Origin of the sequence: Alteromonas sp. IB21, assembly GCF_016405965.1 — a bacterium.
Classification (GTDB): Bacteria; Pseudomonadota; Gammaproteobacteria; order Enterobacterales; family Alteromonadaceae; genus Alteromonas.
In genome coordinates this window covers 1-57671 of sequence record NZ_JAEFCD010000019.1, presented here as the reverse complement: position 1 = coordinate 57671, position 57671 = coordinate 1, and the positions used below count along the sequence as shown (strand labels likewise).

General features: G+C 44.2%; 60 protein-coding genes (1 of these 60 running past the window's edge). 47 read left to right on the top strand and 13 right to left on the bottom strand.

Features of this window, described 5'->3' with window-relative positions:
- Positions 1 to 735, bottom strand: partial view of a chromosomal replication initiator protein DnaA gene (gene dnaA / locus JC525_RS13495; RefSeq protein WP_198816284.1) — the start only. The gene continues 930 nt to the left of window position 1, outside the view; 735 of the gene's 1665 nt are visible here — the first part of the coding sequence; it begins with the start codon at positions 733 to 735; the stop codon falls past the left edge of the window.
- Between the two features lie 615 nt (positions 736 to 1350).
- On the opposite strand from dnaA, the gene rpmH reads away from it, so the two are divergent.
- The 25 genes from rpmH (at position 1351) to JC525_RS13370 (ending at position 23182) form a co-directional block, all read left to right on the top strand.
- Positions 1351 to 1485: a 50S ribosomal protein L34 gene (rpmH, locus tag JC525_RS13490; RefSeq protein ID WP_014290886.1), complete on the top strand. Its 135-nt coding sequence runs from the start codon at positions 1351 to 1353 to the stop codon at positions 1483 to 1485.
- A 15-nt stretch (positions 1486 to 1500) separates the two neighbouring features.
- Positions 1501 to 1860 carry a ribonuclease P protein component gene (gene rnpA / locus JC525_RS13485; RefSeq protein WP_198816283.1) on the top strand — a complete coding sequence of 120 codons (360 nt, stop codon included), beginning with the start codon at positions 1501 to 1503 and terminating at the stop codon, positions 1858 to 1860.
- Complete coding sequence (yidD, locus tag JC525_RS13480; RefSeq protein WP_105932387.1) at positions 1845 to 2093, top strand: membrane protein insertion efficiency factor YidD; 249 nt, start codon at positions 1845 to 1847, stop codon at positions 2091 to 2093. Before rnpA ends, yidD begins: the two co-directional genes overlap by 16 nt.
- A 10-nt stretch (positions 2094 to 2103) precedes the next feature.
- Entirely contained in the window at positions 2104 to 3759 is a 1656-nt protein-coding gene (gene yidC / locus JC525_RS13475) for a membrane protein insertase YidC (protein WP_198816282.1), read from the top strand.
- Positions 3760 to 3823: 64 nt separating this feature from the next.
- Positions 3824 to 4306 (top strand): YajQ family cyclic di-GMP-binding protein, encoded by a 483-nt coding sequence (locus JC525_RS13470; RefSeq protein ID WP_198816281.1) that lies wholly within the window; start codon positions 3824 to 3826, stop codon positions 4304 to 4306.
- Positions 4307 to 4308: 2 nt separating this feature from the next.
- Positions 4309 to 5697: a tRNA uridine-5-carboxymethylaminomethyl(34) synthesis GTPase MnmE gene (mnmE, locus tag JC525_RS13465; RefSeq protein WP_198816280.1), complete on the top strand. Its 1389-nt coding sequence runs from the start codon at positions 4309 to 4311 to the stop codon at positions 5695 to 5697.
- Between the two features lie 53 nt (positions 5698 to 5750).
- Entirely contained in the window at positions 5751 to 6188 is a 438-nt protein-coding gene (mioC, locus tag JC525_RS13460) for an FMN-binding protein MioC (protein ID WP_198816279.1), read from the top strand.
- Between the two features lie 29 nt (positions 6189 to 6217).
- Positions 6218 to 6886 carry a DnaT-like ssDNA-binding domain-containing protein gene (locus tag JC525_RS13455; protein ID WP_198816278.1) on the top strand — a complete coding sequence of 223 codons (669 nt, stop codon included), beginning with the start codon at positions 6218 to 6220 and terminating at the stop codon, positions 6884 to 6886.
- A gap of 6 nt (positions 6887 to 6892) precedes the next feature.
- On the top strand, positions 6893 to 7720 hold the full coding sequence (locus JC525_RS13450) for an ATP-binding protein (RefSeq protein ID WP_198816277.1): 828 nt from the start codon (positions 6893 to 6895) through the stop codon (positions 7718 to 7720).
- Between the two features lie 914 nt (positions 7721 to 8634).
- The gene (mnmG, locus tag JC525_RS13445) at positions 8635 to 10536 is read left to right on the top strand and encodes a tRNA uridine-5-carboxymethylaminomethyl(34) synthesis enzyme MnmG (protein WP_198816276.1); all 1902 of its coding nucleotides are present in this window, start codon (positions 8635 to 8637) and stop codon (positions 10534 to 10536) included.
- A 285-nt stretch (positions 10537 to 10821) separates the two neighbouring features.
- Positions 10822 to 11457, top strand: a complete 636-nt coding sequence (rsmG, locus tag JC525_RS13440) for a 16S rRNA (guanine(527)-N(7))-methyltransferase RsmG (protein WP_198816275.1) — start codon at positions 10822 to 10824, stop codon at positions 11455 to 11457.
- Positions 11458 to 11492: 35 nt separating this feature from the next.
- Positions 11493 to 12287 (top strand): ParA family protein, encoded by a 795-nt coding sequence (locus JC525_RS13435; RefSeq protein WP_105932396.1) that lies wholly within the window; start codon positions 11493 to 11495, stop codon positions 12285 to 12287.
- A 45-nt stretch (positions 12288 to 12332) separates the two neighbouring features.
- Positions 12333 to 13211 (top strand): ParB/RepB/Spo0J family partition protein, encoded by an 879-nt coding sequence (locus JC525_RS13430; RefSeq protein ID WP_159118753.1) that lies wholly within the window; start codon positions 12333 to 12335, stop codon positions 13209 to 13211.
- Between the two features lie 206 nt (positions 13212 to 13417).
- Positions 13418 to 13804 (top strand): ATP synthase subunit I, encoded by a 387-nt coding sequence (locus tag JC525_RS13425; RefSeq protein ID WP_198816274.1) that lies wholly within the window; start codon positions 13418 to 13420, stop codon positions 13802 to 13804.
- A gap of 100 nt (positions 13805 to 13904) precedes the next feature.
- Complete coding sequence (gene atpB / locus JC525_RS13420; protein ID WP_120962294.1) at positions 13905 to 14738, top strand: F0F1 ATP synthase subunit A; 834 nt, start codon at positions 13905 to 13907, stop codon at positions 14736 to 14738.
- 98 nt (positions 14739 to 14836) lie between these two features.
- Positions 14837 to 15058 (top strand): F0F1 ATP synthase subunit C, encoded by a 222-nt coding sequence (gene atpE / locus JC525_RS13415; RefSeq protein WP_012520222.1) that lies wholly within the window; start codon positions 14837 to 14839, stop codon positions 15056 to 15058.
- A 45-nt stretch (positions 15059 to 15103) separates the two neighbouring features.
- Positions 15104 to 15574: a F0F1 ATP synthase subunit B gene (atpF, locus tag JC525_RS13410; RefSeq protein WP_014951452.1), complete on the top strand. Its 471-nt coding sequence runs from the start codon at positions 15104 to 15106 to the stop codon at positions 15572 to 15574.
- Positions 15575 to 15588: 14 nt separating this feature from the next.
- Entirely contained in the window at positions 15589 to 16122 is a 534-nt protein-coding gene (gene atpH, locus JC525_RS13405) for a F0F1 ATP synthase subunit delta (protein ID WP_120962296.1), read from the top strand.
- Between the two features lie 13 nt (positions 16123 to 16135).
- On the top strand, positions 16136 to 17677 hold the full coding sequence (gene atpA, locus JC525_RS13400; RefSeq protein WP_198816273.1) for a F0F1 ATP synthase subunit alpha: 1542 nt from the start codon (positions 16136 to 16138) through the stop codon (positions 17675 to 17677).
- A gap of 57 nt (positions 17678 to 17734) precedes the next feature.
- A complete protein-coding gene (atpG, locus tag JC525_RS13395) occupies positions 17735 to 18595 on the top strand; it encodes a F0F1 ATP synthase subunit gamma (RefSeq protein WP_198816272.1) in 861 nt (286 codons plus the stop codon).
- Between the two features lie 33 nt (positions 18596 to 18628).
- Entirely contained in the window at positions 18629 to 20014 is a 1386-nt protein-coding gene (gene atpD / locus JC525_RS13390) for a F0F1 ATP synthase subunit beta (protein ID WP_173359263.1), read from the top strand.
- 60 nt (positions 20015 to 20074) lie between these two features.
- On the top strand, positions 20075 to 20488 hold the full coding sequence (locus JC525_RS13385; RefSeq protein WP_198816271.1) for a F0F1 ATP synthase subunit epsilon: 414 nt from the start codon (positions 20075 to 20077) through the stop codon (positions 20486 to 20488).
- Between the two features lie 197 nt (positions 20489 to 20685).
- Positions 20686 to 21636, top strand: coding sequence for a hypothetical protein (locus tag JC525_RS13380; RefSeq protein WP_198816270.1), 951 nt, complete (start codon positions 20686 to 20688; stop codon positions 21634 to 21636).
- On the top strand, positions 21629 to 22474 hold the full coding sequence (locus tag JC525_RS13375) for a hypothetical protein (RefSeq protein ID WP_198816269.1): 846 nt from the start codon (positions 21629 to 21631) through the stop codon (positions 22472 to 22474). Before JC525_RS13380 ends, JC525_RS13375 begins: the two co-directional genes overlap by 8 nt.
- Before the next feature lie 108 nt (positions 22475 to 22582).
- Positions 22583 to 23182: a glutathione S-transferase family protein gene (locus JC525_RS13370; protein ID WP_198816268.1), complete on the top strand. Its 600-nt coding sequence runs from the start codon at positions 22583 to 22585 to the stop codon at positions 23180 to 23182.
- 18 nt (positions 23183 to 23200) lie between these two features.
- On the opposite strand, the gene JC525_RS13365 is transcribed toward JC525_RS13370, so the two are convergent.
- Entirely contained in the window at positions 23201 to 23785 is a 585-nt protein-coding gene (locus tag JC525_RS13365) for a tRNA-uridine aminocarboxypropyltransferase (RefSeq protein ID WP_198816267.1), read from the bottom strand.
- 83 nt (positions 23786 to 23868) lie between these two features.
- Between JC525_RS13365 and JC525_RS13360 the strand changes: the two genes are divergently transcribed.
- The 3 genes from JC525_RS13360 to JC525_RS13350 all read left to right on the top strand — a co-directional run bounded on the left by JC525_RS13360 (position 23869) and on the right by JC525_RS13350 (position 26485).
- Positions 23869 to 24207, top strand: a complete 339-nt coding sequence (locus tag JC525_RS13360; protein ID WP_198816266.1) for an MGMT family protein — start codon at positions 23869 to 23871, stop codon at positions 24205 to 24207.
- A 49-nt stretch (positions 24208 to 24256) separates the two neighbouring features.
- Positions 24257 to 25459: an HD-GYP domain-containing protein gene (locus JC525_RS13355; RefSeq protein WP_198816265.1), complete on the top strand. Its 1203-nt coding sequence runs from the start codon at positions 24257 to 24259 to the stop codon at positions 25457 to 25459.
- A 384-nt stretch (positions 25460 to 25843) separates the two neighbouring features.
- Positions 25844 to 26485, top strand: a complete 642-nt coding sequence (locus JC525_RS13350; protein ID WP_198816264.1) for an OmpA family protein — start codon at positions 25844 to 25846, stop codon at positions 26483 to 26485.
- A gap of 47 nt (positions 26486 to 26532) precedes the next feature.
- Here the strand turns inward: JC525_RS13350 and JC525_RS13345 are convergent, their stop codons facing one another.
- Together JC525_RS13345 and JC525_RS13340 are read right to left on the bottom strand one after the other, a co-directional pair.
- Positions 26533 to 26997, bottom strand: coding sequence for a nuclear transport factor 2 family protein (locus JC525_RS13345; RefSeq protein ID WP_198816263.1), 465 nt, complete (start codon positions 26995 to 26997; stop codon positions 26533 to 26535).
- Positions 26998 to 27315: 318 nt separating this feature from the next.
- Positions 27316 to 28311, bottom strand: coding sequence for a LacI family DNA-binding transcriptional regulator (locus JC525_RS13340; protein WP_198816262.1), 996 nt, complete (start codon positions 28309 to 28311; stop codon positions 27316 to 27318).
- Between the two features lie 781 nt (positions 28312 to 29092).
- On the opposite strand from JC525_RS13340, the gene JC525_RS13335 reads away from it, so the two are divergent.
- Together JC525_RS13335 and JC525_RS13330 are read left to right on the top strand one after the other, a co-directional pair.
- Positions 29093 to 29383: a helix-turn-helix domain-containing protein gene (locus tag JC525_RS13335; protein ID WP_198816261.1), complete on the top strand. Its 291-nt coding sequence runs from the start codon at positions 29093 to 29095 to the stop codon at positions 29381 to 29383.
- A complete protein-coding gene (locus tag JC525_RS13330) occupies positions 29373 to 30722 on the top strand; it encodes a type II toxin-antitoxin system HipA family toxin (protein WP_198816260.1) in 1350 nt (449 codons plus the stop codon). Before JC525_RS13335 ends, JC525_RS13330 begins: the two co-directional genes overlap by 11 nt.
- A 302-nt stretch (positions 30723 to 31024) precedes the next feature.
- Here JC525_RS13330 and JC525_RS13325 read toward each other — a convergent pair whose 3' ends face one another.
- Complete coding sequence (locus JC525_RS13325; protein WP_012518681.1) at positions 31025 to 31339, bottom strand: helix-turn-helix domain-containing protein; 315 nt, start codon at positions 31337 to 31339, stop codon at positions 31025 to 31027.
- A 478-nt stretch (positions 31340 to 31817) separates the two neighbouring features.
- On the opposite strand from JC525_RS13325, the gene JC525_RS13320 reads away from it, so the two are divergent.
- The 12 genes from JC525_RS13320 to JC525_RS13265 all read left to right on the top strand — a co-directional run bounded on the left by JC525_RS13320 (position 31818) and on the right by JC525_RS13265 (position 45949).
- A complete protein-coding gene (locus JC525_RS13320; protein WP_031214901.1) occupies positions 31818 to 32060 on the top strand; it encodes a helix-turn-helix transcriptional regulator in 243 nt (80 codons plus the stop codon).
- Positions 32047 to 33789 (top strand): DUF927 domain-containing protein, encoded by a 1743-nt coding sequence (locus tag JC525_RS13315; protein WP_198816259.1) that lies wholly within the window; start codon positions 32047 to 32049, stop codon positions 33787 to 33789. The genes JC525_RS13320 and JC525_RS13315 overlap by 14 nt, the downstream gene beginning before the upstream one ends.
- Positions 33790 to 34061: 272 nt before the next feature.
- Positions 34062 to 34277 carry a helix-turn-helix domain-containing protein gene (locus tag JC525_RS13310; protein ID WP_005458449.1) on the top strand — a complete coding sequence of 72 codons (216 nt, stop codon included), beginning with the start codon at positions 34062 to 34064 and terminating at the stop codon, positions 34275 to 34277.
- A 21-nt stretch (positions 34278 to 34298) separates the two neighbouring features.
- Positions 34299 to 36611 (top strand): EcoAI/FtnUII family type I restriction enzme subunit R, encoded by a 2313-nt coding sequence (gene hsdR, locus JC525_RS13305; RefSeq protein WP_198816258.1) that lies wholly within the window; start codon positions 34299 to 34301, stop codon positions 36609 to 36611.
- A gap of 1 nt (position 36612) precedes the next feature.
- Positions 36613 to 38385, top strand: coding sequence for an AAA family ATPase (locus tag JC525_RS13300; protein WP_198816257.1), 1773 nt, complete (start codon positions 36613 to 36615; stop codon positions 38383 to 38385).
- A 3-nt stretch (positions 38386 to 38388) separates the two neighbouring features.
- Positions 38389 to 39867 carry a type I restriction-modification system subunit M gene (locus JC525_RS13295; RefSeq protein ID WP_198816256.1) on the top strand — a complete coding sequence of 493 codons (1479 nt, stop codon included), beginning with the start codon at positions 38389 to 38391 and terminating at the stop codon, positions 39865 to 39867.
- Between the two features lie 2 nt (positions 39868 to 39869).
- Positions 39870 to 41051 (top strand): restriction endonuclease subunit S, encoded by a 1182-nt coding sequence (locus JC525_RS13290; protein ID WP_198816255.1) that lies wholly within the window; start codon positions 39870 to 39872, stop codon positions 41049 to 41051.
- A 9-nt stretch (positions 41052 to 41060) separates the two neighbouring features.
- Positions 41061 to 42188 (top strand): hypothetical protein, encoded by a 1128-nt coding sequence (locus JC525_RS13285; protein ID WP_198816254.1) that lies wholly within the window; start codon positions 41061 to 41063, stop codon positions 42186 to 42188.
- Positions 42185 to 42637, top strand: a complete 453-nt coding sequence (locus JC525_RS13280) for a three component ABC system middle component (RefSeq protein ID WP_198816253.1) — start codon at positions 42185 to 42187, stop codon at positions 42635 to 42637. Before JC525_RS13285 ends, JC525_RS13280 begins: the two co-directional genes overlap by 4 nt.
- Positions 42634 to 44670 (top strand): DUF3732 domain-containing protein, encoded by a 2037-nt coding sequence (locus JC525_RS13275; protein WP_198816252.1) that lies wholly within the window; start codon positions 42634 to 42636, stop codon positions 44668 to 44670. Before JC525_RS13280 ends, JC525_RS13275 begins: the two co-directional genes overlap by 4 nt.
- Positions 44671 to 44732: 62 nt before the next feature.
- Positions 44733 to 45431, top strand: coding sequence for a DUF3800 domain-containing protein (locus tag JC525_RS13270; RefSeq protein ID WP_198816251.1), 699 nt, complete (start codon positions 44733 to 44735; stop codon positions 45429 to 45431).
- A 2-nt stretch (positions 45432 to 45433) separates the two neighbouring features.
- On the top strand, positions 45434 to 45949 hold the full coding sequence (locus JC525_RS13265) for a hypothetical protein (protein ID WP_198816250.1): 516 nt from the start codon (positions 45434 to 45436) through the stop codon (positions 45947 to 45949).
- A gap of 117 nt (positions 45950 to 46066) precedes the next feature.
- Here the strand turns inward: JC525_RS13265 and JC525_RS13260 are convergent, their stop codons facing one another.
- The 4 genes from JC525_RS13260 to JC525_RS13245 form a co-directional block, all read right to left on the bottom strand.
- Complete coding sequence (locus tag JC525_RS13260; RefSeq protein WP_233095197.1) at positions 46067 to 46783, bottom strand: hypothetical protein; 717 nt, start codon at positions 46781 to 46783, stop codon at positions 46067 to 46069.
- Between the two features lie 441 nt (positions 46784 to 47224).
- Complete coding sequence (locus tag JC525_RS13255; protein WP_198816249.1) at positions 47225 to 49633, bottom strand: TOTE conflict system archaeo-eukaryotic primase domain-containing protein; 2409 nt, start codon at positions 49631 to 49633, stop codon at positions 47225 to 47227.
- A gap of 25 nt (positions 49634 to 49658) precedes the next feature.
- Positions 49659 to 50030 (bottom strand): helix-turn-helix domain-containing protein, encoded by a 372-nt coding sequence (locus tag JC525_RS13250; protein ID WP_000354815.1) that lies wholly within the window; start codon positions 50028 to 50030, stop codon positions 49659 to 49661.
- A 29-nt stretch (positions 50031 to 50059) separates the two neighbouring features.
- Positions 50060 to 50362, bottom strand: coding sequence for a type II toxin-antitoxin system HigB family toxin (locus tag JC525_RS13245; RefSeq protein ID WP_001926661.1), 303 nt, complete (start codon positions 50360 to 50362; stop codon positions 50060 to 50062).
- Positions 50363 to 50687: 325 nt separating this feature from the next.
- Here JC525_RS13245 and JC525_RS13240 point away from each other — a divergent pair, with 325 nt between their 5' ends.
- Positions 50688 to 51029, top strand: a complete 342-nt coding sequence (locus JC525_RS13240; protein ID WP_198816248.1) for a helix-turn-helix domain-containing protein — start codon at positions 50688 to 50690, stop codon at positions 51027 to 51029.
- Positions 51022 to 52251, top strand: coding sequence for a type II toxin-antitoxin system HipA family toxin (locus JC525_RS13235; protein ID WP_198816247.1), 1230 nt, complete (start codon positions 51022 to 51024; stop codon positions 52249 to 52251). Before JC525_RS13240 ends, JC525_RS13235 begins: the two co-directional genes overlap by 8 nt.
- A 208-nt stretch (positions 52252 to 52459) precedes the next feature.
- On the opposite strand, the gene JC525_RS13230 is transcribed toward JC525_RS13235, so the two are convergent.
- From JC525_RS13230 to JC525_RS13220, 3 genes are all read right to left on the bottom strand, one after another.
- Entirely contained in the window at positions 52460 to 52798 is a 339-nt protein-coding gene (locus JC525_RS13230; protein ID WP_198816246.1) for a hypothetical protein, read from the bottom strand.
- 1 nt (position 52799) lies between these two features.
- Complete coding sequence (locus tag JC525_RS13225) at positions 52800 to 54050, bottom strand: tyrosine-type recombinase/integrase (RefSeq protein ID WP_198816245.1); 1251 nt, start codon at positions 54048 to 54050, stop codon at positions 52800 to 52802.
- Positions 54051 to 54376: 326 nt separating this feature from the next.
- The gene (locus JC525_RS13220; RefSeq protein ID WP_198816244.1) at positions 54377 to 55240 is read right to left on the bottom strand and encodes a YicC/YloC family endoribonuclease; all 864 of its coding nucleotides are present in this window, start codon (positions 55238 to 55240) and stop codon (positions 54377 to 54379) included.
- A gap of 283 nt (positions 55241 to 55523) precedes the next feature.
- Between JC525_RS13220 and rph the strand changes: the two genes are divergently transcribed.
- The 3 genes from rph to tusA are packed head-to-tail and all read left to right on the top strand — an operon-like array spanning position 55524 to position 57188.
- Complete coding sequence (gene rph / locus JC525_RS13215) at positions 55524 to 56237, top strand: ribonuclease PH (protein WP_014951432.1); 714 nt, start codon at positions 55524 to 55526, stop codon at positions 56235 to 56237.
- Positions 56238 to 56296: 59 nt separating this feature from the next.
- Positions 56297 to 56938 carry an orotate phosphoribosyltransferase gene (pyrE, locus tag JC525_RS13210; protein WP_198816243.1) on the top strand — a complete coding sequence of 214 codons (642 nt, stop codon included), beginning with the start codon at positions 56297 to 56299 and terminating at the stop codon, positions 56936 to 56938.
- Positions 56928 to 57188 (top strand): sulfurtransferase TusA, encoded by a 261-nt coding sequence (gene tusA, locus JC525_RS13205; protein WP_198816242.1) that lies wholly within the window; start codon positions 56928 to 56930, stop codon positions 57186 to 57188. The genes pyrE and tusA overlap by 11 nt, the downstream gene beginning before the upstream one ends.
- Before the next feature lie 51 nt (positions 57189 to 57239).
- Here the strand turns inward: tusA and JC525_RS13200 are convergent, their stop codons facing one another.
- Positions 57240 to 57599 carry a DUF1206 domain-containing protein gene (locus JC525_RS13200; protein WP_332874110.1) on the bottom strand — a complete coding sequence of 120 codons (360 nt, stop codon included), beginning with the start codon at positions 57597 to 57599 and terminating at the stop codon, positions 57240 to 57242.
- Positions 57600 to 57671 lie beyond the last annotated feature (72 nt).

Sequence of the window (57671 nt, the reverse complement as noted above, 5' to 3'; positions counted from 1 at the left end):
TGCTACCTGTGTAGCAGCCGCACGAGCAAGCTGATTAGATTTACCTTCAACAAAGTTGTCGAACTGATAAGTAGGATTTATGTTGCTCTTATGTCTCATTGCCTCAGGGATCGGGACCACTTTTGGCTGCATAGATGAACGTGTTTGTTGATTACCGTATTGATTAGGATCGTAGCGATCTTGATTCTTAGACCCATGATCTCCGTGATCAACATATTGTCGATTAGGTGCAGACGATGGCGTTACCCTATTACCAGATTCTTGGTTATTGATATAGTTCCCAGATGGTGAACCTCCAGCTGTTGCTGGCGTCGATGAATAGGGAGAAGAAGAATGATTATTGTTAATCGTGGCATGCTGATTAGGTGCGTAACTATTGCTGCCCTGATAGCCTTGATTACCTGTAACTGTATTTTGCCCGGAATAACCTGCATTAGCGCTGCTTCCTGATGAGGAAGAGACATTTCCGCTTACTGACTGTGAGCGGCCATTACTGTGACGGCTCATCACTTCTAAGCGCAACTGCGGCGCGTCATTGCCAGCAAATTCTCTTAGCAAGCCTGTTATATTATTAAGGTACTTATCTCTTACCCAATCAAGAACAAAGCGATTTGGCGCATATAAGGAAACCATACCGCCCTCTTCCTCACAAACAAGCGGTCGTATCCACATACTAAATTGCTGCGTTGGTAATTCCTGACGCAATCTTTCAAGGCATTGGTTCCACAAAGACATAGTACGTAGCTAACTCCCGTTACTCGCAAGAAAAGCCAACATCGAAAATGCCATATATAGAAAATCAGGCACCAGAAAGCGCCATCAGAGAGAAATAGCGTTGGAAGTGTTGGGTAACAGCGAGAAATTAAATTATCGTTTTATAAGCTGTGGATTATCTAACGTTATCAACATAAAGTAAATAACGATCCTCAACGATCTTTACGATCAAAAACCTATGCTATTGATTTTATAAACTTTTAGTTTTAGATCAAATCATACTATGTAGAGAAAAATTCAGTCTAAATAAGACGTAAAAACACAGAAGATCCCCTTGCAATTTTTAAGTTCAGTGATGTTTTACACAAACTACTGTGGATAACCTTAGTGACTTTTACACGTTATTCACAAGAACTTTGTATGAGAAACTGACTTACTGTTTAAAATATAGTAAAAATTGTTCACTTATTCGTCCGAAAAGGAAGAATATCCATTGACACGAGGCCACGAGATCTCTAGAATTCAGCGTCCTTTTTCGATGGGCTTTTCTGGTGAAAACACCACATTATTCTGAAAGCAGCGTAATGTGTTACCAAAAACGCCTATGTTTAACTAAATATAAGTGAGACTTTGGTCATGAAAAGAACATTTCAACCGAGCAATTTGAAGCGCAAGCGTTCTCACGGTTTTCGTGCTCGTATGGCGACTAAAAATGGTCGTAAAGTACTAGCAGCTCGCCGTGCAAAAGGCCGCGCTCGTCTTTCAGCTTAATTGAAAGACGCTAAAGTGGGCGAGAATACGTTTTCTAGGGAGTTACGTCTGTTAACTCCCACCCACTTTACCTATGTGTTTGATGACGCAACCCCAGCTGTATCTCCCTCTTTTACTATCCTAGCTAGAAAAAATACTCTTTCAAATCCTCGCTTAGGCATTACTTTGGCAAAAAAGCGCATACGCAAAGCCCATGATAGAAATCGCTTAAAACGCTTGGTCAGAGAAAGTTTCAGGCACAAACAACACAATCTACCCAATGTCGATATTATCGTTATTGGCAAGTCTGGCGCAGACAAGCTTAGCAACCAAGAAGCATTTTCAACATTGGATAAGCTATGGAAAAAATTAAACAAGCGTTGCAGCAACTCTTAATAGTGGTGCCATTGACTTTGATAAAGTGTTATCAATGGTTCATATCACCTATATTAGGGCAACGATGTCGTTTCCATCCTTCTTGTTCTTGGTATGCTATAGACGCATTAAAAACGCATGGATTGGTAAAAGGCGGTTGGTTATCTATTAAACGCATATTAAAATGCCACCCTTTGCATGCCGGCGGATACGATCCAGTGCCGGAAAAACAACAAGATAAACACTCAAAATAAAGAGACCTCTATGGAATCGCAACGTAGTTTTCTGATAATTGGCCTTGCGCTAGTTAGCTTTTTGCTTTGGCAGTCATGGCAAAAAGATTATGGGCCACAGCCAGTTGTGCCTGTTGAACAACAAACGCAAGAAGCATCTCAGGGCGTACCGTCATTTGTTGATAATAGCAGTGAAGATGTACCAAGTAGTGATAGCGTTCCGGCAGCACAGCCCGTTGCAGCATCACAAACTAGCAACCGAATTATTGAAGTCAAAACCGATACACTGGATGTACGCATCGATTTGCTCGGTGGTGATGTAGTATCAGCGGACTTACTTAAATTCCCGGTCGAGCAAGGGTCTGAGATTCCTTATAGCCTACTTCGTTCAGGTAACGGACTTTACGTAGCACAAAGTGGCCTTATTGGAGCGCAAGGTCCGGATGCAAGCAGCAGTGGCCGCCCAGTTTATACTGCGCAAAGTGAATTCTACGAAATGACCGGCGATACTCTGGTTATTCCACTTACTTGGAAAAATAATCAAGGGCTAGCTATAACCAAAACATTTACGTTTACCAAAGATAAGTACGACGTAAACGTTAGCTATAGCGTTGAAAACAATACTGGTAATGCGGCAACTGTTCAGCCTTATGCGCAGCTTAAACAAGTGATGGAATTTGAAGATGACAGCAACATGTTTATGCCAACATATCGTGGTGCTGCTTACTCAACTGAAGATGACCGCTATCAGAAATACTCGTTTGACGAGATAGAAGATGAAAAGCTTCGTGAAACTACGAAAGCAGGTTGGGTTGGTATGCTTGAACACTACTTTGTTTCAGCATGGGTTCCTTCACAAGAGCAAACCAACACACTGTATTCACGCAACCTGAATAATCAGTACGCGGTTATTGGTGTTTTATCGCCATCTGAAAGCATTGCACCAGGGGAAACCAAGACACTGGCTTCGACCCTTTACATGGGTCCGAAAGATCAAGAGAAACTTGCTAAGATTGCACGTGGTTTAGACCTAACAGTGGACTACGGCATTTTGTTCTGGATCTCACAGCCGCTGTTCGCCCTACTTACGTTCCTGCATAGTCTGGTTAATAACTGGGGTGTGGCGATTATCCTTATCACTATTGTAGTGAAAGGCGCGATGTACTGGCTAACTAAGAAGCAATACGAGTCAATGGCACGTATGCGCAACTTAGCACCTAAGATGCAACAGCTTAAAGATCGCTTTGGCGATGACAGACAAAAAATGTCTCAAGCCATGATGGAGCTATACCGCAAAGAGAAAGTAAACCCTATGGGTGGGTGTTTACCACTTCTTCTTCAAATGCCTATCTTCCTAGCACTTTACTGGGTGTTGATGGAGAGTGTTGAGCTTCGCCATGCTGACTTTGTACTTTGGATCACTGACCTTTCTACGAAAGACCCATATTTTGTGCTACCTATTCTTACTGGCGCAAGTATGTATCTATTGCAAAAACTACAGCCAACCACCATTACTGACCCTATGCAGCAGAAAATTATGCAGTGGATGCCAGTAGCAATGAGTGTGTTCTTCCTGTGGTTCCCTGCAGGTCTGGTACTATACTGGTTAGTCAGTAACGTAATTACCTTGGTTCAAGCCAAAATGATTTATGCTTCAATGGAGAAGCGGGGCATCAGCAGTAAATAAGCTGTTGAGCATTTAATTATACAGCCCGCCTACGCGGGCTGTTTTGTATTGAGAGGATTAAACTGTGCCATCATTTGATATTGTTTCAGAAATCAATATGGAAGAAGTGCGTAACGCCACTGAAAACGCGAGTCGAGAGCTAACCACACGATTTGACTTCCGCGGTATCGACGCGAGCTTTGAATACAAAGAAAAAACGGTTGTCATGAAAGCCGAAGCTGAATTCCAACTTCAGCAAATGGAAAGTATGTTCAGAACCGCTATGTCCAAACGCAATGTCGATACGTCATCTATGGATGTAAAACCCTTCGATGCCCACGGTAGAACCTATCGTCAAACCATTACCTTTAAAGAAGGTATTGAACAGCCAATGGCAAAGAAGATTGTAAAACTGATTAAAGACGCCAAAATTAAAGTGCAAACTGCGATTCAAGGTGAAGAGCTTCGTGTTACAGGAAAAAAACGCGATGATCTTCAACAAGCGATTGCATTGGTAAAAGAATCAGACTTAGGTCAACCTTTCCAATTTAAGAACTTCCGCGACTAATTATGGAATCACTCACCCTTTCAACGGATACTATTATCGCCCAGGCCACGGCACCAGGACGAGGCGGTGTGGGTATTGTTCGTGTATCAGGTCCAAAAGCCAGTGCTATTGCCGAGGCGTTGGTACCCTGTACACTTACACCTCGACTTGCCACGTATACGCCATTTGTAGATATAAACCAAAGCGTAATAGATCAGGGCATAGCGCTGTTTTTTAAAGGCCCAAATTCGTTTACTGGCGAAGATGTGTTGGAACTACAAGGCCACGGCGGCCAAGTGGTTATGGACATGCTGATAGATGCTGTGCTTGCAACAGGACATGCAAGGCTTGCCAATCCAGGCGAGTTTAGTGAGCAGGCTTTTTTAAATGATAAGTTAGACTTAGCGCAAGCAGAGGCCATTGCCGATTTAATTGACGCCAGTTCAAAGCAAGCGGCTAAAAGCGCTTTGCGATCCTTGCAGGGTGAGTTTTCCACGCAGATTCAAACGCTGTCTGACCAAATTGTCCATCTGCGAATGTATGTGGAAGCAGCTATTGATTTTCCTGAAGAAGAAATCGACTTCTTATCTGATGGTAAAGTATCAGGTGATTTAAGTGCCATTATGGAAAGCCTTGCTAAAGTACGAGAACAAGCCAAGCAAGGTACGTTGTTACGCGAAGGCATGCAGGTGGTGATTGCGGGGCGACCTAACGCAGGCAAATCCAGTCTGTTAAACGCGCTTGCTGGTCGTGACAGCGCTATTGTTACTGACATTGCAGGTACCACTAGAGATGTGCTTAAAGAGCATATTCACATTAACGGTATGCCGGTACATATTATCGATACGGCTGGACTGAGAGAGAGCCCCGATAAAGTAGAACAGATCGGCATTGAACGAGCCTGGCAGGCCATCAACGAAGCCGATCACGTGCTATTTGTTGTTGATTCTACCTCAACCAGCATTATCGATCCCTATGAGATTTGGCCTGAGTTTATGGCGCGTCTTCCACAGGGCATTCCAGTTACTGTAGTACGCAATAAAGCCGACCTAAGCACCTTAAACATCGGGCATAGTACAGTGGCCACCAAACATGGTGACATCTCTGTTATTAACTTGTCAGCCAAGCAAGGTAGTGGTGTAGATACGTTAAAAACACATCTAGCAAAAACCATGGGGTTCGATACGACAACAGAAGGACAATTCATTGCTCGAAGACGTCACATAGATGCACTAGATCAAGCTTACCGCTACGTGAGCACTGGTGAACAACAACTTCATGACGCGATGGCGGGTGAATTATTGGCCGAAGAGCTCCGTTTAGCGCATCAAGCACTGTGTGAGATAACCGGTGAATTTACCTCTGACGATCTGCTTGGTAAGATTTTTTCATCGTTCTGTATCGGCAAATAAAACGCCGCCGGTTGGGCTAAACCTTTAATCGTAAATAAAGAAGTAGCATATTCATGAGTAAGCATTTTGAAATTATTGTGGGCACTATGTTAGGTGCCGCAGAATACGTAGCCGACGCCATTGCAGAAAAGCTTAATGAGCGTGGATATACCCACACTATTCACGCAGAGCCCGACCTTGAAAATATTAACAACGCGTCCACATGGATAGTGTGTACATCTACCCATGGCGCGGGTGAGCTACCTGATAATATTCAGCCATTTGCAAAACAACTAGAAAACGCTGATCTGCAGGCAGTCAATGCATATGTGATCGGCCTCGGCGACACCAGTTATGACACGTTTTGCTTCGGTGCAAAAGAAATGGAGAAGCATATCTTAAACGGTGGCGGTAAGCTTATTAGCGACGCCCTTTACATAGATGTGCTAGAACATCCAATTCCTGAAGATGCCGCTGTAGAATGGTTTGATGAAAAGTTAGCGAATGCCTGATAGCCGCACTGTCACTTGGACTTTATGTAATGACCAATAGCCTAACCCAAGCAGAACTCGCTGTGTTGCAATCACCGCTTTCCAACGATTGCAGAGTGTTATATCTCCTTGGGCTTCGCGTAGGTGCAAATCAGGCCACCACATCGTCGGCACCTATTGATTACAAGCAGCTTCTTACTTTGCTTAATGGCGACAACAGGGACGACACCTATCAACGGGGTCGTCAAATAAATAGCTTGGTGAAACAGCTTGAGCAAGTTGGCTTAGTCGCCCTTCCCCTTGAACTAGATCTTGAGCACACTATTAATGGCAAAACCCTTCTTCTTCCTCTTTTAAGCGAGCCACAGTCGGATTTTGAACAACTGCACACCCGCCATAGTGCCATGACTGCGACATGGACACCGAACAAAGCACTTTTTGAAGAAATGGCCTCACTGCTTGGTATCATTGATAAGACATTCGATGAAAACGAGGTCGGAGAATTTATCGCCTATTGGCTAGGCAGACCTAGTTCCGTTTTTAGTGAATTCCAGTGGACGCAAAAATTCGCCAATAATATCAAGCGTAAGCGACTTGCTTCAGGCTATGCGCCTACAAAAGTTGTGGGAACACAACAAGTGAAAGTTGCAGCGGGCATAGAAGCAGATGATAATGCGAAAAAGCTGGTGGAAAAATATGCCGCAACCAAGAAGAGTTAAATCGTTATGGATCGTATAACTGACAAAATTGCTAATTTAGCGAGAGCACTTAAAAAAGATGTCGATCCCAATGGTGAGTACATCGACTACAAAACGCTGCGTAAGCAGTACGAGGCACAAGCTAACGAAGAAATAGCGCAACTACAGCAACGCAGTAAAAAGGCGCGCGTAGAAGCTATTCACGGTCGTTCTGATTTAAACCCGAAGTGGACCTTCGCCAATTTAGTAGAAGACAGCGACGATGTTATTGAAGCCGTCTCTATTGCACAATCTTTCATCGCGGCCCATGACGACCCCGCGTGGCGACAAAGCGGTTCTCATATGATGATCTTCTACGGCGATTACGGTAGGGGTAAATCACATATTGCAGGCGCAATTGCCCACCAACTCATTGAGCAATACGAAATCTCAGTGCTTTATCGTCAGCTTTCAACCTTACTTGAAATGCGAAATTTCTCATTCGATTTCTCTGCAACTGACAATGCGAGCCAACGCTACAGGGAAATAAATCAAGAGCTTCTCGATGTAGATTTGCTGATATTAGATGAAGTGTGTGTTAACGAATCTGCGCTTAAAAAAAATGCGCAAAGCTGGTTTGGAAATTTGCTAAGGCAGCGATTAGTGAACAAGAAAAACTGTATTTTGATCACTAATCACAACTTGGCAGAACTTGAAAATGCGTTAGGGCGCTACTGCTTTGAGTCTATTAAAGAGTACGATACTTATAAGGTGAGGTTTCAAGGCCCTAGCCGCCGTGGGGGCTTAACCATTGAGCAAGAAGACATGCAGGGCTCGGTGGCACAGCCACGCTATCAGCCTAACCAGGTGCGTTAATAGCACCTGGTATATTGTCCTCCATATCTACTTTTACCGCATTTCATAGACCTTTCCTGTGTTTCTCCGTTCGTTAAATGTCTATATGGCATTTAATCTTTAGCCCTTACAAAAAACGATACCTAAAGAGTGTTGTTACCTTCCTCGCTATCGATAAACACACTTTTGCTTTTAAATAACCCACACGACTAATCTAACAGACCTAATACAACCCTATTTACTGGTGCATTACTTTTGCATCAACATTCCTTATTCTTGGTCGAGGAATGACGTTAATTAAGAAAAAAAGCGAAATATCTCAGAAAAAATTTATGCAGCTGTCAAAAATAATCAAAGTTTTAGATATGTCTAAAAATGAGATCACGGGATCTAGTCACAGGTTTTATAAAAGATCTCCTCCACAATGTGATCGGTCTATAGAGCAGGTTCTATCGCGATCTTTAGATCGTAATTCATAATTAGCAAACATTTTATCCCCAGCTGGATCACATCTTGATCAGTCCTGTGGATAGGATCCTACAAACCACTGTGTATAAGCTCTGATCGAAAAAAGAATAACTTTTGAAACAAAACGGCATGTGGATAAAAAGGGTGTTTATACACAAGATTCAGATAGGGTTATGGATCGGTGTTTCCCAATGTTATTGATCGCGTAACTTGATGATCTTTAGATGCTTTGATCGGTTACCCACAGAAAGTGACGATCCTAATAAAAGTAAAAATAAACAGATCTAAAAGAGATCTTAAGATCTTATTAGACGATCACACCTTTTATCTCAAAAGGTTTTGAGGAAAATTTAATCATTTTCTTTATCCAATAAGTCAGATAAAATACGCGCCCTTTTTTGAGCATTCTCTGTTTGAAAAAAATAGTTTTTAGTAGGCTTATGGTCCGTGAATAGTGAGGTTTAACCATGTTTTATGCTGAAGCATTTGATGTCATCGTCGTTGGTGGTGGACATGCAGGTACAGAGGCGGCACTCGCAGCTGCTCGCATGGGTGCCAATACGCTTTTGCTCACTCACAATATCGAAACGATCGGCCAGATGTCCTGTAATCCTGCCATCGGTGGGATCGGTAAGGGTCACCTTGTCAAAGAGATCGACGCGCTGGGCGGCGCCATGGCATTGGCGATCGACAAAGGCGGTATTCAGTTCAGAACATTGAACTCTTCAAAGGGCCCAGCAGTGCGTGCTACCCGTGCCCAAGCTGACAGAACGCTTTATAAAAATGCCATACGGAACATGGTTGAAAATCAAGAAAATCTCACGCTTTTCCAACAAAGCGTAGACGATCTCGTTGTTGAAAATGATCGGGTATGCGGCGTAGTTACCCAGATGGGCCTAAAATTTAGAGCCAAGTCAGTGGTGTTAACGGTTGGGACATTTTTGGGTGGCACCATTCACATTGGTCTTGAAAACTATCGAGGTGGCCGTGCTGGCGATCCGCCGTCTATCGCGCTTGCTGACAGACTACGTGCGCTTCCGTTTCGAGTCGATCGCCTTAAAACCGGGACACCTGCTAGGCTTGATGCGCGCTCACTCGACTTCTCGGTAATGCAACCTCAGCCTGGCGATGATCCAACACCGGTGTTTTCATTCATGGGTGACAGAACCATGCACCCGACGCAGATCCCGTGTTACATTACGCATACTAACGAGAAAACCCATGACATTATTCGCGGCGGGCTGGATCGTTCTCCTATGTTCACTGGCGTTATTGAAGGTATTGGACCTCGTTACTGTCCGAGCATTGAAGATAAGATCACGCGATTTGCCGATAAATCTTCACACCAAATTTTTGTTGAGCCTGAAGGGTTAAACAGCATTGAAGTATATCCAAATGGTATTTCAACTAGTTTGCCTTTCGACGTACAGATGAACCTTGTGCGTTCTATCAAAGGCTTTGAGAATGCGCATATTGTGCGCCCTGGCTATGCGATAGAGTACGACTTTTTTGATCCTCGCGATTTAAAACAAACCCTCGAAACTAAGTTTATCGAAGGTTTGTTCTTCGCTGGTCAAATCAACGGCACAACGGGTTATGAAGAAGCGGGGGCACAAGGTTTAGTGGCTGGTGCTAATGCCGCACTTCAAGTACAGCAAAAAGATCCACTCGTGTTGCGTCGTGATCAAGCTTACATGGGTGTATTGATTGATGACTTGGCAACGATGGGAACGAAAGAACCCTATCGTATGTTTACTAGCCGAGCTGAATACCGTCTGCTTCTTCGCGAAGACAACGCGGACAGTCGCTTGACGGCAATGGGACGAGAAATTGGTCTTGTCGATGACGCCCGTTGGGCCAAGTTCAACGAGAAAATGGAAGCAGTTGAAAGTGAGCTACAGCGTTTGCGTGGTCAGTGGATCCACCCTGAGCACGTAGCTGCGCCTCAGCTAAACACTATGCTAAAGAACCCTGTAAGTCGCGAACATTCTTTGGAAGAATTGATCCGCCGACCTGAAATGACTTATAGCCAATTGATGGAAATTGAAAGTGTAGGCCCCGGTCTTGAAGACCCCATTGCATCTGAGCAGGTGGAAATTCAAATTAAATACGCAGGTTACATTGCCCGTCAAATGGACGAGATTGCAAAAACGCAGCGTCATGAAAATACCTTATTGCCCGTTGATATGGATTTCAGCAAAATTTCTGGTCTTTCAAATGAAGTTGTAGCTAAGCTAACCGAGGCAAGACCTGAAACGATAGGTAAAGCGTCTCGTATTTCAGGCATCACGCCTGCTGCCATCTCTCTACTGCTGGTTTACCTGAAAAAACATGGCATGCTTCGTAAGCATGAAAAAATTAGCGCGTAAATCGCGCGCTTGATTCAACATACAACTCGTAGCGCTTAGTTTTTCTAACTTATTCGCGTATTATAGTGGATAAGAAGTAAAGAAAAACTCGGCGCTTTTCACTCAGACCTATTGCCTATTTAAACTGCGCGTAGCCTTATCCTCCAGTTCACGTTTAAGAAACAAGCGTGATAAGGATAGAAAAAAATGGCTAGATTCATGGCAGTTTCGACTAACACGTATAGTGTTGAGCAATGTGGAACTGCGTAAAGCAAAACATTTCAACGCGAACAAACAGACTTTTCGATGACTATACAGCAAGAATTGCACACCATTTTGGTTTCTGGGCTCGACGCTCTTTCATTAAATTTAAGTGATAAGCAACAGCAGCAACTCGTTGATTATGTGCTGCTTATGGATAAGTGGAACAAGGCTTATAACCTAACCTCTGTAAGAGACCCTAAACAGATGATGGTTAAACATATCTTGGACTCGTTAGCCATTGTGCCGTTTCTTGAAGGCGAGAATATTATTGATGTGGGTACAGGTCCTGGTCTTCCGGGAATGCCTTTGGCAATCGCTTTCCCTGAAAAGTCGTTCACTTTACTTGACTCTTTAGGAAAACGCGTACGTTTTATGACGCAATGCGTGCATACCCTTGGCTTAACTAATGTATCGCCGGTGCAAAGCCGCGTTGAAGAGCACAACGGTGAATCACCTTATGATATTGTGTTAAGTCGCGCTTTCGCTTCTCTAAAAGATATGTTGCACTGGTGTCAACATCTGGTAGATTCAGAAGGGCAATTCTTGGCGCTTAAAGGTCAGTTTCCACAAGATGAAATAGACGAAGTGAGTGGTCACTTCCATGTGAGTAAAACGGAAAACCTCACTGTGCCAAATTTGGTAGGCGAACGACATCTGGTTTGGCTAAAAAAGAAATAGCTGAAAAATAGAAATAGACAATAACAGGATCAAACGTGGCTAAGGTAATCGCGATCGCGAATCAAAAAGGTGGTGTGGGTAAGACAACTACCGCAGTTAACGTGGCGGCCTCAATGGCGGCAACTAAACGCAAAGTATTGCTTATCGATCTCGATCCACAGGGGAATGCTACCATGGGGAGCGGCGTTGATAAGTACGACGTTGAATCTACCGCATTCGAATTGTTGATAGAAGAAAAGCCTATTAACGATGTGGTAGTTAAAAGCACCACGGGTAAATATGACTTGGTTGCAGCAAACGGTGACGTGACAGCGGCTGAAATAAAACTCATGGAAATGTTCGCTCGTGAAGTGCGTTTGCGTAATGCACTTAAACCTGTAATGGATTATTACGATTTTATATTTATCGACTGCCCACCTTCTCTTAATCAGTTAACGGTTAACGCTCTTGCTGCCGCAGATTCTGTCATGGTACCAATGCAGTGTGAATACTATGCACTAGAGGGACTTACAGCCCTGATGGATACTATTCAGAAATTAGCGTCAGTGGTAAATCCTGAATTGAAGATTGAAGGCGTATTGCGTACTATGTACGACCCGCGTAATCGCCTAGCTAACGACGTTTCAGAGCAATTAAAGCGCCATTTTGGTGAGCAGGTTTACCGGACAGTCATACCGCGCAATGTTCGCCTCGCTGAAGCACCAAGTTTCGGAACACCTGCGATGTATTATGATAAGTCATCAACAGGTGCAAAAGCGTATTTAGCGTTGGCGGGTGAAATACTGCGCCGTAGAGATAAAACATCGCCTGCACAGGCAAAAGCAAGTTAAACGACAATAAGCTGAATATCATCAGCACATGTCATAGAGGATACTATGTCAGCACGTAAAAGAGGCCTTGGCCGCGGTTTAGATGCATTACTCGCAACCAGCCAGTCATCTGCTCAAAGAGAACAGGATGCAGCCGAGGTCAGTTCAACAAATGGCGAGTTAAAAAAACTCCCTATTGAATATTTAGTGCCAGGGAAATATCAGCCCCGTAAAGACATGTCACCCGAGGCATTAGAAGAATTAGCATCTTCAATTCGCGCACAGGGTATTATTCAGCCTATCGTAGTAAGAAGGGTTGACGACCATCGCTATGAAATTATTGCCGGCGAGCGACGCTGGCGTGCATCCCAACTCGCGCAGTTAGATGAGATTCCGTGTATCGTTAAAAACGTGCCGGATGAGGCAGCAGTTGCTATCGCGCTTATTGAAAATATCCAGCGTGAAGACTTAAACGCTATGGAAGAGGCGCAAGCCCTTGACCGCTTGATGAATGAATTTGCACTGACCCACCAAGAAGTGGCAGAAGCCGTGGGTAAGTCGCGCACAACGGTGACAAATTTACTTCGCTTGAACAATTTGAACGACGACGTGAAATTACTGGTTGAGCATGGTGATATTGAGATGGGTCACGCTCGCGCACTCTTAGCGTTAGAAGGCGAAACGCAATCAGAAACTGCGCAAGTGGTATCGGGTAAAGGGCTTACCGTTCGCGACACCGAAAAGCTGGTGAAAAAGCTTTTAGAGCCAGCTAAACCCAAGCCTGAAAAGAAAGTTGATCCGGATGTACAAAACCTCATGACACGACTTTCAGAAAATTTAGGTACACCAGTGAGCATTGACCACAACGCGAAAGGCAAAGGTAAGCTAACAATTAGCTTTAGTGATCTTGATCAATTAGATGGAATTATCTCTAAAATTCAATAGTTTATAATTATAAAAAATAATAAAGTACCCTTGCCTACCCGCAATCGATACGCTGTCCGGTGTGAACACCGGACACTCTCCTTTCCGGTTATAGCAATAGAATATTTTCAGAATAACTTTCAAAAAGCGTTGTACTGTTGAAAATTGTCGGTAAAACAGTATACTTCTGACGCTTTTTGTAAGACGTGAACAAGCTGCGAGTAAAAGTGACGAACAAGTTAGCAAGACGCGGGTTAGACCTCGCCAAGAAAGGGCTACTTTTTCAGGCAATCACAGCCATAGTCATTACCGGTCTCGCAGGCGCTGCTGGGGGGAGTCATTCAGCCATATCAGCAGGCGCAGGAACTCTAATAAGTATCCTGCCTAATATTGTTTTTGCTATTTTTGCATTTCGTTATGCCGGAGCAAGTAAAAACGAGCTTGTTGCACGTAGTTTTAGCCAAGGCTCAAAAATGAAGCTGGCACTGACAATCATTTTATTTGTAATTGCGTTTAAAGGTTTAAACGCCTCGCCACTGGAAATTTTCATGGCATTTGTGATTACAACGGCTAGCCACGGGCTCGCCATGTTTCATTACGGTACGAAAGAATAAAGTCAACGCAGGGCGTTGCGAGAACGAAAAAACGTAATCGATCGATTGAAGCATAACAACCAGTCACCAAATTTTTACACTTTACAACTTGGGTTAAACAATGGCATCTGAATACACTACCTCAGAATACATCAAGCACCACTTGACCAATGCCACCATGTGCTCAACTGACAACGGAATCGCGTTTAACAAAGCGTGTTCTGATGCTGGTTTTTGGGCATGGCATGTTGATACATTGGCATGGTCTATTGGTCTTGGTTTACTTTTCCTAATTATCTTTAGAAGCGTCGCTTCAAAAGCAACTACGGGCGTACCGGGCAAAATGCAGGCGTTTGTAGAGCTTGTCGTTGAGTTTGTTGACGACAACGTGAAAAGCACCTTCCACGGTAAGAGCGCTCTTATCGCGCCATTAGCACTGACTATCTTCGTATGGGTATTGCTAATGAACCTTATGGATCTTGTGCCTGTTGATCTTATTCCTTGGGTGTCAGGGCTTATCGGCCAAGCTGCTTTTGGTATGGATCCTCACGACGTTTACAATAAGGCTGTACCAACCACTGACCTTAACTTGACGTTTGCACTGGCGTCAGGCGTGTTCATTCTTATTCTTTTCTACTCAATCAAGATGAAAGGTATTGGCGGCTTTGCTAAAGAGCTTACTATGCAGCCATTCGGACACCCTATCTTCATTCCGGTGAACTTCATTCTTGAGACGGTTACACTGCTTGCACGCCCGCTTTCACTAGCCCTGCGTTTGTTCGGTAACCTGTACGCCAGTGAGCTAATCTTTATATTGATTGCTACAATTGGTTACTTCCAGCTACCACTGCACTTTATGTGGGCTGTGTTCCATATTCTTGTACTTCCGCTTCAGGCGTTTATTTTCATGATGCTAACCATCGTGTACTTAAGCCTGGCGTGTGAAGAACACTAAGCATTAACGGGTGTCGGTTACCTGGAAATCCGGCACCGTTTTTACAGAGTTTGACTTTTAAACATTAACTTTAAATTTAACTTAAATCGGAGACGTAAATGTTATACATCGCTGTTGCACTACTGATTGGTCTTGGCGCCCTTGGTACCGCTATTGGTTTCGGTCTACTAGGTGGTAAATTCCTTGAATCTGCTGCTCGTCAACCTGAACTAGCACCTCAACTACAAGTTAAGATGTTCATCGTAGCGGGTCTTATCGACGCCATCGCGATGATCGGTGTTGGTATCGCTCTATACCTATTGTTCGCTGTTGGTGCCTAATATTACTAAACACTTTTTTAGCGAACTTTAAGAGGAGGGGCGATTGTGAATTTTAACGCCACTTTTATCGGTCAATTAATCGCCTTCGCTGTGTTCGTGGTGTTCTGCATGAAATATGTATGGCCTCCACTAATGGCAGCGATTGAAGAACGTCAGAAGAAAATCGCCGATGGGCTTGAAGCTTCTGAACGTGCAGAGAAAGACCTAGAGCTTGCTCAAGCGAAAGCTACTGAGCAATTGAAAGATGCGAAAGCGCAAGCAGCTGAAATTATCGAGCAGGCCAAAAAGCGCGCCAACCAATTGGTTGACGAAGAAACGCAAAAAGGCCATGCGGAACGCGAGAAAATTATCGCTTCTGGTTATGCCGAAATTGAAGCTGAACGCAATCGTGCCAAAGAAGATTTGCGCAAACAGGTTTCTGCTCTTGCAGTTGCTGGCGCACAGCAAATCTTACAGCGTGAAATCGATGCTAACGCACAAAACGACATTGTTGAAAAACTTGTCGCTGAGCTTTAAGAGGGAGATGAGCCATGTCTGAATTGACAACCGTTGCTCGTCCTTATGCTAAAGCTGCTTTCGATTTTGCAGTCGAGAAAAACGCCATTGTGAAGTGGCAAGAAATGCTCGCTTTTGCTAGCGCGGTAGCTGAAAACGATGATATGCACCAGTTATTAACTGGTGCGGTTTCAGCCGACACGCTAGCCGACATTTTTAATAATGTTTGTGGCGAGCAACTCGACGAACACGGCCAAAACCTCGTAAAAGTTTTGGCTGAAAATAAACGTTTAGCCGCGTTGCCTGAAATTTCTACTTTGTTTGATGCTTTTAAAGCTGACTATGACAAAGAAATAGAAGTGGACGTAACCTCAGCATCTACGCTGACCGATGCACAACTTAAAGAGTTGGTTGCATCTTTGGAAAAACGTTTGGCACGTAAAGTGAAGCTTAATTGTAACGTGGACCCTGCCCTGATCGCTGGAATGGTAATAAATGCCGGTGATACAGTTATTGATGGTTCCGTAAAGTCGAAATTGAACCGTCTAGCAGACGCGTTGCAAGCATAACGGGGATAAGAGCATGCAACTTAATTCCACTGAAATTGCTGAACTGATCAAGAAAAGAATTGAACAGTTCAATGTAAGCAGTGAAGCACGTAATGAAGGTACTATCGTCGCAGTAACTGACGGTATTATCCGCATTCATGGCCTTGCAGATGTAATGCAAGGTGAAATGATTGAGCTTCCTGGAAGCCGTTACGCAATTGCACTAAACCTTGAGCGAGACTCTGTAGGTGCAGTTGTTATGGGTCCATATGCGGACCTGAAAGAAGGCGATAAAGTACAATCTACTGGCCGTATTCTTGAAGTACCAGTAGGTAACGCACTTCTTGGTCGTGTTGTTAACACACTTGGTGAGCCTATTGATGGCAAAGGCGCAATCGACGCAGCGGGTTTTGAGCCAGTTGAAAAAATTGCACCTGGCGTAATCGAGCGTCAATCAGTAGATCAGCCAGTACAAACTGGTTATAAGTCAGTTGACGCCATGATCCCAGTAGGTCGTGGTCAGCGTGAGCTTATCATCGGTGACCGTCAGTGTGGTAAAACAGCTATGGCTGTTGACGCTATCATTAACCAAAAAGGTACAGGCATCAAATGTGTGTACGTGGCGGTTGGTCAGAAAGCGTCTACTATCGCTAACGTAGTACGTAAACTAGAAGAGCACGGTGCCCTTGACCACACTATCGTGGTTGCCGCATCTGCATCTGAGTCTGCTGCGCTTCAATACCTAGCGCCTTACTCTGGTTGTACTATGGGTGAATTCTTCCGCGACCGCGGTGAAGACGCGCTAATCGTATATGATGATTTGTCTAAGCAAGCTGTTGCTTACCGTCAAATCTCACTACTACTTAAGCGTCCACCAGGCCGTGAAGCTTACCCAGGTGACGTATTCTATCTTCACTCTCGCCTACTTGAGCGTGCTGCACGTGTAAACGAGCAATACGTTGAGCGTTACACTAACGGTGAAGTGAAAGGTAAAACTGGTTCACTAACTGCGCTTCCAATTATTGAAACGCAAGCGGGTGACGTATCTGCATTCGTACCTACTAACGTAATCTCAATTACCGATGGTCAGATCTTCCTAGAAACTGACTTGTTTAACGCAGGTATCCGTCCAGCGGTTAACGCTGGTATCTCGGTATCTCGTGTTGGTGGTGCTGCACAGACTAAAATCATCAAGAAGCTGGGTGGCGGTATCCGTCTAGCCCTAGCTCAGTATCGTGAATTAGCGGCGTTCTCGCAGTTTGCTTCTGACCTTGATGATGCAACTCGTGAGCAACTTGAGCACGGTGAGCGCGTAACTGAGCTGATGAAGCAGAAGCAATACGCTCCGCTATCAATTGCTAACATGGGTGTTTCTCTGTTCGCGGTAGAAAAAGGTTTCCTTAAGGGTATCGAGCTTAACAAAATCCTAGATTTTGAAGCAGCTCTTCATTCTTATATGAACAGCGAACACGCTGACCTTATGAAGACTATCAACGAAACGGGTAACTACAACGACGAGATTGCCGCTAAGTTGAACGACGCTTTAACAAACTTTAAAGCGACACAAACTTGGTAATCAATGGTGCTGGTGTTTAACACCAGCGCATTTCGTTGAGTAATCGGAGAAATAGTCATGGCCAGCGGTAAAGAAATAAAAGGTAAGATTGGGAGTATCAAAAATACTCAGAAGATTACCAGTGCGATGGAAATGGTTGCTGCGTCTAAAATGAAAAAGGCGCAGGAACGTATGGCTTCTGGCCGTCCATATGCACAAAATATGCTTAAAGTGATTGGTCACATTGCAAACGGTAACCTTGAATATCGCCATCCTTATTTGGAAGAGCGTGAAGTCAAGCGCGTCGGTTACATTGTGATTTCCACTGACCGAGGCTTATGTGGTGGTTTGAACACCAACGAATTTAAGCTCGTCACTCAAGACGTCAAAAAATGGCGTGAACAGGGTGTAGAAGTGGATTTCGCTGCATTAGGTTCTAAAGCGTGCAGTTTCTTCAACCGTTTTGGTGGCAAATTGCTTGCTGCTGAATCTGGTTTAGGTGACAAGCCGTCTGTGAGCGATGTAGTAGGTGTTGTACGCGTTATGCTTAAAGCGTATGACGAAGGACAAATTGACCGAGTATTCTTGGTATTCAATGACTTCGTTAACACCATGACACAGAAACCTGTGATCAATCAGTTATTGCCTTTGCCAAAGTCACAAGACAAAGAATACCAACATCGTTGGGACTACATCTATGAGCCAGATCCAAAAGAAATTTTGGAAGCACTAATGGTTCGTTACATTGAGTCTCAGGTGTATCAGGGTGTTGTAGAAAACGCGGCGTCAGAGCAAGCTGCGCGAATGGTTGCCATGAAGGCAGCAACCGACAACGCCGGTAACCTTATTGATGAGTTACAACTGATATATAACAAAGCGCGTCAGGCTGCAATCACACAAGAAATCAGTGAGATTGTGAGCGGTGCCGCGGCGGTGTAGGCAAAGGTTTAAAAGAGATAACGAGGACAAATTATGAGTCAAGGTAAGGTCGTCCAAATCATTGGCGCCGTTGTGGACATTGAGTTTCCACAAAGTGCGGTACCAAGAGTTTATGACGCACTACGAGTTACCGAAGGTGACTTGTCAGGTCTAACCCTGGAAGTGCAACAGCAATTAGGTGGCGGTGTTGTTCGTGGCATCGCACTAGGTACTACTGACGGACTAAAACGTGGTCTTGCAGTAGAAAATACCGGTAACCCAATCATGGTTCCAGTGGGTACGAAGACACTAGGTCGTATCATGGACGTATTGGGTAACCCAATCGACGAAGCGGGCCCAATTGGTGAAGAAGAGCGTATGTCTATTCACCGTGAAGCGCCTAGCTACGAAGAGCAGTCTAGCTCGGTAGAACTACTAGAAACTGGTATCAAAGTAATCGACTTGGTTTGCCCATTCGCTAAGGGTGGTAAAGTTGGTCTATTCGGTGGTGCGGGTGTAGGTAAAACCGTAAACATGATGGAACTTATCCGTAACATCGCAATCGAGCACAGCGGTTTCTCAGTATTCGCAGGTGTTGGTGAGCGTACGCGTGAGGGTAACGACTTCTATCACGAAATGAACGATTCAAACGTACTTGATAAAGTATCGCTTGTATACGGTCAGATGAACGAGCCACCGGGTAACCGTCTACGTGTTGCACTTACCGGTCTAACTATGGCTGAGAAGTTCCGTGACGAAGGTCGTGACGTTCTATTCTTCGTAGATAACATCTATCGTTATACCCTAGCAGGTACTGAAGTATCAGCACTTCTAGGTCGTATGCCATCTGCGGTAGGTTACCAGCCTACACTAGCGGAAGAAATGGGTGTACTTCAGGAGCGTATTACGTCAACGAAGACAGGCTCAATCACTTCAATCCAAGCGGTATACGTACCTGCGGATGACTTGACGGACCCATCTCCCGCGACAACCTTTGCTCACTTAGATGCAACGGTAGTACTTTCTCGTGATATCGCGTCTCTTGGTATCTACCCTGCGGTAGACCCACTAGATTCGACGTCTCGTCAGCTAGACCCGCTAGTAATTGGTCAAGAGCACTATGATGTAGCACGTGGCGTACAGACTGTGCTTCAGCGTTACAAAGAGCTGAAAGACATCATCGCGATCCTAGGTATGGACGAACTATCTGAAGAAGACAAGCTAGTGGTATCACGTGCTCGTAAGATTCAGCGTTTCCTATCTCAGCCGTTCTTCGTAGCAGAAGTATTTACTGGTGCACCTGGTAAATATGTATCGCTAAAAGACACAATCAGTGGTTTTAAAGGCATTCTAGACGGTGAGTACGACCACCTTCCAGAACAAGCCTTCTACATGGTTGGTTCTATCGAAGAAGCGCTAGAGAAAGCCAAGAAAGCATAAGTGTGTGGCTAGCTTCGGCTAGCCTAGCATAATGCTAACGTACCTAATCAGGAGGTTCACATGGCAATGACAGTACATTTGGACGTGGTAAGCGCAGAGAAAGCAATTTTCTCAGGACGCGTTGAAGCGATTCAGGTTACAGGTAGCGAAGGTGAGCTGGGTATCCACCCCGGTCACGCGCCACTTATCTCTGCTATTAGACCTGGTATGGTGCGTTTGGTTAAACAGCACGGTGAAGAAGAAGTTATTTATGTTGCTGGTGGTGTACTAGAAGTACAACCTGGTAACGTTACCGTACTGGCTGATACCGCGGTTCGAGCTGAAGATCTTGACGAGCAGGCAGCACAAGAAGCCAAACGACGTGCAGAAGAGCACATCGCCAACCCAGGCGCTGACTTTAACTACGCAGAGGCAGCTCACGAGCTTGCTGAAGCAATTGCTCAACTTCGTCTTATTCAGAAGTTACGCAAATAAAAAGCACAGCTTTGAAAAAACCCGCCAATTGGCGGGTTTTTTATTACCCGCACGAAAAGTAGGCGTTCACATTCTCTTACGTTTATTTCTATTGCTATAACACTACACAAAGCTTATCGTTAACCAGATAGCTTCCAATGAAAATAAAACGTATTACGGTTAAAAAATTCTCTCTTTGTAACCACTGAATAATGTAAATGAAACTCAGCCCTTACACCAATATGCACAAAGGTGCCTCTATTGGCCTATTTCCTCTTTTAACGACATTGGTTTTACTATCAGTGCACTATTTCACAGGTGCCCTTGATTGGCCTGAAGCGGGAAATGTCCGTGCACAGCGTGACTTTAATTCTGCGATTGGTATGTCGATTCTTTCGGGATATTTTTGGCTGTGTCTACAGTTGAATCATAAAAACGTTACAAGCACGCTCATTTCAATATTAGTAAAAACGAACCAGTTAAGCCATCTAAACCAACATAGGGCCATTCTCACGACCAAATTACACATTAATAGCGTCAATTGCCTAATAGTGGCACTATTTATAGCGATGTTATATGTATTTATCGAGGGTTTACTCATCCCAAAAGTGATGCTGCATCAATATCTAATTGCTTTCTCTGCAGTTCTGTTTTGGTTCTTGCTTTTGCTGTGCCTCGTACAGTTATCCTCCTACGTTAACTATTTGAATAAATTTGTTATTAACCAAACGGCAACGGGAATCGATCGATTAAATTCAATTACTTCACTAGCAAGGTTTGCTCTCTTTAATGCAACACTTACTAGCGGAGCTTTAATCCTTTTTCCTATTTTTTGGTTTGGAAAGAGTATTCCGACTTTTGATATTTTGATGACGCTATTATTTTCGCTATTTGTCGCATTTTTTCTTTATAAGCCAGTCATGAATTTGCGCACATTGTGGTTAATTGAGAAAAGAAAAGTTGTCCGCAATCTTAAAGATGAAGACGAGGGTAAAACGAATAAGAGTAACGTTGTACAACTCTCGGAAGTTCAATACGAAGTGGAAGAACTAGAGTCTTTATCTATGAGGCTGTTTTTAGGAAGAGAGAAGCTCAGGCTTCTAGCTTGCACTGCTTTAATCACCTTTTCATGGGCTGCCGTTTTTGGGATTTCTTTAAACAATGCCTAATACAATGAAGAAAAACCTCATTCTCGAATGTCTACTGTATCCATCTTTACTGGTTTTCTCGATGGTTACTCTGCACTTCTTAGCAGGTACGGTGAGGGTAAATATCGACTCGAGTGACGCGCAGCGTGACTTTAACACTGCAATCGGGACAGCATTATTAAGTGGTGTGTTTCTTTTTTCTATTAGAGTTATTCAAAAACAGGCAGCTAAAAATCTGTATTCAATGCTGAATGTTATCGGAAAGCGACATGAGTTTTGGCTACATCGAAAAAAGCTATCAGAACAGTTCGCAAAACATCTGATTTGGTCAGTTGCAGTAAGTTTTATAATGCCTCTTTTGTACATGCTTTCTGAAGGCTTACTAGCTAGGCTCCACGAAAAAGAAGTATTTATCGTTGCAGTAGGGGCCATACCTTTTTGGCTATTACTAACTCTCTTCGTTCTACAACTAATTACAGTTAATAGATACTCCTGGAAGATTTTATTTGGTGGAGACATCGATTTGGTTGATAAGCTTAAGCTTTACAATCGCGTTATGAAAATAGCAATGATAACGTTAACTGCGATTGGTTTGGTACTTGCCGTTATCCCAGTTTTTTGGATAAACCAACCAATTCATTTTTTTGATATAGCCACCCTGATTTTTCTGTTTATCTTAATAGTCTCTTTTCTGTTTGCTCCCTTTATTTATATTGCGCTTATCGTTAGGAAGGTTAAGTATGCGTTGGCAAGAGACATCGAAAAAAGAGTTGATAAGTTAATTAAAGAGAGCGTAGTTTCCGAGAGAAGTCAGGAAATCGAGGAGTTACTCTACATAAAAGAGAAATACTGTAATTAAGAAACGCTCAGACATATTGCGCTAAATGACGTTTGACTGTTCAGTATATTCTTGTACGAACGGTAAAAATGTAGGACTCTTTATTTTTCATTGAAGGGAACCTTTCTCATGCGAATATACGGTGATACACGTTCGGGAAACTGCTATAAAATTCAGCTGCTTTTATCTTTATTGGGTAAGACGTGCGAATGGATAGACGTAGATATTATGAAAGGAGAAACAAGACTTCCCTCCTTCCTAGAGAAAACGCCTAATGGCAAGATTCCCTTGCTTGAGTTAGATGATGGCAGAGTGCTATCTGAGTCTAATGCAATTATGCATTACATTGCTTCCAGTACGCCGTTTGTACCCTCATCGCCTTATCAATTTGCACAGCTATTACAATGGCAGTTCTTTGAACAATATAGTCATGAGCCCTATATTGCTGTTGCTCGATATATAAACGTGTATTTAGGGCTTCCTGCTGAAAAAAAAGCTGAGTATGACGCTAAACAAGCTGGGGGTTATAGAGCGCTTGCCGTCATGGAGCATCAACTTAGCTTAACGCCTTTCTTACTGGGGGATACTATAAGTCTTGCGGATATTTCCTTGTTTGCTTATACCCATGTTGCCCATGAGGGGGGATTTGACCTTTCTGCGTATCCAGCTATTAGAAACTGGATTCAATTGATAAAAGACCAAAAAGGCTTCATTTCTATGGATGCGTAGCAATAACTACGCACTTGTTTATGATAACTTTCTGCGATGGGCTAAAGGACCTTGCCAGTTTCGCTGCAACGCGCTCTGAGCGTTATATAGCGCACTCATATCAGTCTTTTCTAGGTAGCTAATTGCATAAGCTGTAGCCTCAAGTGTTGAAAGAGCGTTATCAACCGATGTGTGGCGAATGAGGTAGTTTGAAAGCGGGGCGTCACTAAAATGAAAAGCGGGAAGTTTTTCTAGCCAAGGGTTCTTTTTAACGATACCAAATGCTTGTTTCCAGCTTCCATCAATAAGCAATAATGTTCTGATTTTGTTTGCTCTACTGTCTGGGATATTCTCTATGGCAATACTCGCTTCGTTAGGATAAATAAGCGCACAGTGTTTATCACTACACTGCTTCGATAAAGCCATCATGTCGTGACTGTTGCTAGCAAATACAACCTGCGTATTAGGTATACACAGAGAGAGCAGTTTAACGGTGTTTTTCGCATGTTGAGCTTCTTTATCATGCTGGATGACCGTTATATTAAGAGACACGTCGACCTCTTTAATATGGTCGCAAATGCAGGTATTTCTGGGATAGGCACAGCGAGCACAATACGGGCGCATAATCTGACTTTTTAATCCCCACGTTAGTAATGGTAAAGTATTCTAAATACAATAAGTAATTAACTGTTAGACTAATATACACGATGGTTAATAAAGCAGTAATATTGCGTGTTGAAAAGACACTCTCTTTAGTACCTGAAGGCTATGTTATCAGTTATGGTTATTTAGCGGATCTATCTGGCCTTCCTGGCAGAGCTAGAATGATGGGGAAGTGTCTGCAGGAAATTGAAGTAGACTGTAATTGGCACCGAGTACTAAGAGCCGATGGTAAAATTGCATTCCCTGTCGGTTCCGCCCGTGCTGATGAGCAGAGAATACGTTTAGTCTCAGAGGGAGTGAACGTGAAGAATGGACGAGTGAATATGAAAAAGTTCGCTTGGTCTCCAGATTTACACACTATATTGTTTGAGTTGAAGTACTAATGTCTCTTTATATGAAAGAGTAATTAGATAAAGGTAAACTGCGTTTACAATGATAAAAAAAATTACGATTGATCAGTTAATGCCTGGCATGTTTGTTCATCAAATACTTGAACAGAAAGGTACATTGACGGTTAAAAGCCAAGGTAAAGTTACTTCTACAGACGTTGTAAATGCACTCAAAAAACGCGGTGTGAAAACGCTTGCCATCGATACAGACAAAAGCTTTGATGTGAGTGAATACCTTCCTTCGGCTTCTTCAGACAGCGCTGAGAACAAGCCTTCTGAAAAAACCTTGCCTGCCATTAAGACAGTGTCGTTAGAAAAAGAACTGACAAGAGCGTCTAAATTACATCAGCAAGGTAAAGACATACAAAAGCTCTTGCTTGCAAGCGTTCAGAAAGAAACACCGTTTGATACCAGTATACCAAAAGCCTTTTCTAACAAACTAGTAGAGTCTGTGGACAGAAACCCAGACGCCCTGCTTTGTTTAACAAAGATTCGTGAAAAAGATGACTATCTCTTAGAGCATTCTCTTAACGTCGCCATTTTGCTTGCCAATTTTGGTAAATATTTAGGGATGTCAGAAGAGGAAGTGCAAGATTTATCATATGCAGGTTTTCTCCACGACCTCGGTAAAATTAAAATTCCGGATGAAATACTTCACAAGCCTGGACGTCTAACTGAAAGCGAGATGGAAGTAATGAAGGGGCATGTTAAACATGGTGTTGATTACCTTGAAAGTATGGATATTGCTGCACCGCTTGTTCGAGCTATTAGTGAGCACCACGAAAGGTTAGACGGTTTGGGTTACCCTGCGGGCAAAAAAGGCGATGCAATCAGTAAAGCGGGCCGAATGCTGGCAATTGCAGATATGTATGACGCACTTACCGCTGATCGTGTTTACAAGCCAGGTATGTCTAGTCAAAAAGCATTTTCAATTTTGATGAGTGATGCTCCTTCGCGGCTTGATAAAGCGCTAGTTCAGCAATTTATTATGTGCTTAGGAGTTTACCCTGTGGGAAGTCTTGTGTTGCTCTCAAATGAGAGGCTTGCCATGGTTTTAGAGCAGAAGGATTCTCCGCTCACTCCGGTAGTCAAAGTGTTCTATTCAGTTCGCAATAGTCATTATTTAACACCAAGAGATATCGACCTTTCAGTGGATAAAACCGTGAATATAGTAAAAGCAGTCATAGCGTCTGATTATAAAATTGATGTGAATGGATTTTTTGAACGCTCAGTTTCTATAGGGTAATCGTAATTCGTTGCTTTTTAGCAACGAATTGTAGGATTTACATAAATTGAGTTAGCTTATTTAGCCCCCTTATCTATGATTCTTTGCTATTTCCCCAGTTTGTTTAGCGTGTGTTCAGGTTAAACATTCTATTATATCGCCCAGATAGAATATCCAAATCTATTCTTTCACTGTTGTTTTATAAAATAAAATTCCAAAAAGTATTAGCCTGTGTGGTTCCTATCAAATTGAAACGTCACACATCGCTTAAGGGGAGTGGAACACTTTTTGCTGCTTTAGCTTAATTAAAGGTTATTAAAACATTTTTAAAATAGAGCTCTTGATGATGTTGTTGTAATAGAAAATCCTTCATTTTTGAGCTTTTAAATTAGAGAAGAGGACGTTATGAAAAAGACTCTCGCTATAAGTTTAATTGCTGCATCTTTAACGGTTGCAGGCTGTGCGACGGATCCGAACAATACACAAAAAGGCGCTGCAATTGGTGCTGTAGTTGGTGCACTACTTGGTAAAGCAACGGGCGATAATGATAAAAGTCGTTATGCTTGGGGTGCTGCCGTGGGTGCAATCGCTGGTGGCGCAATTGGTAACTATATGGATAAGCAGGAAGAGGAACTCAGAAGTGAGCTTTCTGACACTGGTGTTCAAGTAGTACGCGAAGGTGACAACCTACGCCTTATCATGCCGGGAGATATAACCTTTGCTACCGACAGCTCTAGTATCAGTCCAAACTTCAATCCTGTACTTCAGGACGTAGCGAAAGTGGTTAATAACTACGAAAAAACCGTATTAATGATTAAAGGTCATACTGACGATACGGGGTCCGAGCAGTACAATCAGTCCCTATCTGAGCGTCGTGCTGGTGCCGTTAAAAATCTGTTGATTAACTACTCGGTAAATCCTACTCGTATCACAACGGTGGGTATGGGTGAATACGCACCGAAAGTACCGAATAATAGCTCAGCTAACCGTTCAATGAACCGTCGTGTTGAAATGGAAATTCAGCCTCTGACGCAGTCGAATACATAAATAGTTGGTTATATGTGAACAGTAAAGCCCCTTTTAAGGGGCTTTTATCATTTCATTGCTTTAATTTTTGCTGCTACTTCACCTGCAATTTCGTTTGGGATGGGAATGGTCAAGTGATATTGGGTTACTTTCCAACGGCCAGCTTTCTTAATTAACACTCCCGTACCTCGTGTTTCACCGAGTTTTTCATTATCGAGAAGCTCGTCAAACCAGGCTACGTCTTTATCTGGGGAAAAATATACATGCCTTTCCTTTGGAAGATAAGTCCAGCCGTGACCTTTGTCAAAATGGGGTTTCGCATAGGCTTCAAACGCTTCTTTACTCCACACTTCAGACGCATCTGTACCAATGAACACAGCACTTTCATCATAAAGTGCAAAATAGCGGTCGAAGCTGGCAACAGAGGCGGTCTCGTGTAAGGAATTAAGAACGTCATCAACAGACTTACGATCATCGTTCGCGATAGCCGACCATGACATCACCAAAATAACCGTTGCCATCAAGTGTTTCATTTTTATTCCTCAGTAATATATCACTGTTATTGTCAGTGTCTTTTAAGACATAACGTAAAGTCCACCGCATATGACACGCTCAGTAATTTTACAGGCGGCTGGTCATAAGTGAGTTAGTCTGGTTCATACTTCATACTTCATACTTCATACTTCATGTTTCACATGAAACAACGTCCATAACGGCGAGCAATTCGCAAAAACGGGTTTATGTAACATGTACGAGCACTTCGCTTAACTAAGATATGACAATGCAGCACCAAATTCTCGTATAAACAGTGCCGCCTCAACGACGAGATATCTCATCACGAGATATTAACATTAAAAGTTTATTGTAGATTCCCTAACGACCAGTGATGGCTCAAAACACTGCTGGACTATATTAGTTTGTCCATACACTTTATTTAAAATATATCTGGCAGACATCTCCGCTATATCAGCGACAGGGTTACTTACCGTAGTTAATCTCGGAAAGACGTGATGTGCAAAAACGATGTCATCGAAACCTACGATAGATAGGTCCTGTGGAAGACTCATTCCTAACTCTCTTGCACAGCTAATGGCGCCCGACGCCATCCAATCATTCGCACAGACAAGTGCAGAAAAAGGTAAGTCGCGTGCCATTAACTCTAACAGACCAATCGCTCCATCTTCTTCGGAATAATCACCGTTAAATATGAGTTGTGGGTTTCCAACTATTCCTGCCTCAATAAGTGCTCGCTTGTGCCCTTTTAACCGTAGACAAGCATCTACTTTATTATTAGGGCCTGATATGTAAGCAATATTTTTATGACCCAATTCAAGTAAATGTCGAGTTGCTAAATACCCTCCTTTTTCGTTATCTAACGTGAAACACGCCTCAGGAAGTCCATCAACATTTCTATTTACTAACGAGATAGGCAGTTTGGTCTGATTTAAATTTAGAAGGTAGTCATCAGTTAATGACTCTGAATACATAATCAACGCGTCGCAGTTCCGGCTTATCAGGAAGTCTACGGCATCTTTCTCGGTTTCTAGGCAGTTGCGCCCTGCCGTCATGATGACATGTTTATCATGTGCGCGTAATGTGGATTCAACAGCCTGCATAAGATCGCCGTAAAATGGCACGTTAAGTTCTGGGACAAGTAAGCCAACGCTGTCTGTTCTACTGTTCGCTAGCGAACGTGCTACAGAGTTTGGACGGTAGTTCAGTTCTTTAATCGCTTGGTCCACCCGCTCCTTCAACGCTTTATTTACCGAAGCCTTCCCATTTAAAACACGGGATACTGTAGATAAAGAAACGCCCGCCTTTTCGGCAACTTCGTAAATAGTAGGCACGTGATAACACCCCGTTATTGTAGCTAAATGCATTGCGTCCAATGTTTATTATGACGGCATAACTGCTTATTTACTACGTAGGATCTTCAAGATAAGGGGCAATGTCTAGAACGTGAGCGTAACCGCTTCGTTATAAAAAAATTAGAAAACATATTTCTATTCAATATCTTATCCTCTATGAAATGCTGCCTTGTCTTTGGGAAAGCGGTTTCCTAAATTCATTAGAATATGTATTGGAAATAGAAAGCGCTTTCTTAAAGAGGGTAACTCGCTGGGCTTTAGTGCGTTTTCGCAAAGTAAATTAAGATAGAAATGCTGGACCTAACTAATACGTAAGGTCACTGCTGATAAAAATACTGATATAAAAAATCAAAATATGGCGGGGAAAAAGCTCTGGACTAATCAATGGGCACCAGAGCTCTATGTCATTGTTAGATGACTTATCTGTACATCGATAACTTACTCTATATTCTGGATCTGCTCATTGAGTAGCGGCCTAGATCCTAACAAACTCAATGATTTACCGAAAAGAAACCGTTCAAAAATGCCTGTTTGCCCACCAAACTGCCCACCACTTGCTTATGGCTTTTACTAAATCTTAGTGGTTAGCAATGGAAAAACAGTGCCGTTTTTATGCTGCTGTTAGAGCTAAAACATAGCAGTTTTGAAGGGCTTTATCGAGTGATTTTTCAACACCTCATCCGTTAGAGGATACAATAGTACCCAATTTCTGTTTTATTTGGCTATAATGGACATAACTGTATCCATTTGGTCTTTGCGGATGAATTTTACCTTACTTGATGATACCGAAGTAAGCCAAGCCTATGCGGCTTATTTACGAGAGTTACGAAAGCAGGCAAAGCTGTCACGCGCTGCGCTGGCAGAGCGAAGCTGCGTGCCTGCGTCCACCATCAAGAAATTTGAGCTGACCGGGCAAATTTCATTTCGCCAATTGCTGTTGCTTTGGCAAACACTTGATTCGCTAGATAGGCTTTATCAGCTCACACAACCTAGCAAAGAGCGTGCTGCTATACCCACGAGTATTGATGAGGTGCTAAAAGATGAGTTTTAAACCCATTCAGAAGCTTAATGTTACTCGAACGCTAAGCTCAGGTGAGCAGGTTGCTGTAGGGGTCTTGGCGCAGAATCGCCAAGGTGTTTTTTTCCAGTATGCAGACAGTTATTTGCAGCAGTTTGGCAACTTATCACCTTTTACCTTGCATGCGAACGCGCAAGTTCAAGCCGCACCTAAAGCGCCTCATCAAGGAGTACATGGGGTATTTGGAGATTGTTTACCCGATGGCTGGGGCATGCTGTTGCAAGATCGTATTTTCCGGCAACAGGGCATTTTGCCTAATCAATTAACGGCGATGGACCGGCTGGCTTTTGTTGGTGATAAAGGCATGGGAGCGCTGTCTTTTTCTCCGGTGTCTGAGTTTTCAGCCACGACGAACGCTGACATTGATTTAGCTATTTTAGGCTTAGAAGCGCAAACGCTGTTCGATGCTTCAATGTCAGAGTATATGGACGACAACCAAGATGAGTTAGATGGGCATACTCAACAGGTTTTGGCCGCATTAGTCGCCGGAGGGAGTTCGGGTGGGGCAAGACCAAAGGCACAGATTTATATGCCTGCTGGAGAAACTAACCAATGCCGAGCCTTTGCAAAGCCAGGAGATGAGGCTTGGCTGATTAAGTTTACCTCTAAAAATCTCGCACTCGGCCATGAAGAAGGTTTGTGCGAGGCGGTTTATTTACAAATGGCCGAACTTGTTAAGTGTCAACCACCGCAATGGCAACTCATTGAAGCACCGACTACCAGCAGTGCGGTTGCTTGGTTGGCGCTGAAGCGTTTTGATTATGTCACGGAGCAGACCAATTTAAGCGGCAATCGCAGTTCAGGTCGCCTGCATATGCACAGCGCTTGCGGGCTACTGGATGCTGACTTTAGAGCGCCAAGTTTAGATTACATTGATTTAATTAAAGCTAGCCGTCAGTTGTGTAAATCGCCAGCGGCTGGACAGCTGCAATTTCGCCGTGCCGTTTTTAACCTGCTGTCGTCTAACCAAGACGACCACAGTAAAAACTGGGCGTTTTTGCAAGCGGATGACGGTCAATGGAACCCTGCACCTTTTTACGATGTTACTTACAGCCCACATCCATTCAACGAACACGCCACTGCGTTCGGCGGTTATGGCAAAGCGCCACCACTTAAGGTGATGCAAAAACTTGCTACCAGTGCTGGCTTTTCGAATTGGAATGATGCAAGGCAAGTCATTGAAGAAGTCGCAGAAGCCATCAGCCAATTTACGTATCTGGCACAGCAGCAAGGGGTTAGCAAAACCACAGTATCTGCAATTGCTAAGACATTGGATCAGCGCAAACAGGAAAATGCAGCGCTTTTTCAATGAAAGTAAAACAAACTTTTCAATTCACAATAAATACAAGGTCTACAGGTTGTTACCCATAAAGTCACTTTGTGTAGACCTCCAACCTCTGCATTCCCCCGTTCGGTAAAACGCATAGACGAGTACTCAACTTGTATTGCACACTTTTACGCGCATAAAAGTGCGGAATTTTACATTTTTATGCGCATAAAAGTGTAATTTGGTTCTTATTGAGTATAAAACAGCCCTTTAATAGCTATCTTTCTTCTCTGAAGCTGACCTTGCTGGCCAAGTTTTAGTCATGTGGATATGGGCTACTGCTGCACTTATTTTTTATTCAGCAATTGGATGTCTTGCAGCTTTCTTCCCAGCTCGTCATCACGGGCAACCTTGGTTAGGTCGTCTAACAAGCCTAGGACTGCCAAAACCTTAACGTAGTGACCAAGTGAAACGGAAGGATCACCTTTTGATATTTTACGCAGTGTTGGCTTAGAAATCCCTGTCCTACTATGCATCATTTCTTGAGTAATGCCGCGTCTCTTCATCGCCAATGTTAAGTTTTCGCCCAAGATGTTTAACATCTTCCTTTGTCTAGGGAATATGACCGCAGTGCGTTTTGATTTTGGCTCGACAGTATCCATAATGAAACTATGTTTTCTTAAATCTTAATTTAGTGAAATTATAGTTTCACTTTTATCTTCAAGTTGTAAAGCAATAAATTGCCATCTCTCGAAGTAAAGTGAGCCAAGACCTGAACAGGTCATGTCGATTTTTTACTGTTTTTTCGACATGACTTTCTTGTGTGTCGATACACTCGACATATCAACACTCAATCCATACGACTCACCAAAACTGAGTTTTGAGTAGGAAACTTCAAAGCAGTACGCCATCCCTTGGGCTTTTGGGGCAGTCTGGGCAAAGCCTTAATTCACGCCACTTAGCAATACGCTAACCCTGCCCACAGGGTATTTATGACTTGGGGCATTATGTAAATTCTGGGGCAAGTAGCTACTTGTACCCTCAGAAAGCTGCACGATCTGGGCATTTATCTGCCTACTGCGTCCGTTTAGCACTGGCAAACTCCTAACTGAACTTAACAGATCAGTGAGGAAGCAAACGATGAACCCAACTACACAATCACCCACAAACTCAGTACACCCAGCGCGTCAGCAGCGGATTTTGCGCTTGCCCGAGGTAAAGGCCAAAACAGGCTTTGGCCGCAGTACCATTTATGCCCTGATGGCCAGCGGTGAATTTCCACGTTCCATTCGTATTGGTGCGCGTGCCGTGGGCTGGTTAGAAAGCGATATCGACCAGTGGATTGAAACCCGCCGTATCGGTGCTGCTTATGGCCGTGGATAAACCATCAGCATCAAACCAACTACCTTCCAGTGATATGGATAGCAAAGTGCCAACATTACCGGCTGGTTTTGCCTATAACGCGCAAAACTGGCTGGTGATGCAACCGGCAGGGCAAGATAGCCCAGTTAATATCTGCTCTTGGCTGCAAGTGGCCGCCCGCACCCGCGATCCGCAAGGGGACAACTACGGCTATTTATTGCACTGGTTAGACGATGACAATCGCCATCGCTACTGGGCTATGCCAGCAGAACTCTTAGCCGGAGACGGCAGTGAGTACCGTCGGATATTACTCAGCCGAGGCATGCGGCTGAGTAACAGTGTAAAAGCGCGGCAGTTGCTCTCGCTGTTTATTCAACAAATGGGCGAACTGGCCACGCAAAAGGCCATTAGCGTGAACTGCATTGGCTGGCATCACCACGCTTATGTGCATCCGCGCCTCACCTTTTACCCAAGCGAACACAGCAACAACCCGCGCATGGTGCTGCAAACCATGCACCCGATAGAAGGCTTTATTCAACAAGGCAGTAGCGACAGTTGGCGGCAGCACGTTGGCCGTTATTGTCTGGATAACCCGCTATTAATTGTTGGCGTTTGTGCTGCACTGGCTGCCCCTTTGTTGAACTTGTGTGGGGTGGATGGTTTTGGTTTACACCTCTACGGTGCCAGTAGTACCGGTAAAACTGCAGCGCTGTATCCGGCGTTATCGGTGTGGGGCGAGCCTAATCAGCTGCGCCACAGTTGGCGTGCCACGGCCAACGGTTTAGAAGGCACTGCGTTAGCCCATAACGATGCCTTACTGGCGCTCGATGAAATGGGCGAAGTTGACCCCAAGGAGGCGGGCGATGTCGCTTATATGCTTGCCAATGGCCAAGGTAAAACCCGTGCAGGCAAATACGGTGAAATGCGCTTACCCGCCCGTTGGCGTTTGGTGTTTTTATCCACTGGCGAAGTGACGCTTGAAAGCCACCTTGCCAGTATTGGTAAGCGAGTAAAAGCGGGGCAGCAAGTGCGCGTGATTGATCTCAGTGCCGATGCTGGAGCGCAAATAGGCGTGTTTAACCAGAGTCATGGTATGAACGCCGCCGATTTAGCCGATCACCTAAAACAGCAAAGCCGCCAACATTACGGCAGTTTGGCCTTGGACTGGTTACGTTATTTAACGCAGCACAGCGCACAGGTGCGCCCCGTTTTCCAAAACGTACGCCAACGTTTTTTATCCAGCTTGCCTCCCGAGGCTGACGGCCAAGTGCGTCGAGTAGCCGAAAAGTTTGCCTTACTGGCCAGCGCTGGGTTGTTAGCCATTCAAGCCAAAGTACTCGATTGGCCAACCCAAAGTGTCGAGGCAGCCTGTTTAAGCCAGCTTAACCAATGGATACTCGCCCGCGGTGGTGTGGCTGCCAATGAAGACCAACAAGCCATTCGCCAGGTGCGCAGCTTTATTGAGCAGCATGGCGAAAGCCGCTTTACGCCCAAACAAACCGGTTACAGCAGCCAAGTACGCCAACGCGCGGGCTGGGTTGATACTACAGGCCCACAAACTCTCTACCTGTTTTACCCAACTGGCTGGCGTGAAGCCACCGAAGGCCTAAGCCCAGATCGCGCCGCCAAAGCGCTGATGGCCGCAGGCTACCTAATCCCCGATGGCAACCGCCCACAGCGCAAAGTCAGCCTGCCCGACAACACCCGCCCACGCATGTACTGCGTGAAAGGCAGTATTTTGGACGACTAACGAGGCGATGAATCATGTGTGGGCTTGTCGCCTAGCAGTAAACCGCCAGTCAACATAAATAGCTAGCGATGCTTGAAGTCCAACGCAGACAATACCGCTAGAGGCATTCCCGTGAACCGCCAGCGTACCAACAACCAGCACCGAACGAATAACAAATACGCTCAATTATTTGGTTTTAACTCAAATAAGTTGAGAATAATCATAATCGTGGTAGGGTAAGCAACAGTGAAAAATCCCCAAGTTTATGGTTAAGAAAACACCGTGGAGAGAGCATGATCCGCTGCCACCTAGCCCGATTAATGGGTGAGAGAAAAATGCGCATTAGCGACGTGATGCGAGAAACCGGCCTAAGCCGCACCACCGTCACGCTACTTTACAAAGAAACCGCGCTCAAGGTGGACTTAGAAGCGCTCGATAAGCTGTGTGATTTATTTAACTGCCCATTGAGCGACATATTGGAAAAAATGCCAAGCGATAGACAGGGCTAAAAATTATCAAGGAGTGACGATATGTCGTCAGAAGCAGATACCAGAGCAAACTACATCGACCCAGCGTTAAAAGCCGCGCATTGGCAACCGGGCAACATCATTCGGGAACATTACTTCACCGATGGCCGTAAGCTTGCTGGCGGTGTCCGTGGTCGTCGTTGTTTCGTCGATTATCTGCTCCACAAAGACAATCGTTACCTTGCAGTTGTTGAAGCGAAAAAAGAATCCGAACACCCAACCAAAGGCCTTCAACAAGCCATCGACTATGCCAAGAAGCTACTCGTTCGCTTTGTCTATTCAAGCAACGGCAAACAAACCTATGAGTTCGATTTAGAAACCGGTAAAGGCGACTACATCGAGTTTTACCCAACACCACAAGAGCTTGAAAACCGCTACGTGGGTGTTAATTCGGATCTAGGTCAGCAACTTCGCAATGTGCCCTTTCATTTAGAAGGCGCAATGCAGCCGCGTTATTATCAAGAATTAGCGGTCCATGCCGCCACAGATGCCATTGGCAAAGGTAAGCCACGCGTGCTTTTAACGCTTGCTACCGGCACAGGTAAAACGTTTATTGCCTTTCAAATCGTCCATAAACTGTTTCAGTCCCGTTGGAACAAAGAATCTCCGGGTACACGTAGGCCTAGAATTTTGTTTTTAGCCGATCGCAATATTTTGGCCGATCAAGCCATTAATACTTTCAATCCATACGAAAAAGATCTCATAAAAATAAACGGTGAGGAGGTGCGCAAGCGGGGTGGAGTCGTGCCAACTAATGCGCATATCTTTTTTGCTATCTACCAAGCCATTGCTGAGCGTGAAAATATTGAAGGCTACTACAAATCGTATCCAAGTGATTTCTTTGACCTTGTAATGATTGACGAGTGTCACCGTGGCAGTGCTAATGAGACAGGCTCTTGGCGAGCCATACTCGATCATTTTGGCAGTGCGGTGCATGTCGGCCTAACAGCTACACCAAAACGTGAAGCCAACGTGGATACCTATGATTACTTTGGAACACCAGCATTTGAATACTCATTAAAAGATGGCATCAACGATGGTTTCTTAACGCCATATCGAGTTAAGCGGGTACGTACTAACTTAGATGAACTGGTGCTAACCAAAGATGACCAAGTAATCGAAGGAGAGTCTGGGCAAGACGTTTATCAGGTAGAAGATTACGACAAAAAAATCGTCGTAGATGAACGTACCGAACTGGTCGCAAAAGCCATTTTGGACAATATCAATCCACTAGAAAAAACCATCGTCTTTTGCGAAAACCAAAATCATGCACTGACCATGCGTGACATGATCAACAAACACAAAAAGCTGAAAGATCCGCATTACTGTGTGCGTGTAACCAGTGATGAGGGCAAAGTCGGCCGTGAGCTACTGGAAAAATTCCAAGATAACGACAAAGACATCCCCACCATTATTACCTCCTCACAAATGTTAACTACGGGGGTAGATGCTCGTAATGTGCGTAACGTAGTGCTGGATAGAACCGTTGGTTCCATGGTGGAGTTTAAACAAATTGTCGGTCGCGGAACCCGTGTTTTTGATGGCAAAGACTATTTCACCATTGTCGATTTTCGCGGTGCAACCAATAAGTTTTACGACAAAGATTGGGATGGTGAACCCGAAGCACCAGAGCCAGGAGGTATTGGTGAGCCAACACCACCTTACACACCAGAACCACACGGAGGAACAGATGGCCCAGAGCCTGAACCGGGTGAGCCAAAACCTCGGTTGAAAGTAAAGTTAGGCAAACACCGTGAACTTAAAGTCATTGACGTTGAAACTCGATATATCGATGAAAACGGTAAACCTCTCACGGTGCAAGAATTTGTTGAGCGCTTGATCACCCAATTACCAGGGTTGTTTAGATCGGTTGAGGAATTGCGGCAGATATGGTCAGACCCAGACGAGCGCGAAACCTTGCTCGGTAAACTCGTACAAGCAGGCTTTGATAAAGAGCAACTCGCCACACTACGACGCATGTTTGAAGCAGAAGAGTGCGATATCTTCGATCTGCTGGCTTTTTTAGCCTTTGAACAGCCAATGGCAACCCGCAAAGCTCGTGCCGATCAAGTACGTACTAACAGCGCCTTCTTTAATCAGTACCAACAAGAAAAGGCACAGCAGTTTTTGCACTTTGTGCTTAACCGATATGAGCAAACCGGCAGTACGGAGTTATCACGCGAGCGCTTGCCAGCACTTATCGAGCTATCAGGGTTGGGTACAGTCAAAGACGCCTCAACAGCATTCGGTGGAAAGCCAGCCTATTTACTGGCGGCTTTTAAGCAATTACAACAACAGCTTTATCACGTGAATTGAAATGGAATTAACACTCGCACCTAACCCGTTGCACGACCAGCCACAAACTTTAAACATCAATAAGGTTGCTACTTTAATTGGTGAAAATGGCAGCGGTAAATCCAGTATCTTACATTCAATCTTTAGAAAGCAGATTGCAGAACCTAGCGACACGCTTCAGCTGATCTGTGCGACTTCAGGACAAAATGAAAACTTCTCTTCCTTTTTTGAACGAAGACTAACCTCTTTACGATCAAGGAAAGATATAAGTGACATTGATTTTTCTAGCCTTTTCTTTACTCAGAAAGATGTTCGATTCCTAACATTTCTCGCCTACACATTCAAGAAGAACGGCTTAGTTTTTAATTTTGTTAACAACCACAAGGCATTCAAGGATCAAGTTTCAGTTAAATTGAGACTGAAAATATCTGTTCCTGATACTTACATAAAGAATGTACAGCAAGACCAGATAGCTGAAGCTAAAGATTATGAACACCCGTCGATAAGAAAAAGACCTTTTAATCAGCGACTTGACGCCTTTCTTGAAAAGATAGAAATACTTCCTGACCTTGATGCTCTGCTAGAAACAGGTAAAGGCTTAAAGTCAACCGAAGTAGAAGTAACTAATGAACAATTTTTTGATGTTTTTGATGGTTCTAGAGTTGATGCCACAAAATTTCTAATCGAAGGCTCATACAACGAATATTTTTTTTCAGCTTCTGAAATTTTGCTTTACCTAGCTGATAATATTGAATTTTCATTGCTCAGTGATGGTGAGTATCAGTTTCTATTCGTAGCTTCACTAATTGATCTTTTTGATAGCACTTCTTCTCTCTTTATGTTTGATGAAGTTGACTCACACCTGCACCATAAAAACGTTGAGCTCCTGTGGGATATCCTAAGCAGAACTAAGGGTAAGGTCCTAACCACAACTCATTTAGTCGACTCAATCGCTGAGAATGACTTCGAATCATTGTTTTTGGTTGAAAATGGGCAGATAAAAAATGAACAGAAATCGCAAAAACTATTGGAAAGATTGAAAATTTTATCCAAAAGTAAAGTCGTCGAGTTAGAAATAGCCTCCAAATTGAACAACATTTGCTTGATTGATTACTACAATGATTGGAAGATTTTTGAGTTATTAGTAAAGCAGAAAGGGCTTGACTGGAGGCCTCTGTCCACAATAAATCCTATAGCCAAATCATCTGGTTACAATTCAGCGGGGGACAGCTTTGGTGCGTCCAAGATCAAGTGGCTGCATGAGTTGAGAGACATGAAGGAATATCTCAGGGTGTGCAAAGCTGAAGTGCACAAAAAAGATAAAGCTCTTCATCCACGCAAAATAACAAATGTGTTCATGGTATGCGATCGAGACGAACTGCCAGAAGCTAACATTCACGAACAAAGTGGTGTCAAGGTAGTTGGAGTTGATTACCCTGACAAATTTGACTTAGTTTTGCCTTGTCCAGAGAGAATAAACTGCTATTTACTGACTTGGAAACGCCGTGAAATCAAAAATTACTTGCTTTCACATACAGCACTGTCTCATCACAACGTACTTGCTGCAATCAACAACCCTGATATTGCGCAGCGAAATCATTTACAACCAAACAACCCAGGTGATAACGACGATATCCGGCGATTGAATGCCAAAAGTGTCATTGACCCTCTGATCAATACCGAGGGTATAGGGCTCGATACTGACAAGCTCCAAGCCTATATCGACTTGATGCCGCCAGACGAAATCAGCGAAGACATCACCAATATGTACAATTTCATTATCGGAAAACTATAAGCCATGTCATTACAACAAAAGATTGACCGAATTACCGACATACTGCGCCGCGACGATGGCATTAGTGGTGCTATGCACTATACCGAGCAAACCTCGTGGGTACTGTTCTTAAAGTTTTTGGATGATTATGAATCTGAAAAAGAAGATGAAGCAGTACTATCAGGCAAAGATTATCAACCGGTGTTGGATGAAGAACATCGCTGGTCAAATTGGGCCTGCCCGAAAAATGCTGAGGGCAAGCTAGATATCAACAAAGTTCGCACGGGCGATGACTTAACCGATTATGTGAATAATGAGCTATTCCCTTACTTAAAAAGCTTTGCCAATGCCGCCGTTACCGGTTCAGACCCTAAATCATTCGCCTATAAAATTGGTGCCATCTTCCAGTATTTAGACAACAAAGTCGCCTCTGGCCATACCTTGCGTGAAGTGCTGGATATTATCGATACGCTCAATTTCCAGTCCAGTGATGAAATGTTTGAGCTCTCGTTAGTCTATGAAGGCTTATTGCAAAACATGGGCGATGCCGGGGGCTATGCGGGTGAGTTTTACACCCCGCGTCCAGTGGTGCGTGCCATGATCAGGGCCATTGACCCACAAGCTGGGCAAACCATTTACGATGCCGCTGCTGGCTCGTGCGGCTTCTTAGTCGAAGCCTTTGACCACTTAAAAGTTAAAAAGAGTACGCTTTCTACTGAGCAATGGGACTTTATCCAGCGTGATACCTTCTTTGGCTTTGAAAAAACCTCGCTGGCTTACGTGATGGGCATGATGAACATGATTCTGCATGGCATCGAGTCACCCAACTTGTTCCGAGGTAATACGCTCACCCAAAATATCCGCGATATTCAGGAAAAAGACCGTTACGACATTATTCTGGCTAACCCGCCATTTGGTGGTAAAGAAAAGTCGCAAATTCAGCAAAACTTCCCTATCCAGAGTAATGCGACTGAATTGCTGTTTTTACAGCACTTTATGAAAACCCTAAAAAGTGGCGGCAAAGCGGCTATCGTAGTGCCAGAAGGTGTGCTGTTCCAAACCAACAGTGCGTTTAAACAGGTCAAACAAGAACTGCTGGAAAACTTTAACCTACACACCATTTTAAGCCTACCCGCTGGGGTATTTTTGCCCTATTCAGGTGTTAAAACCAACGTGCTATTTTTTGAGCGTAGCGGCGGCACCAGCGATGTGTGGTATTACGAATGTGAGCCCGAGCAAAAACTCACCAAAAACAAGCCCATCACCGATGAGCACCTAAAAGAGTTTGTTGAGCTGTATAACAGCCGCGAAACCACAGAGCGCTCCTGGGCGGTATCAGCCAGCAAACTAGCTGAAGACTATGACCTATCGGCCAAAAACCCAGCCAAACAGAAAGATGCCGAGCATTTAGCACCTAGCGATATTCTTAAGCAGATCCGCATCAAAGAAAAACTGGTGTCAGGCCTATTGGATGAAATTGAAGACCTGTTGGCGGAGAAATAAGCATGGAACAGGTTTTATATAAACTGCCGGACGGGTGGAAATATCAAAAGCTTAAAACACTAATAAAAATGCATTATGGCAAAGCTTTAAAGGCCACCGATCGTATTGAAGGTGAAGTACCAGTATATGGCTCTAATGGTGTCGTAGGAAGCCATAATGAACATTTGTGGGATCAACCCACAGTTGTTATTGGTCGAAAGGGCTCTGTTGGTGAAGCAAACCTTGCCTTTACTCCTTCTTGGACAATTGACACTGCATACTACGTAGAAATTATTGATCACAAAGTTTTGAATCTTATGTATTTCTATTACTTTGCTGATAGGTTTGATGTTTCGTCAATATCTCAAAAAGGGGTTAAACCTGGCATTAATCGCAATGATTATTTGAATTTGAGTTTCCCTTTGCCTCCAATCAATGAACAAGAACGCATAGTCGAAAAACTCGATACACTGCTCACCCGCATCGACACGGCTATCGAGAATTTACAGGAAAGCATCAGATTGGCTGATGCGCTGTTTAGCTCAGCACTTAATAGAGTCTTTAATCCTTCAGGAACTAAAGCCAATTTTGATAGTGGCTACAGCTTACCTGAAGGTTGGGATTGGCGAACAGTCAATGATTTAAGTACAAAAATTCAATATGGGCATACTGCTAAAGCGGCAGATAAAGGCAATGCACAATTTCTTCGTATCACAGATATCCAAGACAATAATATTGACTGGCTAGGAGTTCCTTTTGTTGATCTCAAGGAGAAAGAAATCGAAAAGTATGCTCTTAAAGATAATGACCTTGTTTTCGCTCGTTCTGGTGCAACAGCAGGAAAGTCCATCCTCATAAAGGAACCGCCCCAAAATGCAATATTTGCCTCATATCTAATAAGAATTGTTCCTGATACAGAAGCAATCCAGCCTGAGTATTTAGAGTTGTTTTTTAAATCTCCTGCTTACTGGGATATTGTGAAAGCAAATGCTGCCGGGGCAGCCCAGCCAAACATAAATGGTACCAAATTGGGTGAGTTTAAAGTTCCCGCACCTAGTATGGAAACACAAAAACGTATTGTTGATGAAATGTCGAGTCTTTCTGCTCGTGTAACTGAATTAAAGAAAGAACTTAGAGACAAGATTTATGTTATAGAGTCCGCAAAATCATCAATTCTCAATTCCGCTTTTAAAGGCGAGCTCTAAGGAGGGAGTATGAGTGGTGGTCAGACTAAAAATGCCGCGTTAACAACCGCCCTGGCCTTTCATTACCAAGTGCTGATTGGCTTGGAAAAGTGCTTTGCATTGGAAGAAGGTCAATCTATTTGGTTTGAAAAAGACGGTGATGTGAGCCTTATTTCCCCTAATACTTTAACTTCATCTCAAACGGAAGTGAAAGACTATTCGGCAGCACTTACTGACCACCATGAAAACCTCTGGAAAACGCTTAAGAACTGGCTAGCTACCGAGTTCGATCATACCCAATATGGTGTTTTGGTACTGCATACCACACAGGCTTTTGGTGCAACAACTAAGCTGAAGGATTGGAACACCCAAACTGCCGAGCAACGCTTAAAAGTATTGACAGATATTTATGCGGAACGAACTGAAGATCAGCTTGATTCTGAGAAGCCTTCAGACATTGTCAAATTACAAAAAACCGTGATGGCTTGTAGTGAAGCTCTGCTAAAAAGTGTACTTGGTAAAGTGACCTTGTTTACCGAGGCCGATAACGCACAGGATTTAGAACAGTGTATTTTGGCTAAACCTGTAGGCATTCCTAAGAATAATTTAAGTAGTTACCTCCAGGGGCTAGTTGGTTTTGTGTATGCACAGGCAACGCAGCATTCATGGAGTATTAGCCAGCAGGCTTTTAGGGCTAAGTGTGAAGAGTTAACAGCTCTTTTATGTAAGAGGGAATTTACTTTCCCGGTATTCTCAGGCTATGAAGCATCAGAGCTTGAGATGGAACTACATCAAGACAAACTTTTTGTTCAAAAAGTAGCTGAGATAGAGCATCACGCAATGATCCCCGATGCCATAGGTAATTGGCTAGAGTTGCAAAACTCATTTTTAGAACAGCTTGATGAATACCCCTTGTATAAAGATAAAACGGTAACTTATCAAAATCAATTGGTAAAAAAATACAAGCTTTCGTATTCAAGTGCTCAACTTGAGTCGGTTGATGCAATTAAAAGCTCAAAGCTACTTTACAACAAGACCATGCAAGAGCAGCCACTCAACATGGGTAATGATATTCCGCCAATTGAATATAAAAATGGCCTTATCCATGACGCAATGGACGATGACGAGCGTGATTTGAAATGGAAGGTTGAGCCATGAGTAGCATTGTCGACGCTCTATACGAATTAAAGTACAACCCATTTGAGTATGGGCCATACTTGGCGTCTTTTTATACGACCTTAGAGGAATCCGAAAACAATTTGTTGCTTGCCCAGTTGGTCATACCGCTTTGTAGCCATCCGATATACAGCCATAAGTTGTTAAACTCGAACAAGCGAAGCTCTATATGGTCTGTATTTGACGACAGAGCAAAACTCTATGACCTACAAGAGCGGATTGAAGGGTTTCAAACCCTAACAGAGCAGTGTATTCAATATTGTTTAGTCAACGATTGGTTATTCGTTAATGAGCAACAGCTATCCCTAACGAAATGTGATGAGGTTGCCTCAAACTTTATCACTCAAAAAAGTGCAGAAAAATTAGGTCGGTTATTTAGTGGTCACTCAGTGGTCGAGATTTATGCGTTTTTAGGAGTGAAACCGCGATGAAAACACTTATTCATGAAATAGGCGTGATTGACAAGCAAGGTCTTAAACACCCTGTTAATTTTAAAGCAGGACTCAATGTGGTTACCGGTAAATCATCAACCGGTAAAAGTGCCTTAATTGAAATTTTTGATTATTGCTTTGGCAGCGATGAGAAAACCATTCCAAAAGGTGTGATTACAAACAGTGCTGCAATTTACTATGTTGCGCTTGCTGTTAACGAACAGGATATGGTGATTGCCAGAGACCCCAATCTTGCAACAAAAGCATTTTTCCGTCGTGTTGATGCATTCGATTCGGAGGAGATTGATCGCGAATACTTTAATACTAGTTATTTTCGACCTTTAGGCGAGTTTAAGAAGCATTTAAGGGACTTTTTCCTAGATATTGATGATGTTGATGAATCTTTAGCCGCGAGAGCTAACAGGAGATTTAATCAAAAAGCACCTACACCATCGGTGCGTAGTTTTACATCTTTTATGCTTCAGCATCAAAACTTGGTTGCCAATAAGCATGCGTTGTTTTATCGATTCGACGAAAAGGAAAAGCGCGATCAGGCAATTGAACATACAAAGATATTTTTAGGACTTGTCGATCAAAAGTTCTTTCACCTATCACAAGAAAAAGAACGACTAAGTGCAGAGACTCGACGTTTAGAACGTCAAAAAGACACCAACAAACGTACGTCAGAAAACTACAAACAAAAAGTCGCCCCTGTATTAAGTCAGCTTTACGCTTTGATGGGCTTTAAAGATGAACCCTTATCATTGGACAAGGTACTTCGGCATCCTCAAGATGCCAAAGACCAACTTGATGGAATTATAGTCGCTGAGAAAATAAATCATAATTCCGATGCTATCACGCAACGCTATGAACAGCTGAAACTGGCGCGTAATCAAAAGACTGCCGAGTTACGAAAGTTGCAGCGTCAAGCTGCGTCGATTAATAAACATATCCGGGAAGAAGAGCGATTTGTTGATAATGTAAAGCAGTTTAGCTCGCCTAAGCATGTTCACATTTCCGCCTCTGTATGCCCGTTTTGCCATACAGAAAAAGACAACTTGCGACAAAGTGCAGAGAAGCTTCAGCAGGCCATTACGAAAGTATCGGGGAATCTTGCTCAAGCTCGTCCCATGAAAGCAAAGTTTCAATCATCTTTAATTGAAGTACAGCATGATACAGAGATTGTTAGTAAGTTGCTAACCGATCTCAATCAACAAATAGCTGAAATTGAGAAAGTAAATCAGCAGTTAGCCGAACAGAAGAGCTTATACGAAAGCATTATAATGCAAAAAGCCAAGCTGTTTGCACTTCTTGATACCTTAAATATGGCTGATGATGCTGAACTTGATAGAGAAATCAAAGAGTTAAGGAGGGAGCTCAAGAAGATTACGGATGCACTAAAAGAATACGATGTGCAAAAAGGTTTGGCAGCTGCATCGGTTAAGGTAAACGAATATATGGCCAGCATAGGTAGCCATTTTGAATTTGAGACAAGCTATAAACCAATTAACCTCCATTTCTCATTTGAGACATTCGACCTTTATCATTTAACGCCCGAAAACGAAAAAATTTACCTGCGTTCAATGGGTAGCGGTGCAAACTGGCTTTATTGTCATGTAACGTTATTTTTGGCTTTGCATAAGTATTTCGTTGAATTAGGTGAAAAGTGTGCCATACCTTCAGTGCTTTTTTTAGACCAACCAACACAGGTATATTTCCCTAATTTTAACCGTGATAACTCTGCAACCTTCGAGGAACAAAAGAAACAAGAAGCAGAACAGCGCAAGATCCACAGTGTGGATCAAAACATTGATGAGGATATAAAAGCCGTTGAAAACTTATTCAGCCAGCTATCGATTTATTGCAATGACCTCCAATTAAGCAATGGCTTTAGTCCGCAAATTATAGTGACTGACCATGCGGACAATCTGACTCTCTCTAATGGATTTGATTTTGAAGCACTTGTGAATGGTAATCGGTGGCGTACTCGCGGCCTTATTGTGCCGGCACCAGAGTTGCAAGGTGATAGTTAAAATTATGCTTCCAAGATATGATTTTTTAGACCTGTTGAATATTAAATTTTTCAGAGGCAAATGTGACCATTTATAACGTCTATTGCGACGAAAGTCGCCATACATCAGACCCGTCTCAACACTATATTGTTATCGGTGCACTGCAATGCCCTCGTGAAGAAAAACACCGTATTGTTGGGCGCTTACATGGCCTGATGACTAAATATGGTATTAAGACCGAATTTGGCTGGAAAAAGCTATCGCCTAACAAGGCTGATTTTTATCGAAGCCTTATACAATTGTTTTCTGAAGAAAACTCACTTTCATTTCGATGTATTGTGGTCGACCGCAGGCAACTCGATCACCAACAGTGGAACGATGGGGATAAAGAGCTTGGTTTTTACAAGCTGTACTATCAATTGCTAGTCCACTGGCTTCAACCTGGCGACAGCTATCATGTATATCTTGATTGGCAGCAGAATGCGTCAAGTACACGCTTTGAAGAGTTGCGCCAGATTCTAGTTCACAAACTATCTGGCCGCGCTAAGCTTGCTTGTTTAGAGCCAGTTGAATCACATAACCAACCACTGATACAACTCTCTGATTTATTGATGGGAGCGGTAGGATATAGCTGGAACGAAATGCAGAACCGACCTAATGCAAGTGCATTTAAAGCTGCGTTTGTCGATGAGCTTGCGAGATCGTTAGGTAAGGGTAGCCTGCGTTACACCACAACCAAAGGCGAGCGAAACTTTAATATCTTCAATTGGCAGGGACGATAGCTGTGGCAGAAAGTTTGTGGCCGCAACTGCGGTTGAAAGCCGATAGCGAAGACGAGCTGATTGAGAAATACCGAAAGGTATATCTGGAAAATTATGTTCATGATGAAAATGGCAATGCTAGAGTGTTTACCGATTGGTGTGGTGTAACCTACCAGTTTGGTGCGGGTGCTTTTGATCATGCCTTTACGGAGTCTACCAATTACCGAACCAGTGCAGGTATTCACGATGGCGGTTTCTCCAAAAAGCGTGCTAGACGAATAATGTGGATTAAAGAAGTGTTGGCTCTATCAGCCGGGACGGTGCAGCGTTACAGCCAATCTCGTCAAACCGATCGCGGTAAAATAGCAAAGCGTAGGACATTGGTCGTCGTTGAGGAAAAGTATGTAGTTGTATTTGATGACCCAAGGAAAGTCGGTGATCCACATTGGTTTGTTACAGCATTTCCAGCAGACCAAGCCTATCTTGAGCGGATAAAGAGAACGAGCTTTTTAGTGGAAACAAAACAAGGAAGGAGATAAGCCCCAGTCTTACGGCGACTGAGGCGCAGCCACGAACCAAAACACTAGGTAAAGGTTCAACCAGTTCCGAAGAACTTGGGTGAATTATGGTGCTCTTGATGAAAAATATCAAGCTATTTAGCCTTGTTGTTGAGTTTCGTTCTCGTTAACAAAGCATTTGCTCGTAATCCACACATCATTCTCTGGCCCACAAAGGTGGTGCAGCAGCGCTAGGTTGATTTGGTGGCTGACCACTTTGCTGTTTCGTTTTCGGTTGGCTTTTATCAAACCGCTCAGTAATAACCCCATGCACGATTTACCTATTTGCTCCGGCGAACTGGGCAGGCAAAAGGCGCGGTTTTGCTGTTTGGGGTGCAAGGTAGTGCGTTTTCCTGTTTTAGATAAAGGCGTAATGCACCAAAAGATACGGGCGTTGGCCGGTGCGTTTGCGTGCAATGTGTTGGTTTGAATCGTGCCGTTCATATATACCGGTAAAAAATGTGCCGGTAACACAACCAAGCCGCCTTGCGCGTGGCCTTCAACCTCAGGTAAAGGTAGCCAATACAGGTTTGGCCATTGCTCGGGGCTCTGCCATTTTTCTACGATCACTTGTGCGCCAATGCTATTCAGCCATTGGTGAATGGGGCAGCCAGGGTGCGCTTGTTTAACACGCGGTAACTGATAGGTCAGCCAGCGGGTTAAACGTTCGGCTGCATTCTCGCACTGGCTTAGTGCTGGGTAGAGGGTAAACGCGCCATGCCCAACCAATAAATCGACCACCTGCTGTATCCATTCTCTATCCCAATCGTTGCCACTTGCCCATAACACGTCACATATCACCTTTTGGTTCTTCATGCCGTCTATTTTCAGTGGTCGGATGCAGACTCGGTGGTGAATTAGATGAAAGAAATGGCCATCAAACTAACCAGTCAAATCAGTTTTTTCTGATGACCTGTGCGTGGCTAATTGTTTGATATACATAGTCCAATACGGCGCTGTTTGGCGTCATTCAACTAGTGCAAAAAAATCGAGACGCCAAACGATCGTTTGCATTCTGGGTTGGAAAAAACAAACGGTTTTTACTTTGGAGTCGAGGTTGGTTTAGGGCGAAAAAAGTGCCAAACCTTTCTTTAAGCCAGTAATGGCAAGGCCTGCCAGCGTTGGATTTCAATCGAGACGCCAAACAGTAAATGGTCTAACTTCCCTGTTTGGCGTTTCGATCCAAAAGCCAAACGGATAGTGGTTTTGGCGTATGGGGGTAAAGGCATGGGGAAGTGTTGAACGAAGAGCGGCTTGCTAATTTGACTTGGAATTTGATGAAGAGGCGTCTTCCAGCTTCAGTGAAGGTTGATTGTCACTGTTACCATCAAAGTACTCAAGGGCGTACCCCATAGCCTTGTAGCTTTTCTCGCGTTTTTTAAACATGCGTTGCAGCATAGGGAGGGCGCAGTCCACATAGTCGTGAATGGTGACTTGTGTTTTTCCTTCCGATTCACGATGAATACGACCGGCATATTGGGCCAATGTACCTTTCCATGCGATTGGCATGGCCAAAAACAACGTATCCAGTCTTGGTAGGTCAAACCCTTCACCCACATATTTTCCTGTTGCGACGACAACTTGAGCCGATTGCAGATGATTGTCAGCATTATTGCGTTCGGCAGCTTTCATGGCGCCTTTGAGTGCGACAGTGCTTATACCCATCTCGGTAAGTCGTGAGTGTATGTACTCTGCGTGCTCTCTGCGCTCTGTAAGGACTAGCGGGTGTCCGCCATTTTGAACACACTGAGAGGCGTCTGAGACGATTTTTGACGTGCGCTGTTGGTTATCGACGAGCCAGCGGTAGGCATCGCTTATTTTTGGGCGCTCATCTGTTTTTATTAGCGCAGCTGGCGGTATATCGTAGAGCTGATGAATCATCACGGTTTGAGTAAATTGCTCATCAGGGCTTTGTTTCATTTTGTAGCGAATTGGCCCTGCCGCCATAAAAATGATCTTTTGATGGCCATCTTGTCGCTCTGGCGTTGCTGTTAGGCCCAATACATATTTTGCTCTTACCTCGTTGAGTACCATTTCAAACCTTGGCGCAGACAGATGGTGGCATTCATCAACAATAATGTGGCCGTAGTCTTGAATGAGAGGCGTGATGGAGTTGTCTTTTTTATTAACCAAGCTTTGGTAGGTGGCAATGTCGATAATGCCACTCGGCTTTCTTTTACCCCCGCCTATACTGCCAATGTTTACGTCGGGTAGGAACGTGCGTAATCGCTCTTGCCACTGTTCAAGCAGTTGTCGGCTATGAACCAGTATGAGAGTATTTACTTTGCGTTTTACGATCATGCCAATGGCAGTAACCGTTTTTCCAAATGCAGTCGGCGCATGCAAAATACCGAAGTCGTGTTTAGCTATTGAGGCCACTGCGTCACGCTGGTTTTTTCGCAAAGTGAACTCAGGGGTAAGTTTTAATAATGGTTTGCCGGTTTCACGCTTATCGTCAAACAGTGGCGAAATATTGTGCTCTTGTAGCAAAGCAATCGCGTCATCGAGACAGCCTCGCGGTAGTGCGAGATAACCATTTTCAATACGAGCACAGGAAATAAACCTCGGAATGCCATGGGTTGAAAAGCGCAACGCTTGTGTTTTAAAAAACACAGGATTAGAAAAACTAGCTAATCGCTTGAGTCCTGCCAGTAGTGGCCCAGGTAACTTGCTCATCAAAAAGTAGATATGGTTAGCCAAGGTAATAGTCACGGTTTTCGGCAAAGACTCTAATTTTATTGGTGTGGCTTTGGCTGTGATTTCCCAAGGTGGGCGGTTATCTGTTAGCCCTTGTTCGGACAGTAATAGGGTATTGGGTGAAATGGTTGTTATGAGTTGATCAATACTCGACTGAGTGAGTGTTTTAAGCTCAGCTAGGTACTGCCATTGATCGTCAATCGCATTCAGGTCACTGTCAACAAAGCAACTACGGCCTGAAAGGCGAGCCTCCTTTTGAAGTGGTAACGCAATGAGATTACCAAAACCGCCCTCAGGAAGGACATCTTGGTTAGGAAAGAGCCTGTCATAGGAGTCAAACGATAGATTTGGAAATATTTCCATGGCTTTATCAAGTAAAGCGAAACCAAGTGCCCGAGCTTGGTTAGCTGGGATATTGGTGTCAAAAAAGATCCATAAGTGCGCCCCGTTGCCAGAACGCGAGATTTCTATCGCGTGGGGAATATCAAACGCTTGGCACGCTTTAGACATTGCTTTGACTTCTTCTTGCCAACAGCCTTTGTCAAAATCGGCTGCCAACAAATAGCACGAATTATCTTTAAGTAGTGGATACAGCCCCACCACTTGATGACCGGCAAGGTGCCTGTAAATAATGCGCTCGTTTAGTTCGCTAAACTTGCGGTGTGAACAGTCTTGGCATTTAATGCGGGGTTTGTTGCAAACCCCGTTTACCCATTCATTATCACAGGCTACGGAATAGCCACTGCGGCCCTGTTGATTTTGCCAACGATTGGCAAAGATATCCTCTCGTCCACGAAATCGTTGTCTGAATAGGGCGACCTTTTGTTCTGGCGTGAATGTCTGTACTGAACGCTCGTTTTGAGCGCTACGCAAAGCCTCTCTTAATGCGAGAAGCTGCTGCTTTTCGTTTTCAAGCTCAGCTAGCCTGTTATCAATAGCCGAAATGTTTGGGTAGCGAGCGTCATTCATGACAACATAATTTTTATGTGCAGCACTATGACGCGCGAACTTGCGGCGGTTTGATCAGCGACTCTGCTGGAATACCTAGCCCTTCATGAAGTTTCCAAATCATTTTTAGCGTGAGTGACCGCTTATGGTTTAGGATTTCATAAACACGATTGCTTTTACCTATCATGGGTTCAAGATCTTTAACCGTTAAGCCTTTGCGCTCCATCTCAAACTTTATTGCCTCAACAGGGTCTGGCAAATCCATTGGGAAATGCTTTGCTTCGTAGGCTTCAACTAACGTAACCAAAATGTCCAGCTTTTCGCCTTCGACGGTATCAGGCTCCGCCATCATTAGGTTTTCGATATCGTTTAATGCCGCGCGGTAGTCGGCATCTGTTTTAATAGGTCTGATGTCCATTATATACCTCTTGTTACTACCTTTTGGCTTCAAATCGTTTGCACATCAATTTTATCGTATTGCGCATGGCTGCCGATAAACCGTATGTAAACCACCTTGTAGGCATAATTGATCCAAACAACTAACCGGTATTTATTACCGGCAATGTTAAACACGACACGCCCATCTTTGAGGATGCTGGCATTTCTAAAGTCCTGTTTCACATCCGCCGGTGATCCCCAATCAGCGTTTAATGCATGCCTATACCACGCTAAAGTTGGCTCTTTCGCGTCAATGTATTCTGGGCTGTCTTCCCAAAATGTTTTTAAGGTTGATAGTGCGATAATTCTCATAAACAGATGTTAGTCCCATATTGGGACTTTTGCAAGTTTGTAGTTTGATTGACTGAAAGGAGTTGTTGGCACGGTCCCCAATTGCCCCATTCCTTGGGGCGGTTCAAATTCCTCTTATTCACCCTATAAAGCTTGGCATATCTGGTGTTGCCCCATTGTCCCAACTGCCCACGGTAAGTGAGCGCGCGCGTTACAATTTATCTATAATTGCATATCAAAAAGCACTTGGTGATACATAATAGCTAATCATTCTTGTGCTCGTGGGATTGCGGTGATATGTTTTTGTATATAATTATTCCTAATTGATTCATTAAGGCGTATCGAAATGAGCTATGTAACAGAGCAGATACTAGAAAGTCTTCGAGAAGCTCGGGTACGCAAGGGGTTTAGCCAAAGAGAGTTAAGCGCGCGTTCGGGGGTGCCGCAAAGTCATATTTCGAAAATCGAGTCTGGCGGCGTTGATTTAAGAATATCCAGTTTGATTGCACTTGCCCGTGTACTCGACCTAGAGCTATTGGTTGCGCCTAAAAAGTCAGTTCCTGCCATCAAGTCGATCATTCGAAGCAGCCAAGGTGCTTATCATAACGGGCCAAACAATAATGGTATCAACGATGAAGCTGAGCAGATGTCACCGGTATATCAGTTAGGGGAAGACGACGATGACTAATCATGTTTCTACGCTCAACGTGTTGCTCTATGGCGAACCCATAGCAACGATCACCAACGTGGGCAATGACAGAACGCTTTTTGCCTTTATGGATTCGTACATTCATGATGAATCACGGCCCGTGTTAGGGCTGGGTTTTAAAGATGCACTGGGTGGCTTACTGACTAATTTTAAACCGACCCAAACCAAGTTAACTCCGTTTTTCTCTAACCTTTTGCCAGAAGAAACCATGCGTCATTACCTGGCAGAGCGTGCCGGAGTGAATCCAGCGCGGGAGTTTTTTCTATTGTGGGTGTTAGGACAAGATTTAGCAGGTGCGATCACGGTTGAACCTGCTGATGGCGAAGCGCTGCCGCCTAATGTACAGCAAGACATTGACGATGAAACGAAAATAGATGTTCCAATGCGTTTTTCATTAGCGGGTGTACAGTTGAAGTTTTCAGCCGTACAACAGGCAAACGGTGGTTTGACTATTCCAGCAACCGGTCAAGGTGGTTCTTGGATTGTAAAATTGCCATCGTCTCGCTTTGACGCTGTGCCAGAAAATGAATATTCGATGATGGAACTGGCTCGTATGTTGGGGATGGATGTGCCAGAAACGCAGCTACTCCCCATTAACCAGATTGCTAATATCCCAGATGGTATTGGTAAATTTGGCGATGCTTTTAAAAATGCTCAGGCGTTTGTGATCAAGCGCTTTGATCGTGCAGGTGATCAAGCCGTGCATATTGAAGATTTTGCGCAAGTGTTTGGCGTCTATCCTCAAGATAAATACAAAAAAGCGAGTATGCGTAATATTGCTCAGGTTATTGGCATCGAAGGTCAAGACAAGGACATTGCAGAATTTACCCGTCGATTGGTGTTCAATACCCTAATTGGCAATGCGGATATGCATTTGAAGAATTGGTCTGTGATTTACAAAGATAAGCGCGCAGCATCGATTGCGCCTGCCTATGACTTTGTCTCGACTATTCCTTATATCCCCGATGATAGTGCGTCGCTGAAGGTGAGCCGTAGCAAGAAATTCAGTGATTTCACGCTGGATGAGCTGTCACACTTGGCGGCTAAAGCCATGCTGCCAGAAAAATTGGTGTTAGATACTGCCAAGCAAACCGTGGCAGGCTTTCATGAAATCTGGGAGAAAGAAAAGACGCATTTACCGCTTACCAAGTCGATGATTGAAGCAATCGAAAAACATTTGCGAAGCATACCGCTACGCTAAAATGAGAACCGACGCGTACAGAAATGCAGAGGCGTCGGCCATATTGGCTTGAAGATTATGTTTAGTGACTTATTTTGTCAATCAAAGCCCTGATTGCCCCATTCCTTGGGGCAGTTTAATTTCCTCTTATTCACCCTCTAAAGCTTGTGGTATCAAGTGTTGCCCCACTGTCCCAACTGCCCACGGTAAGTGAGCAAATGGGGGCTTGCTAGTTTCGCCTGATGGGCCTTTTCGGCATGCGGCTGCGTTTGCCATCGAAGAAGGCCAATACTCTGAACCAATAGAGTGATTCTTCATACCCCAAGCTGTGCGTTGGGCGTGCAGGCGGGATGAGCTCCAGTTTGCGTCCTAAACTGACAATCACGTAGAACGTGAGTTTTAGCGTCAGCCAAGGGGCGAGTACCACGAATGTCGTCAGGCAATATCGAGTCAGTGCGTAGCCTATGCCATGAGACTGTTCGAGTAGGGCAATGCCAATACACCAGCCAAGGCCTGCCAGCACGGCTATTGGAAAGGTAATGGGGGCGAGTCGTATCATAAGTTGCATGTTAACGCCCTCCTGTTTGGTGTTGTGAAGCGGGATCAAAGTTCACCAGTGGTTCGATCACATCAGCCACGGTTTGATGGGCAATACGGCGCTCTTCAAAGTAATCGTGGCGGTCGTAGATGCCCTCAACGCCTTTTAACTTATGGTTAAGGCAGCGTTCGGCTACGTTGCCTGCAATGCCCAAAGAGGCGGCAAGGCTGCGAAAGGTGCGGCGCAAATCGTGTACGGTGAAGTGTTCAAGCTTGCCCATTTTATTGGGAGGCTGTTTTTTGCGCCCAGGCTCGCGACCAAAGAGTTTAGAAATGGCACGGTTTAGCGTATCTGGCCCCATATGTGGACGATGGCTTGCTCGTCTGGCAGGGAAAACATAAGGCGAGCCACAAGCGCGGATTTGCAACTCGTTAAACCAAGCAATGGCTTGGCGCGGTAAGGGAATGCTGATCGGCACGCCGGTTTTGCTGCGTTCTTTGGGCAGATCCCACACGCCTGTGGTTAAATCCATTTCACGCCACATGGCTTCGCACAATTCGCTTTTGCGCACGCCCAACACCAAAAACAGACAGCAAGCGAGGTAGTTGTCGCGGCCAAAGCTATTGATATGGGTATGAAACACGCTAAAGGCGTAGTGAATTTCCTCTTTGCTGAGCATCCTGTCTTTACTGGACTCCACGCCACCGGCATCGTCCACGGTAAATGCTGCGGCGGGGTTGTTCAGCGTTAAGTCGAGCTTTATCGCATGTCGAAACAGCTGCTTCATGTACATCAAGGTATCGTTGGCAATGGTAGGGCGGTTACTTTCTCGAATGCGCTCTAATACTTCGCGTACGTCACGTGCAGTCACCTCAGCAATACATTTAATGCCAATGACTGGGCTTATGTCTTTGGTGTAAACCCGATACGGAATCTTGGGATGCTTAAGTCGTCGACTAAGATCGGTTCGATACCAGTCATGGAACAGTTGATCCACGGTTTCAATGTCAGGTAACTCGATTTTCTGTTTTTCCAGAAGAGGATCTATGCCGTCACGTACTTCCTTTCGAAAGTATGCAGCGGCAATTCTGGCGTCTGCCAACGACATTAAAGGAAATTGCCCCAAGGTTGCTTCTCGTCTTCCTTTGGCTGTGGTGTAGCGGATCATCCAGTAAGGCGAGCCCTGTTTGCGGACGCAAAAGTATAGCCCTTCACCGTCTGAGTATTTTTTTGGTTCGGCTTTGCTGTATGCAATAACCTGTTTTGCTGTGAGTTTTCCCATGTTTACTCCATAGTTGCTGAAATAATGGAGGGGGCAATAATGGCTGCCCACCACCGATTTGCTTATTGAATCAGCAGCTAACCTGTTGTGGTGGCGAGTTAAATGCGAAAATTGAGTAACTTACTGCCCACCAATTTGCTCACCGCAAAATGCTTATTGAGCAAAAATGAGGGGACTGCCCACCATTCTGCCCACCACTAAACAGGTAGTTGGTAACGGACATCTGCAAACTGATTTGGACGGGGGAAATAAAAAAGCCCTGTATTTACAAGCAAATAACAGGGCTTCTAAGACATTCTTGGACGGGTAACTTTCTACCCAGGAACCTATTCGATGTTTTGAATCTGCTCGCGCATCTGCTCAATCAATACCTTAAGTTCGACGGCAGATTGCGTGATATCGGTGCTGATAGACTTAGAGCCTAAGGTGTTGGATTCGCGGTTAAATTCCTGCATCATGAAATCTAGACGACGGCCCACTGCCCCACCCTTTTTAAGGATGTTACGGGTTTCTTTAACGTGAGCGTTTAGGCGATCTAATTCTTCTGCTACATCAACTTTTTGAGCAAGCATAATCATTTCTTGTTCGAATCGGCCTGCATCAAGTTCTATCTTTGCTTCTTCAAAGCGGGCCTGTACTTTTTCTCGCTGCCACACCATAATTTCAGGCATTCGCGCCGCCACTTTTTCTGCTTCAACTTCAATCGCGTCGAGGCGTTGCGCTATCATGCCTTTAAGGGCTTCACCTTCTGTAGCGCGGGCACTGATAAAGTCGTTCAACGCTTGGTCGAATGCCTCCATAACGTCACCATGAATGGCATCCATATCCGCCTCTTCTGCTGCAATTACACCAGGCCAGCGCAAAACATCTAGCGGGTTTACGCCAGTGGATTGACCATGAGATTGCACCCAATCGGCCGCGTGAAGCACTTGCTTAGCTAGCTCTTCATTTAGGCTAAGTTTAGTCACCGCAGCGTCGTTAGCAGTAAAACGCAGCGCGCACTCTACTTTGCCACGGGCCAACTTTTTGCGAAAACGCTCGCGTAAAACCGGCTCTAGTGAGCGAAATTGCTCCGGTAAGCGAAAATAGGTCTCTAAAAAGCGTTGATTAACCGAGCGTATTTCCCATACAGCTGAACCCCAGTCTTTTTTTGTTTCAACGCGAGCGAACGCCGTCATGCTGTAAATCATAAATGTCCTTAAACTTTTGCTAAAAGCCTGCGAAAACAACCCGAACGTCGTGTTGTATACGTCAAAATCTAGGGCAGGTTTTTTTGTAGGTTGTATATTACCCCACATTTACGAATTTCAATATGCAAACATGCAAAGTTCGTTTTTAACGCTTGCGGGTAATGCGTTATACTTACGCCCAATTTCGTAGCTCTGTTTCATTTACAGATTCTGACTCGTTTTTTTGACACTAAGAAATCTGAAATTGGCTACCTTTTTTAGCATTTACGTTGTGGAGAACACTATGCGTCCAAGCGGCAGAACCGCCAGTCAAATTCGCCCTGTTACTATTACTCGCCAATACACGTGTCACGCAGAAGGCTCTGTACTTGTAGAGTTTGGTAACACTAAAGTGCTGTGTAATGCGACGGTAGAAGAAGGTGTACCACGCTTTATGAAAGGCCAAGGGAAAGGCTGGATCACAGCTGAGTACAGCATGCTTCCACGTGCTACTCATACGCGAAGCGGTCGTGAAGCAGCGCGCGGTAAACAAGGCGGCCGTACGTTAGAAATCCAGCGTTTAATTGCACGTTCACTTCGTGCGGCTGTAGATTTGAAACTTCTGGGTGAAAACACTATTACGTTAGACTGCGATGTAATTCAGGCTGACGGCGGTACACGCACGGCGTCAATTACCGGTGCATGTGTTGCCCTTGTTGACGCGCTTACCTATATGCGTGCAAAAGGCATTATCAAAACTAATCCGCTTAAACACATGATTGCTGCCCTTTCAGTGGGTATTTATGAAGGTACGCCAATTGCTGATCTTGAATACACTGAAGACTCTGAGGCAGAGACAGACATGAACATCGTGATGACTGAAACCGGTAAACTGATTGAAGTTCAAGGTACTGCAGAAGGCGAACCCTTCTCGTTTGAAGAGCTTGATGAAATGTTGAAAATTGGCAAGCACGGCTTACGTGAACTGTTCGATATTCAAAAAGCAGCACTAGCGTGAACCAATAATCGAAGCCTTGTCAGAGCACCATAGCGTAAATCAGTATTTAAGAGGTCATCATGAAAGCGTTTCAGCGTGATTTTATCGAGTTTGCCATTGAACGTGGCGTATTAAAATTTGGCGAATTTACCCTAAAGTCAGGTCGTGTAAGCCCGTACTTTTTCAATGCAGGCTTATTTAATCGAGGTGGCGATTTGGCCAAGCTAGGGCGCTTTTATGCTGACGCACTAATTGATGCCGGTGTTGATTTCGACGTACTTTTTGGCCCAGCCTATAAGGGTATACCTATTGCTACCACTACCGCTGTCGCACTGGCCGATAGCCACAACCTTGATGTGCCTTATTGCTTCAATCGTAAAGAGGCGAAGACTCATGGTGAAGGCGGCAACTTGGTCGGCAGCCCGCTTGAAGGTAAGGTTATGCTGGTGGATGACGTAATCACCGCAGGTACGGCCATTCGCGAATCTATGACGTTAATTGAACAGCAGCAAGCCAGTTTGTCAGGTGTGCTGATTGCTTTAGACCGACAGGAGCGCGGTAATGGCGAACTGTCAGCTATTCAAGAAGTAGAACGCGATTTTGGCACTCAGGTGATTTCTATTGTTTCGCTAGCCGATGTGGTGGCTTACCTGAAGGAAAAAGGCGGTTTTGATAGTGAAATTAGCGCTATTAATACCTATCGTGAGAACTATGGCATCTGATTTCGAAAGCGCGTTTAATACAGCTAGTCAGCATTTAGACGCTTTGGGACTTCGCTGTCCAGAGCCGGTTATGATGGTGCGCTTAAACATTCGCAAGTTAGCCGATGGGGAAACCTTATCGGTTACTGCTGACGATCCCTCTACGGCCAGAGATATTCCCAGCTTTTGCCGCTTTATGGATCATACGCTCGTTGCCTCGCAAACTGAAACTATGCCTTATCAATATATCATCAAGAAAGGGCGCGACTAAGCGCCTTTTTACGCGAAAACCAAAGCCTCTGACGGGTTTACTCCCCACGTTTTACTCTATCTTTCGATACTTTGCTTCTAGTGCACAATAAAGGCCAAACATGATAAAGCCTACTCCTACACCAGCAATAAGATAGGGACCAAAAGGTTGCTGCATCAAAGTTTCGAGTGCTTTTTGTAGGCCACCGGCTTCTGATGGGTTACTTAGTAAGGCGGCCAGGATAAAAAAGCCTCCTACCAGTGAATAAACAACGCCTCTAGCGGTGTAGCCAAGTCTGCCAGTTACCGTTACGCTTTTCGTTATACGCTGACTCAACGAGGACAACGAGAACTTCTCGAGAAAATCGGTTGTGTAAGCGTGTTTAAACTGCACGATCGCGAATATTAGAATACATGCACCAATAGCTGCCACGATCGCTAAGCCCCATTTGCGTATTTCGGTGAATCCGATCGGTCGTTTCGGTTTTATCCGATCACTTTTTCA

What these genes read in the sequence shown, in the direction of transcription:
- mioC (WP_198816279.1), top strand. Translation starts at nt 5,751, where the DNA reads ATGAGTAAGCATTTTGAAATTATTGTGGGCACTATGTTAGGTGCCGCA.
- JC525_RS13260 (WP_233095197.1), bottom strand. Translation starts at nt 46,783, where the DNA reads ATGAAGAACCAAAAGGTGATATGTGACGTGTTATGGGCAAGTGGCAAC.
- JC525_RS13360 (WP_198816266.1), top strand. Translation starts at nt 23,869, where the DNA reads ATGGTTAATAAAGCAGTAATATTGCGTGTTGAAAAGACACTCTCTTTA.
- JC525_RS13310 (WP_005458449.1), top strand. Translation starts at nt 34,062, where the DNA reads ATGATCCGCTGCCACCTAGCCCGATTAATGGGTGAGAGAAAAATGCGC.
- JC525_RS13295 (WP_198816256.1), top strand. Translation starts at nt 38,389, where the DNA reads ATGTCATTACAACAAAAGATTGACCGAATTACCGACATACTGCGCCGC.
- mnmE (WP_198816280.1), top strand. Translation starts at nt 4,309, where the DNA reads ATGGAATCACTCACCCTTTCAACGGATACTATTATCGCCCAGGCCACG.
- JC525_RS13330 (WP_198816260.1), top strand. Translation starts at nt 29,373, where the DNA reads ATGAGTTTTAAACCCATTCAGAAGCTTAATGTTACTCGAACGCTAAGC.
- JC525_RS13315 (WP_198816259.1), top strand. Translation starts at nt 32,047, where the DNA reads ATGGCCGTGGATAAACCATCAGCATCAAACCAACTACCTTCCAGTGAT.
- JC525_RS13280 (WP_198816253.1), top strand. Translation starts at nt 42,185, where the DNA reads ATGAGTAGCATTGTCGACGCTCTATACGAATTAAAGTACAACCCATTT.
- JC525_RS13450 (WP_198816277.1), top strand. Translation starts at nt 6,893, where the DNA reads ATGGATCGTATAACTGACAAAATTGCTAATTTAGCGAGAGCACTTAAA.
- JC525_RS13220 (WP_198816244.1), bottom strand. Translation starts at nt 55,240, where the DNA reads ATGATTTACAGCATGACGGCGTTCGCTCGCGTTGAAACAAAAAAAGAC.
- JC525_RS13240 (WP_198816248.1), top strand. Translation starts at nt 50,688, where the DNA reads ATGAGCTATGTAACAGAGCAGATACTAGAAAGTCTTCGAGAAGCTCGG.
- JC525_RS13455 (WP_198816278.1), top strand. Translation starts at nt 6,218, where the DNA reads ATGACCAATAGCCTAACCCAAGCAGAACTCGCTGTGTTGCAATCACCG.
- atpB (WP_120962294.1), top strand. Translation starts at nt 13,905, where the DNA reads ATGGCATCTGAATACACTACCTCAGAATACATCAAGCACCACTTGACC.
- JC525_RS13345 (WP_198816263.1), bottom strand. Translation starts at nt 26,997, where the DNA reads ATGAAACACTTGATGGCAACGGTTATTTTGGTGATGTCATGGTCGGCT.
- JC525_RS13350 (WP_198816264.1), top strand. Translation starts at nt 25,844, where the DNA reads ATGAAAAAGACTCTCGCTATAAGTTTAATTGCTGCATCTTTAACGGTT.
- JC525_RS13245 (WP_001926661.1), bottom strand. Translation starts at nt 50,362, where the DNA reads ATGAGAATTATCGCACTATCAACCTTAAAAACATTTTGGGAAGACAGC.
- JC525_RS13230 (WP_198816246.1), bottom strand. Translation starts at nt 52,798, where the DNA reads ATGCAACTTATGATACGACTCGCCCCCATTACCTTTCCAATAGCCGTG.
- JC525_RS13355 (WP_198816265.1), top strand. Translation starts at nt 24,257, where the DNA reads ATGATAAAAAAAATTACGATTGATCAGTTAATGCCTGGCATGTTTGTT.
- JC525_RS13430 (WP_159118753.1), top strand. Translation starts at nt 12,333, where the DNA reads ATGTCAGCACGTAAAAGAGGCCTTGGCCGCGGTTTAGATGCATTACTC.
- rsmG (WP_198816275.1), top strand. Translation starts at nt 10,822, where the DNA reads ATGACTATACAGCAAGAATTGCACACCATTTTGGTTTCTGGGCTCGAC.
- JC525_RS13365 (WP_198816267.1), bottom strand. Translation starts at nt 23,785, where the DNA reads ATGCGCCCGTATTGTGCTCGCTGTGCCTATCCCAGAAATACCTGCATT.
- atpA (WP_198816273.1), top strand. Translation starts at nt 16,136, where the DNA reads ATGCAACTTAATTCCACTGAAATTGCTGAACTGATCAAGAAAAGAATT.
- JC525_RS13255 (WP_198816249.1), bottom strand. Translation starts at nt 49,633, where the DNA reads ATGAATGACGCTCGCTACCCAAACATTTCGGCTATTGATAACAGGCTA.
- JC525_RS13235 (WP_198816247.1), top strand. Translation starts at nt 51,022, where the DNA reads ATGACTAATCATGTTTCTACGCTCAACGTGTTGCTCTATGGCGAACCC.
- JC525_RS13275 (WP_198816252.1), top strand. Translation starts at nt 42,634, where the DNA reads ATGAAAACACTTATTCATGAAATAGGCGTGATTGACAAGCAAGGTCTT.
- pyrE (WP_198816243.1), top strand. Translation starts at nt 56,297, where the DNA reads ATGAAAGCGTTTCAGCGTGATTTTATCGAGTTTGCCATTGAACGTGGC.
- yidC (WP_198816282.1), top strand. Translation starts at nt 2,104, where the DNA reads ATGGAATCGCAACGTAGTTTTCTGATAATTGGCCTTGCGCTAGTTAGC.
- JC525_RS13385 (WP_198816271.1), top strand. Translation starts at nt 20,075, where the DNA reads ATGGCAATGACAGTACATTTGGACGTGGTAAGCGCAGAGAAAGCAATT.
- JC525_RS13250 (WP_000354815.1), bottom strand. Translation starts at nt 50,030, where the DNA reads ATGGACATCAGACCTATTAAAACAGATGCCGACTACCGCGCGGCATTA.
- atpH (WP_120962296.1), top strand. Translation starts at nt 15,589, where the DNA reads ATGTCTGAATTGACAACCGTTGCTCGTCCTTATGCTAAAGCTGCTTTC.
- JC525_RS13335 (WP_198816261.1), top strand. Translation starts at nt 29,093, where the DNA reads ATGAATTTTACCTTACTTGATGATACCGAAGTAAGCCAAGCCTATGCG.
- atpE (WP_012520222.1), top strand. Translation starts at nt 14,837, where the DNA reads ATGTTATACATCGCTGTTGCACTACTGATTGGTCTTGGCGCCCTTGGT.
- JC525_RS13370 (WP_198816268.1), top strand. Translation starts at nt 22,583, where the DNA reads ATGCGAATATACGGTGATACACGTTCGGGAAACTGCTATAAAATTCAG.
- JC525_RS13285 (WP_198816254.1), top strand. Translation starts at nt 41,061, where the DNA reads ATGAGTGGTGGTCAGACTAAAAATGCCGCGTTAACAACCGCCCTGGCC.
- rpmH (WP_014290886.1), top strand. Translation starts at nt 1,351, where the DNA reads ATGAAAAGAACATTTCAACCGAGCAATTTGAAGCGCAAGCGTTCTCAC.
- atpG (WP_198816272.1), top strand. Translation starts at nt 17,735, where the DNA reads ATGGCCAGCGGTAAAGAAATAAAAGGTAAGATTGGGAGTATCAAAAAT.
- JC525_RS13290 (WP_198816255.1), top strand. Translation starts at nt 39,870, where the DNA reads ATGGAACAGGTTTTATATAAACTGCCGGACGGGTGGAAATATCAAAAG.
- JC525_RS13375 (WP_198816269.1), top strand. Translation starts at nt 21,629, where the DNA reads ATGCCTAATACAATGAAGAAAAACCTCATTCTCGAATGTCTACTGTAT.
- tusA (WP_198816242.1), top strand. Translation starts at nt 56,928, where the DNA reads ATGGCATCTGATTTCGAAAGCGCGTTTAATACAGCTAGTCAGCATTTA.
- rph (WP_014951432.1), top strand. Translation starts at nt 55,524, where the DNA reads ATGCGTCCAAGCGGCAGAACCGCCAGTCAAATTCGCCCTGTTACTATT.
- JC525_RS13320 (WP_031214901.1), top strand. Translation starts at nt 31,818, where the DNA reads ATGAACCCAACTACACAATCACCCACAAACTCAGTACACCCAGCGCGT.
- atpD (WP_173359263.1), top strand. Translation starts at nt 18,629, where the DNA reads ATGAGTCAAGGTAAGGTCGTCCAAATCATTGGCGCCGTTGTGGACATT.
- JC525_RS13300 (WP_198816257.1), top strand. Translation starts at nt 36,613, where the DNA reads ATGGAATTAACACTCGCACCTAACCCGTTGCACGACCAGCCACAAACT.
- JC525_RS13380 (WP_198816270.1), top strand. Translation starts at nt 20,686, where the DNA reads ATGAAACTCAGCCCTTACACCAATATGCACAAAGGTGCCTCTATTGGC.
- JC525_RS13325 (WP_012518681.1), bottom strand. Translation starts at nt 31,339, where the DNA reads ATGGATACTGTCGAGCCAAAATCAAAACGCACTGCGGTCATATTCCCT.
- hsdR (WP_198816258.1), top strand. Translation starts at nt 34,299, where the DNA reads ATGTCGTCAGAAGCAGATACCAGAGCAAACTACATCGACCCAGCGTTA.
- mnmG (WP_198816276.1), top strand. Translation starts at nt 8,635, where the DNA reads ATGTTTTATGCTGAAGCATTTGATGTCATCGTCGTTGGTGGTGGACAT.
- JC525_RS13225 (WP_198816245.1), bottom strand. Translation starts at nt 54,050, where the DNA reads ATGGGAAAACTCACAGCAAAACAGGTTATTGCATACAGCAAAGCCGAA.